The sequence below is a fragment of the Halalkalibaculum sp. DA3122 genome, from assembly GCF_043951865.1.
Classification (GTDB): Bacteria; Bacteroidota; Rhodothermia; order Balneolales; family Balneolaceae; genus JAMQKA01.
In genome coordinates this window covers 1-57,671 of record NZ_JBINJF010000012.1, presented here as the reverse complement: position 1 = coordinate 57,671, position 57,671 = coordinate 1, and the positions used below count along the sequence as shown (strand labels likewise).

At 50.3% G+C, this 57,671-nt stretch carries 48 protein-coding genes (1 of these 48 running past the window's edge); 26 read left to right on the top strand and 22 right to left on the bottom strand.

The features are described 5' to 3' along the window. The 9 genes from hisC (ACG2F4_RS09990) to ACG2F4_RS09950 form a co-directional block, all read left to right on the top strand. Positions 1-926 carry the 3' portion of a histidinol-phosphate transaminase gene (gene hisC, locus ACG2F4_RS09990; RefSeq protein WP_395260318.1) on the top strand. The gene continues 130 nt to the left of window position 1, outside the view, so only the last 926 of its 1,056 coding nucleotides appear in the window; its start codon lies beyond the left edge, outside the window; its stop codon occupies positions 924-926. Next, on the top strand, positions 923-1,813 hold the full coding sequence (hisB, locus tag ACG2F4_RS09985; RefSeq protein WP_395260316.1) for an imidazoleglycerol-phosphate dehydratase HisB: 891 nt from the start codon (positions 923-925) through the stop codon (positions 1,811-1,813). The genes hisC (ACG2F4_RS09990) and hisB overlap by 4 nt, the downstream gene beginning before the upstream one ends. A 2-nt stretch (positions 1,814-1,815) precedes the next feature. After that, a complete protein-coding gene (gene hisH / locus ACG2F4_RS09980; protein WP_395260314.1) occupies positions 1,816-2,427 on the top strand; it encodes an imidazole glycerol phosphate synthase subunit HisH in 612 nt (203 codons plus the stop codon). Positions 2,428-2,851: 424 nt separating this feature from the next. Then, entirely contained in the window at positions 2,852-3,538 is a 687-nt protein-coding gene (locus ACG2F4_RS09975) for a response regulator transcription factor (RefSeq protein ID WP_395260312.1), read from the top strand. Then, a complete protein-coding gene (locus ACG2F4_RS09970) occupies positions 3,525-4,847 on the top strand; it encodes an ATP-binding protein (RefSeq protein WP_395260310.1) in 1,323 nt (440 codons plus the stop codon). The genes ACG2F4_RS09975 and ACG2F4_RS09970 overlap by 14 nt, the downstream gene beginning before the upstream one ends. 402 nt (positions 4,848-5,249) lie before the next feature. Further along, positions 5,250-6,392 (top strand): TolC family protein, encoded by a 1,143-nt coding sequence (locus ACG2F4_RS09965; protein ID WP_395260419.1) that lies wholly within the window; start codon positions 5,250-5,252, stop codon positions 6,390-6,392. 18 nt (positions 6,393-6,410) lie between these two features. Continuing rightward, on the top strand, positions 6,411-7,628 hold the full coding sequence (locus tag ACG2F4_RS09960; RefSeq protein WP_395260309.1) for an efflux RND transporter periplasmic adaptor subunit: 1,218 nt from the start codon (positions 6,411-6,413) through the stop codon (positions 7,626-7,628). A gap of 18 nt (positions 7,629-7,646) precedes the next feature. Beyond that, positions 7,647-10,739 (top strand): efflux RND transporter permease subunit, encoded by a 3,093-nt coding sequence (locus ACG2F4_RS09955; protein ID WP_395260308.1) that lies wholly within the window; start codon positions 7,647-7,649, stop codon positions 10,737-10,739. Between the two features lie 15 nt (positions 10,740-10,754). Beyond that, positions 10,755-11,309 carry a DUF2231 domain-containing protein gene (locus tag ACG2F4_RS09950; protein WP_395260307.1) on the top strand — a complete coding sequence of 185 codons (555 nt, stop codon included), beginning with the start codon at positions 10,755-10,757 and terminating at the stop codon, positions 11,307-11,309. Between the two features lie 400 nt (positions 11,310-11,709). Here the strand turns inward: ACG2F4_RS09950 and ACG2F4_RS09945 are convergent, their stop codons facing one another. Continuing rightward, the gene (locus tag ACG2F4_RS09945; protein ID WP_395260305.1) at positions 11,710-12,360 is read right to left on the bottom strand and encodes a flavin reductase family protein; all 651 of its coding nucleotides are present in this window, start codon (positions 12,358-12,360) and stop codon (positions 11,710-11,712) included. Between the two features lie 114 nt (positions 12,361-12,474). Then, positions 12,475-13,377 carry an alpha/beta hydrolase gene (locus ACG2F4_RS09940; RefSeq protein ID WP_395260303.1) on the bottom strand — a complete coding sequence of 301 codons (903 nt, stop codon included), beginning with the start codon at positions 13,375-13,377 and terminating at the stop codon, positions 12,475-12,477. A 132-nt stretch (positions 13,378-13,509) separates the two neighbouring features. Between ACG2F4_RS09940 and ACG2F4_RS09935 the strand changes: the two genes are divergently transcribed. Continuing rightward, positions 13,510-15,903 carry a heavy metal translocating P-type ATPase gene (locus ACG2F4_RS09935; protein ID WP_395260302.1) on the top strand — a complete coding sequence of 798 codons (2,394 nt, stop codon included), beginning with the start codon at positions 13,510-13,512 and terminating at the stop codon, positions 15,901-15,903. Between the two features lie 42 nt (positions 15,904-15,945). On the opposite strand, the gene ACG2F4_RS09930 is transcribed toward ACG2F4_RS09935, so the two are convergent. From ACG2F4_RS09930 to ACG2F4_RS09895, 8 genes are all read right to left on the bottom strand, one after another. Beyond that, positions 15,946-16,524 carry a hypothetical protein gene (locus tag ACG2F4_RS09930; RefSeq protein ID WP_395260301.1) on the bottom strand — a complete coding sequence of 193 codons (579 nt, stop codon included), beginning with the start codon at positions 16,522-16,524 and terminating at the stop codon, positions 15,946-15,948. A 287-nt stretch (positions 16,525-16,811) separates the two neighbouring features. Beyond that, positions 16,812-18,488 (bottom strand): b(o/a)3-type cytochrome-c oxidase subunit 1, encoded by a 1,677-nt coding sequence (locus ACG2F4_RS09925; RefSeq protein WP_395260298.1) that lies wholly within the window; start codon positions 18,486-18,488, stop codon positions 16,812-16,814. After that, positions 18,485-19,003 (bottom strand): cytochrome C oxidase subunit II, encoded by a 519-nt coding sequence (locus ACG2F4_RS09920; protein WP_395260296.1) that lies wholly within the window; start codon positions 19,001-19,003, stop codon positions 18,485-18,487. Before ACG2F4_RS09920 ends, ACG2F4_RS09925 begins: the two co-directional genes overlap by 4 nt. A 16-nt stretch (positions 19,004-19,019) precedes the next feature. Further along, the gene (locus ACG2F4_RS09915) at positions 19,020-19,241 is read right to left on the bottom strand and encodes a hypothetical protein (RefSeq protein ID WP_395260294.1); all 222 of its coding nucleotides are present in this window, start codon (positions 19,239-19,241) and stop codon (positions 19,020-19,022) included. A 612-nt stretch (positions 19,242-19,853) separates the two neighbouring features. Then, a complete protein-coding gene (locus ACG2F4_RS09910; RefSeq protein ID WP_395260292.1) occupies positions 19,854-21,407 on the bottom strand; it encodes an alpha-N-arabinofuranosidase in 1,554 nt (517 codons plus the stop codon). A 211-nt stretch (positions 21,408-21,618) separates the two neighbouring features. After that, the gene (locus ACG2F4_RS09905) at positions 21,619-23,325 is read right to left on the bottom strand and encodes a DUF885 family protein (protein WP_395260290.1); all 1,707 of its coding nucleotides are present in this window, start codon (positions 23,323-23,325) and stop codon (positions 21,619-21,621) included. Between the two features lie 206 nt (positions 23,326-23,531). Beyond that, positions 23,532-25,847 carry a DPP IV N-terminal domain-containing protein gene (locus tag ACG2F4_RS09900; RefSeq protein ID WP_395260288.1) on the bottom strand — a complete coding sequence of 772 codons (2,316 nt, stop codon included), beginning with the start codon at positions 25,845-25,847 and terminating at the stop codon, positions 23,532-23,534. Between the two features lie 267 nt (positions 25,848-26,114). Further along, positions 26,115-27,164, bottom strand: coding sequence for an aldose epimerase family protein (locus tag ACG2F4_RS09895; protein ID WP_395260287.1), 1,050 nt, complete (start codon positions 27,162-27,164; stop codon positions 26,115-26,117). 355 nt (positions 27,165-27,519) lie between these two features. Between ACG2F4_RS09895 and ACG2F4_RS09890 the strand changes: the two genes are divergently transcribed. The 8 genes from ACG2F4_RS09890 (at position 27,520) to ACG2F4_RS09855 (ending at position 34,369) form a co-directional block, all read left to right on the top strand. Then, positions 27,520-28,005 carry a TIGR00725 family protein gene (locus tag ACG2F4_RS09890; RefSeq protein WP_395260285.1) on the top strand — a complete coding sequence of 162 codons (486 nt, stop codon included), beginning with the start codon at positions 27,520-27,522 and terminating at the stop codon, positions 28,003-28,005. Positions 28,006-28,311: 306 nt separating this feature from the next. Next, positions 28,312-28,689, top strand: coding sequence for a BlaI/MecI/CopY family transcriptional regulator (locus ACG2F4_RS09885; protein WP_395260283.1), 378 nt, complete (start codon positions 28,312-28,314; stop codon positions 28,687-28,689). Between the two features lie 2 nt (positions 28,690-28,691). Next, entirely contained in the window at positions 28,692-30,647 is a 1,956-nt protein-coding gene (locus ACG2F4_RS09880) for a TonB family protein (RefSeq protein ID WP_395260281.1), read from the top strand. A 188-nt stretch (positions 30,648-30,835) separates the two neighbouring features. Next, a complete protein-coding gene (locus ACG2F4_RS09875) occupies positions 30,836-31,183 on the top strand; it encodes an energy transducer TonB (protein ID WP_395260417.1) in 348 nt (115 codons plus the stop codon). A gap of 93 nt (positions 31,184-31,276) precedes the next feature. Further along, positions 31,277-32,134: a carboxypeptidase-like regulatory domain-containing protein gene (locus ACG2F4_RS09870; protein ID WP_395260279.1), complete on the top strand. Its 858-nt coding sequence runs from the start codon at positions 31,277-31,279 to the stop codon at positions 32,132-32,134. Between the two features lie 354 nt (positions 32,135-32,488). Then, positions 32,489-33,157, top strand: a complete 669-nt coding sequence (locus ACG2F4_RS09865) for a CDP-alcohol phosphatidyltransferase family protein (RefSeq protein ID WP_395260277.1) — start codon at positions 32,489-32,491, stop codon at positions 33,155-33,157. 74 nt (positions 33,158-33,231) lie between these two features. After that, the gene (locus ACG2F4_RS09860; protein ID WP_395260275.1) at positions 33,232-33,414 is read left to right on the top strand and encodes a PspC domain-containing protein; all 183 of its coding nucleotides are present in this window, start codon (positions 33,232-33,234) and stop codon (positions 33,412-33,414) included. 106 nt (positions 33,415-33,520) lie between these two features. Next, positions 33,521-34,369: a hypothetical protein gene (locus tag ACG2F4_RS09855; RefSeq protein WP_395260273.1), complete on the top strand. Its 849-nt coding sequence runs from the start codon at positions 33,521-33,523 to the stop codon at positions 34,367-34,369. A gap of 16 nt (positions 34,370-34,385) precedes the next feature. On the opposite strand, the gene ACG2F4_RS09850 is transcribed toward ACG2F4_RS09855, so the two are convergent. From ACG2F4_RS09850 to ACG2F4_RS09830, 5 genes are all read right to left on the bottom strand, one after another. Further along, positions 34,386-35,240 (bottom strand): SDR family oxidoreductase, encoded by an 855-nt coding sequence (locus ACG2F4_RS09850; RefSeq protein WP_395260271.1) that lies wholly within the window; start codon positions 35,238-35,240, stop codon positions 34,386-34,388. Positions 35,241-35,434: 194 nt separating this feature from the next. Next, on the bottom strand, positions 35,435-36,625 hold the full coding sequence (locus ACG2F4_RS09845; protein WP_395260269.1) for a thiolase family protein: 1,191 nt from the start codon (positions 36,623-36,625) through the stop codon (positions 35,435-35,437). A 35-nt stretch (positions 36,626-36,660) separates the two neighbouring features. Continuing rightward, a complete protein-coding gene (locus ACG2F4_RS09840; RefSeq protein WP_395260268.1) occupies positions 36,661-37,011 on the bottom strand; it encodes a four helix bundle protein in 351 nt (116 codons plus the stop codon). A gap of 102 nt (positions 37,012-37,113) precedes the next feature. Continuing rightward, positions 37,114-39,483 (bottom strand): 3-hydroxyacyl-CoA dehydrogenase/enoyl-CoA hydratase family protein, encoded by a 2,370-nt coding sequence (locus tag ACG2F4_RS09835; protein WP_395260265.1) that lies wholly within the window; start codon positions 39,481-39,483, stop codon positions 37,114-37,116. A gap of 150 nt (positions 39,484-39,633) precedes the next feature. Next, positions 39,634-41,421: an AMP-dependent synthetase/ligase gene (locus ACG2F4_RS09830; protein WP_395260263.1), complete on the bottom strand. Its 1,788-nt coding sequence runs from the start codon at positions 41,419-41,421 to the stop codon at positions 39,634-39,636. A 169-nt stretch (positions 41,422-41,590) separates the two neighbouring features. Between ACG2F4_RS09830 and ACG2F4_RS09825 the strand changes: the two genes are divergently transcribed. Beyond that, positions 41,591-42,028 (top strand): hotdog fold thioesterase, encoded by a 438-nt coding sequence (locus ACG2F4_RS09825; RefSeq protein WP_395260262.1) that lies wholly within the window; start codon positions 41,591-41,593, stop codon positions 42,026-42,028. A gap of 62 nt (positions 42,029-42,090) precedes the next feature. On the opposite strand, the gene ACG2F4_RS09820 is transcribed toward ACG2F4_RS09825, so the two are convergent. Then, a complete protein-coding gene (locus ACG2F4_RS09820; protein WP_395260261.1) occupies positions 42,091-42,816 on the bottom strand; it encodes a hypothetical protein in 726 nt (241 codons plus the stop codon). 288 nt (positions 42,817-43,104) lie between these two features. Here ACG2F4_RS09820 and ACG2F4_RS09815 point away from each other — a divergent pair, with 288 nt between their 5' ends. Continuing rightward, positions 43,105-43,938: a protein-L-isoaspartate(D-aspartate) O-methyltransferase gene (locus ACG2F4_RS09815; RefSeq protein WP_395260259.1), complete on the top strand. Its 834-nt coding sequence runs from the start codon at positions 43,105-43,107 to the stop codon at positions 43,936-43,938. A 263-nt stretch (positions 43,939-44,201) separates the two neighbouring features. Here ACG2F4_RS09815 and ACG2F4_RS09810 read toward each other — a convergent pair whose 3' ends face one another. Beyond that, entirely contained in the window at positions 44,202-45,020 is an 819-nt protein-coding gene (locus tag ACG2F4_RS09810; protein WP_395260257.1) for a class I SAM-dependent methyltransferase, read from the bottom strand. Then, positions 45,017-45,544, bottom strand: coding sequence for an OsmC family protein (locus tag ACG2F4_RS09805; protein WP_395260254.1), 528 nt, complete (start codon positions 45,542-45,544; stop codon positions 45,017-45,019). The genes ACG2F4_RS09810 and ACG2F4_RS09805 overlap by 4 nt, the downstream gene beginning before the upstream one ends. Before the next feature lie 351 nt (positions 45,545-45,895). Here ACG2F4_RS09805 and ACG2F4_RS09800 point away from each other — a divergent pair, with 351 nt between their 5' ends. The 4 genes from ACG2F4_RS09800 (at position 45,896) to ACG2F4_RS09785 (ending at position 50,705) form a co-directional block, all read left to right on the top strand. Continuing rightward, on the top strand, positions 45,896-47,098 hold the full coding sequence (locus tag ACG2F4_RS09800; RefSeq protein ID WP_395260252.1) for a 3-hydroxyacyl-CoA dehydrogenase NAD-binding domain-containing protein: 1,203 nt from the start codon (positions 45,896-45,898) through the stop codon (positions 47,096-47,098). Positions 47,099-47,372: 274 nt separating this feature from the next. Continuing rightward, a complete protein-coding gene (locus tag ACG2F4_RS09795; RefSeq protein ID WP_395260250.1) occupies positions 47,373-48,146 on the top strand; it encodes an enoyl-CoA hydratase/isomerase family protein in 774 nt (257 codons plus the stop codon). A gap of 193 nt (positions 48,147-48,339) precedes the next feature. Continuing rightward, positions 48,340-49,716: a sulfatase gene (locus tag ACG2F4_RS09790; RefSeq protein ID WP_395260247.1), complete on the top strand. Its 1,377-nt coding sequence runs from the start codon at positions 48,340-48,342 to the stop codon at positions 49,714-49,716. Positions 49,717-49,997: 281 nt separating this feature from the next. After that, positions 49,998-50,705, top strand: a complete 708-nt coding sequence (locus tag ACG2F4_RS09785) for a DNA alkylation repair protein (protein ID WP_395260246.1) — start codon at positions 49,998-50,000, stop codon at positions 50,703-50,705. Positions 50,706-50,765: 60 nt separating this feature from the next. Here the strand turns inward: ACG2F4_RS09785 and ACG2F4_RS09780 are convergent, their stop codons facing one another. Then, positions 50,766-52,598: a sensor histidine kinase gene (locus ACG2F4_RS09780; protein ID WP_395260244.1), complete on the bottom strand. Its 1,833-nt coding sequence runs from the start codon at positions 52,596-52,598 to the stop codon at positions 50,766-50,768. A 275-nt stretch (positions 52,599-52,873) separates the two neighbouring features. Continuing rightward, positions 52,874-53,998 (bottom strand): histidinol-phosphate transaminase, encoded by a 1,125-nt coding sequence (hisC, locus tag ACG2F4_RS09775; RefSeq protein WP_395260415.1) that lies wholly within the window; start codon positions 53,996-53,998, stop codon positions 52,874-52,876. Between the two features lie 301 nt (positions 53,999-54,299). Here hisC (ACG2F4_RS09775) and ACG2F4_RS09770 point away from each other — a divergent pair, with 301 nt between their 5' ends. Both ACG2F4_RS09770 and ACG2F4_RS09765 read left to right on the top strand, forming a co-directional pair. After that, positions 54,300-54,989: an SDR family NAD(P)-dependent oxidoreductase gene (locus ACG2F4_RS09770; protein ID WP_395260243.1), complete on the top strand. Its 690-nt coding sequence runs from the start codon at positions 54,300-54,302 to the stop codon at positions 54,987-54,989. Positions 54,990-55,090: 101 nt separating this feature from the next. Next, on the top strand, positions 55,091-55,771 hold the full coding sequence (locus tag ACG2F4_RS09765; RefSeq protein ID WP_395260242.1) for a hypothetical protein: 681 nt from the start codon (positions 55,091-55,093) through the stop codon (positions 55,769-55,771). Here ACG2F4_RS09765 and ACG2F4_RS09760 read toward each other — a convergent pair whose 3' ends face one another. Both ACG2F4_RS09760 and ACG2F4_RS09755 read right to left on the bottom strand, forming a co-directional pair. After that, complete coding sequence (locus ACG2F4_RS09760; RefSeq protein ID WP_395260240.1) at positions 55,772-56,680, bottom strand: SGNH/GDSL hydrolase family protein; 909 nt, start codon at positions 56,678-56,680, stop codon at positions 55,772-55,774. A 64-nt stretch (positions 56,681-56,744) separates the two neighbouring features. After that, positions 56,745-57,446 (bottom strand): SIR2 family NAD-dependent protein deacylase, encoded by a 702-nt coding sequence (locus tag ACG2F4_RS09755; protein ID WP_395260239.1) that lies wholly within the window; start codon positions 57,444-57,446, stop codon positions 56,745-56,747. Positions 57,447-57,671: the final 225 nt, after the last annotated feature.

The following is a 57,671-nucleotide window of genomic DNA, read 5'->3' as shown; positions in this document are numbered from 1 at the left end:
CCGTTCATGTTGAAGGGCTGAACCGCTATCCCTCCCCCTACCAGTGGGAGCTTCGCAGCAAGCTCGCGGACCTTCGGGGGGTCCGTACGGAAAATGTGTTTGTGGGAGTAGGCAGTGATGAAGCCATTGACCTGCTGATGCGGATATTTTGCGAACCCGGTCAAGACCGAATCCTTATCACGCCGCCTACCTACGGCATGTACGAGGTGTCGGCCAACATCCACAACATCCCGGTGGATAAGGTATTGCTGACCCCTGAATTTGACGTGGACCCGGAGGCCGTCCTGGAAAACGTGCGGGAGAATACTAAAATGATTCTACTCTGCTCCCCGAACAATCCGACGGGCAACGACCTGTCTGTAGACGCCATGAAACATATTGCCGGTGAATTTACCGGCATCGTCGTTATCGACGAGGCGTATGTCGATTTCAGTGACCGGGAAAGCCTGGCCGGCGAGGTCGCCCAATACCCCAACCTGGTGGTTCTGCAAACCCTTTCCAAAGCTTTTGGACTGGCGGGGATACGCCTGGGGATAGCCATAGCAGCCGAAGATATCATCCGGTATATGCTGAAGGTCAAAGCGCCCTACAACGTAAACTCGCTGACCTCCTACTACGCGCGCAAGGCGTTTGACAACCTGGAGTCTGTCCGTTTTAACATTGAAAAGATAAAAGAAGAACGAGATCGGCTGGCCAAGGCTCTCTCCATGCAGCCCTTCGTAAAGAAGGTGTATCCTTCGGATGCCAACTTCTTGCTCTTCAAAATTGAACACGCCCGTGCAGTCTACCAAAAGCTGGCTGAGCAGGGAGTCATTGTTCGATACCGCGGCAATGAACCGCGATGCGACAACTGCCTGCGCGTAACGGTGGGAACGCCCGATGAAAACGACCTGTTCCTTTCTACTCTCAAAGAGGTAACCGCATGAAAATTTGGATCCACAACGAAGCACTGGGAGCAGGACGGGAAAACCTGCTGTGGCCAGGAGCACTCTTTGGCCTCCATTACCTGCAGAAGCTGAATCATGAAATCGGCTTTGACGTTGACCTGCTTACCGATGCACAACAGCAGCTGCTGGAGAATGAACGGGTAGAATCGCAGTTTAACGCTCCCGGGGAGGCTGATCTTTCCGTTTCTTCCGGGGATGGCATGCACCTACAGGCCGAAACGTCCGATTCAACGGTTGCCGAAGTCAACGACTGGCTGAAGCTGTCACATATATTGTGTTTCCCGGAACGCACCGCAGAAATCAATCGGAAAACCGCCGAAACCGACATCCAGATTGCGCTGAACCTTGACGGAACAGGGCATGCCGATATTCAAACTGGTCTCAACTTTTTTGATCACATGCTTGAGCAGATCGCAAAACACGGGCTTATCGACCTGCGCATACACTGTGACGGAGACCTGGAGGTCGATGAGCACCACACCATTGAAGATGTGGCAATCGCCCTTGGAGAGGCTATCGCCGAGGCCCTGGACCACAAAATAGGGATTCAGCGGTACAGCTTTGTGCTGCCGATGGATGAAACAAAGGCTGAAGTGGCGCTGGATCTGTCCGGGAGACCCTACTTGGTGTTTGAGGCTGATTTTAAACGCGAAATGGTTGGAGATTTCCCCACCGAAATGACCGAACATTTTTTCTATTCACTGGCGATGAACCTGAAAGCCACACTGCATATTTCGGTTTCGGGCGCCAACGATCATCACAAGATTGAAGCCTGCTTCAAGGGACTGGCCCGCTGCCTGCGCGCCTCTGTAAGCCGGAGTGAACGACAATACAATATTCTACCCAGCACTAAAAACACCCTGTAACAATGATCGCTATTATCAACTACAAAGCGGGGAACCTGGCTTCCGTCAGTAACGCACTCGACCGGCTGGGAGCCGACTTCGTTATTACCAGCAACACCAGCGAGCTGAATGCAGCGGAAGCCGTTATTTTTCCCGGTGTTGGTCACGCATATTCCGCCATGGAATCACTGCGGGAAAACGGGCTCACCTCCTGGCTGAAAGAGACGGGCAAGCCTGTTCTCGGAATCTGCCTGGGGATGCAGCTGCTGTATGAATCGTCGGAAGAGGGAGACACCCGCGGGCTGGGCGTCATCCCGGGAAGACTCCAGAAATTTGATGCCTCCCAAGCAAAAGTACCCCACATGGGATGGAACACGTTTTCATCGGTCGAGCCTCATCCACTGTTAAAGGGAATTTCAACCGATCATTTCTTCTACTACGTGCACAGCTTTTACGCCCCGGTGAATGAATTTACGCTCGCCGAATGTTCCTACATCAACACTTTTGCAGCCGTGGTGGAACGCGACAACTATCTGGGCGTCCAGTTCCACCCGGAAAAATCGGGAGAGGTGGGATCAATGCTGCTCCAAAATTTCCTTATCCACGTCGCCAGCCAGTCGCAGATTAAGCTGTAGAACTATAAGCCGGTACAGATAGCGAACCGTATGTGTCCAGGCATCATCAGGTTCCGTGCATACATTCAAGTGCCTCACACGATTTCAGTATGAATTTACACAAGACCATGATACGCAATAAGTTACATTGATATTAAGACTGCAATAACTATAACAATGTGTAGCAGGTGGCGAAACTGGCCCACCAGCTGCGTTGATCATGGAAATCACTCGTTCGACGTATAGCGAAACGTTTCGATCCCGATTTCCAACGCATCTTGCGTACAAACCAATTTCCTGGTGAAAATAGCAGGTTAAGCTTTTCCCCTACATACTTCTGCGTGATTTCACTACTCACAAAAAGGTACAGCAAAATGAAATAAATAGTTTTCTCCTTTGTAGTTTGGAGCCGTCATCTGTTTTAACAAACCTTAAGCAAGGTACAATGAGAGCACTTATTGTTGAAGACGAACCCCTGCTGCATGACGAGCTGGAAGATCAACTTCTCGAAGAACAGTTCAATGTTGACGTTTCTGAAACCCTGCAGGAGGCCAGGAATCTGGTTGCGGCCGATGAATATGACCTGGTGCTGCTTGATCTCGGCCTGCCCGACGGAGATGGACTTGATCTCCTGCAGATGGTCAAACGTTTTTACAGCGATACCGCTATCGTCATCCTGACGGCCCGGGGTGAAGTGGAGGACAAGGTAAAAGGCCTGGAACTGGGCAGCGACGACTACCTGGCCAAACCGTTTTCCATGTCTGAACTCCGGGCCCGTATTCACGCAGTCTTGCGTCGAAGGTTCAAGATCAACGACAATGAGATATCGGCGGGGGCCCTGACGGTAAACCTCGATCACCTGCAGGTCCGCTATGGACAGCAGCCGCTGGATATGACCGAAACGGAATACAAAATTTTGCGCTACCTGGTGCTCAACAAAAATAAAACCATTACCCGGATTGCCCTGGCAGAACATATTTGGGGCAACAGTATTGATGACCGTTTTTCTCTGGACTTCATCAACTCTCACATGAAAAATATCCGGAAAAAACTGTCCGGGGCCGGTGCTTCCGATATTATTGAAACCGTCTACGGGGTGGGATACAAGCTGGAGGCACATGAAGCTGAATAATAAAATTCTGATCAGCAATATTGTGCTCACCACCATTATAATACTGTTGACCAGTATCGGCATGTACTACCTGGTGAATGAGACGATCTACGAAGAGCTGGACAACCACCTGCTGCGGCACAAGGTGGATCTTATGAACCAGCTGCAAAAAGATCCCTCCAGTCTTTCTCATATCCAGGATCTCGGAGGACTGGGCTCATACGAGTGGATCGACATTGTTCCCTACGATGGATCGGTGGAACCAAACAGCAATTCATTTACCTCGGTCGACACCCTGCGCTTCGCTGGTAAACAAGCAGCACCCCAGACCTATCGACGGCTGAAAACCACCGTTTCGGTAAGCGGAGTCCATTACACGGTGAGTATCTATGAAGAAGTGGCCGCCTGGGAGCGCATCAGCATGACTATCCTGTTCACCCTCCTTGCCGGACTCCTTATCTGGATACTGGTTCTCTATATCGTCAACCAGGTGGTGTTCGACAAGATCCTAACCCCGTTTTACAACACAGTGGAAATCCTGGAAAAAATTTCTGATCCGACAGACTTCGGGGACTCCTTCCCACAAACCACAACCTATGAAATCAACGTCCTCAACCAGGCGCTGAATACCATGATGGCGCAGATCCGTTCATCATTTGAAGACCAGAAAAAGTTTATTCAGAACGCGTCTCACGAGCTGCTCACGCCCCTTTCGATCATCCGGCAAAAGTCCGAAAAAATTCTTTCCCAATCAAATGAACTGGACCAAAATATCGTAGAGTCTGCCAGCGAAATACAGCAGACCGCCATACGCTTGAGCCGCCTGAGCAACGCTCTTCTGCTGATAAGCCGGGTGGAAAACAAGCAATACGCCCTGGATGAGCAGGTTAATATCCAGGAAGTGACCCACGAGGTGCTCGAGGAGCTGTACGAGTTCATCAACCTGAAAAATATTTCCCTGGACAAGCAGTTCAATACCCAAATTACCGTTGAGGGCAACAGGGAGCTGATCCATTCGGCTATCTACAACATTATACAAAATGCAGTAAAATTTTCGCCGGAGCACGCTACCATAACGATTGCTACAGGTCGGAACGACGGGTATCCCCGGCTTTCCATTCGAGACCAGGGACCGGGAATTCTACCTCCCCTCCTGGATTCTCTTTTTGACAGGTTTAAAAAGGGATCCAACCACTTTAGTGAACTGGATGAGGAGAGCAGTCCCGGCCTCGGACTCTCCATCGCACAGAGTATCTGCCAGCTGCATGGGTTTACCTGTACCGCAGGCAACTTGGTAGAGGGAGGGGCCGAAATTGGAATTCAGTTCTGATCCTTAAAAACAGCGGCGTCTGTTTTGTGTCAACTCACGAGCGATTGTTAAACCTGAACCGGGTTGTATAAACGGGATATAGCATCAAATTACAACCGGAAGATTCTTCTCTCGACGAAAGACGGCAAAATACACCGGGTATTTCCGATGTGCTATTGGCAAATAAATAGTTAGCCTGCCTAAAGGATGACCAAATTTCATCCATAGGTTAATCGCTGCAAAATACCGGTTAAATCCATTTTCTCTACAGATTTGGTTTTTAGTTTTGAATTGGTAAACGATAACACTCAAAGCTGAAAACCGATGGTCGTTTCGGTCATTTTTGCGCTTCTTTTCTCTTTACCCATAAGTCCTCCGGACAGTGTGGCGCTCTCTGATTTGGGAGTCAAAAAGGCCCTTTAAATTGCGTACGAGCATAATCCCAAAATAAACCAGCTATTGCACCAGATTGAAGCCCAGCGCCAGCAGGAGACCCTGGGCCTCGGCATTCGCAATCCTGAAATATCCTACTTCCGGGAAGGGATTGGCGAAGGAACATTTTCAGAACAGCGGTGGTCGGTCTCGCAACAGCTGGATTTTCCGCTGACCAGTTACTACCGGTATAAAAGCGAGCAGGCCACCACCCATTCACTGGAGCTGCAGCTTGAGGCATTGAAGCTGCAAGTCAAGAGACAGGTAAAATCGGCTTATACCACCCTGGCTTACGCCATCCGGCAGGAAAACCTGGCACAGGAACGAGTCGAGCTTTTTGAGAGCCTGCACAAGGCGGCACGGGCGCGCGCCGATCTCGGGGAATCATCCGGGATCGATGCCATGCAGGCAAACCTGCAGCTCAGGGAGGCACAAAACAGCCTTGAACTGGCCGACAACCAGATTATGGAGGCCCGGTACGATCTTTTTCAAACCATCGGACTAGACCCGGAAGCACAAACCTACGATATCAGTTTCCCAGATACACTTCGATATGTGGAGATCGACGTCACCCAGCAAGAGATTTTACAACGGCTGGAAAGCCATCCACAATTGAAACAGATCGACCGGGAACAACGGGCTGCAGCCTATCTGACCAAGGCCGCTAAAAGCACCTATTTTCCCGATTTGAGCGTGAGCTATTACCGGCAGGATTTCGGTGGGAATTATGATTTCTACGGCTTTGAAGTGGGAGTAAGCATTCCGCTCTGGTTCGGGGCCAACACGTCCAAAAGGGTAAAGCAGGCCAAAGCCCAGTACCGCACGGTCGGCTGGGCATTCGAAGACAACTACCTGCTGATCAAAAAACAGGCTGAACAAGCGTGGCACGGTTATGAAACGAGCCGTACCAATATCATCCGGTTCCGCGAAAACATCCGGGACGAATCGATTGAGCTGGTTAACATGACGCAGCGAGGATACCGCATGGGAGAACTGGATCTTCTCACGCTGCTGGAAGCCCAGCGCACCTATCTGAGAACCCAGGAAGCCTACTATCAAACGCTCCGCAACTATTACCTGAGAATTATTGAACTAGAGCAGTACCTCCAGACCGATATCATATTTAATGAGTAAATAACCACTAATATCATTATGAATGTTTTATCAACAAAAGTACCGCGCCCGCTCCATTTAGCCGCTGTTTTGCTGGCCGCCATGCTCTGGTCCAGCTGCGGTGGTGGAACGGAGACAGAACAGGGGAGTGAAGTTTTGGCCACCCCTCCCTCCTTGTCCTCCCATCAGGCGGAGGTAGTACGGCTTTCGGAGCAGCAGGCCGAAAATCTCAATATCCGGACCTACTCCGTTGAGCAGGAAGAGGTCACCTTTACCATCGATGCGCCCGGCCAGGTGTTTGCCGCCCCCCAGCGAATTTCTGTTGTCAGCGCTCCCATCAACGGTCGCATCTCCAACATTTACGTGCATGAAGGAGAACGCGTTGAACGCGGAGATCCCCTGCTGGACCTGGAAAGCCTGGAATTTGCCAATCTCGCAGCCGACTACCTTGAAGCGAGGGCCGAGATAACCTACCAGCAACAGCAGGTAGAACGGCTGAAAGTGCTGACCGAAGAAAATATTAGTCCACGGCGGACGCTGGAACGCGCCCAGGCCGATCTTTTTAGAGCCCAGGCAAAACAGAGTGCCGCCCAGGCCCGCCTGCGGGCAGTGGGCATAACGGAGCAGACGATCCGTCAGTGGGATCCCGCCACGCCCGACCCCGTCGCCCGGCTCACTATCTACGCTCCCATAGGCGGCGTGCTGAACCAGCACCTGATAGAGCTCGGAGAGTCGGTTAATGCCTATGAAGAGTTACTGGATATTATTGACAACACCGAGGTTTTGGTACGGGGATTTGTATCTCCTGCCGACGCGCCGTTCCTGAAAGTGGGCAGCCAGCTGGTCATTACTGAACGATCCGCGGACGGTATTCCCCAGTCGCACATGCTGGACGCCACCGTCACCAGTATCAATCCCGCGCTGGACGAGACCAACAAATCGATCGTTTTAAACTCCATCGTAAAAACAGAAAACGGGTGGCCGATTGTGGGACAAAATGTTCGCCTCCGGTACTCGGCCCAACCCGGGAATGATGCCATTAGCATCCCGATGTCAGCGATCCAGTTTGACGGTTCTGATGCCACCGTTTACGTGCAGCGATCGGCCCTCGAGTATCAAAAACGGGTGGTCTCAATACAGCGGATGACCCAGGACCACGCAATCATCGGTTCCGGACTGGAAGCGGGGGAAAATATTGCCGTTACGCAGGTATTCAGTCTCAAGGCCCTGGAGCGTTTTGAACAGTTTGCCGACTAACTTTTATTGTCTGCCATTATGTTAAACCGAGTTATCGATTTCAGCCTTCGACAAAAATTTGTTGCCCTGTCGCTGGTGGTGCTGATGGCCGCCGGGGGGATCTTTTCGTTATCCAACATCCCGATCAACTCCCAGCCCGACGTCACCCCGGTACAGGTGCTTGTCATTACAAAGGCCGGTCGTTATTCCCCATACGATGTGGAACGGCTGGTAAGCTATCCCATCGAAACGGCCATGAACGGTCTGCCGGATATTAAAGAAGTGCGCTCCATTTCTCAGTTTGGACTTTCAGCGGTCACCATTGAATTTGAGGAGGGTACGGATATCTACTTCGCACGGCAGCAGGTCAGCCAGCGCATGCAGAGTGTTGCAGGCGAACTCCCCGCAGGAGTCTCTTCGCCCCAGCTGGGTCCCATTTCAACGGCTCTCGGGGAGATCGTGCAGTATGTCGTTCGGGGCGACCAGCACTCCCTGACTGAACTCCGAACCATCCAGGACTGGCTTATTGCTCCCCAACTGAAAACGGTACATGGCGTTACTGAAATTAACTCCTTCGGCGGTTTTGTAAAACAGTATGAAGTGACGGTAGATCCCGACAAACTCAGGAATTTCGGCATCGGGCTGAAGGATTTGACCGGCGCCATCGAAAATAACAACAGTGTATCGGGGGGCAATTACCTGGAGCACAACCGGGAGCAGTATATCATCCGGGGATTTGGCCAGATCGGGGATCCGAAAGACATTGAGGATATCATCGTAAAAGAGCTCGACAACCGGCCGATATTTGTTAAAGATATAGCCGACGTGCAGCTTGGCCGCCAACTGCGCCAGGGGGCCGTAACCCAGGATGGACATGGAGAAATAGTGACCGGCATCGTCATGATGCTGCGCGGGGGCAACGGGCGGGAAGTAATAAGCGATATCGATGAAAAAATCGAGGAGGTCAACAGAAGCCTGCCCGAAGGTGTATATATTGAAAAGTTTTACGACCAGTCTGAGCTCGTCGACCGCACGACCGACACGATTGTCACCAACCTGGTGGAGGGCGGATTTTTTGTCATCGCCGTGCTGCTGCTTCTGTTGGGCGAAATTACCGGGGCCCTGATTGTGGCTTCCGTAATTCCCCTGTCGATGCTCTTTGCGTTTATCGGCATGGAGCAGCTCGGGCTGGCGGCCAACCTGATGAGTCTCGGTGCTATCGACTTTGGGATGGTGGTAGACGGGTCGGTGGTGATGGTGGAAAACATTGTGCACAAATTGAATAAAGACCGAGCCGAAAAGTCGCGTCTCCAGGTGATACGGGAGGCGGCACATGAAGTGGCCCGCCCCATCTTTTTCGGCGTGCTGATTATCCTGATGGTGTATGTACCTGTAATGACATTCTCAGGCATGGAGGGCATCCTCTACCGGCCGATGGCTATTACGGTAGCCACAGCGGTGTTCGGCTCTCTCATTCTTGCATTGGTTTACGTCCCGGCGTTAACGGCAATATTCTTTCGCAAGGGAGTCAAAGTCCGCAAAAACTATGTCATCAACTGGCTGCGCCCGCGCTACCAGAAATTTCTTGAAATGAGCCTCAACCGAAAGGGAGTTACGGTGGGGGCGGCGGTTGCCGTTTTTGCCGCGTCAGTGGCGTTGATGCCGTTCCTGGGAACGGAGTTTCTGCCCGAGCTGGATGAGGGATCCATCCTGATTGAACAGGTCCGGATGCCTTCCGTCACTCTTGATGAATCGGTGGCCAATGCAAACTGGCTGGCGGGACAACTCACCGAAAATATTCCCGAAATTAAAACGGTAGTACCCAAAACAGGCCGCTCAGACCTGGCCAACGACTGGATGGGCGTCCACCAGACCGACGTGTGGGTTGTACTCAAACCCAGAGAGGAGTGGCGCGGAGGTATAACCAAACAGGATATCATCAGCCAGATCAGGCCCTACCTGGAAACCGAACCGGGACTCTCCTACAATTTTACCCAGCCGATCGCCATGCGCGTGGATGAGTTGACAAGTGGAGTAAAGTCGGACCTCGCGGTCAAAATTTTTGGAGAAAACCTGGACACGCTGAAGGCGGTCGGCCAACAGATTTCCGGCATACTCAGTACCATTGAAGGGACCGACAACCACTACCTGGAACAAAGCAGTGGTCAACCCTACTTCAATGTTGAGATCGACCGTGAGGCGGTCGCTTCCTACGGGTTGAATGTCAATAATGTTCAGCATGTCATTGAAACCGGCATCGGGGGAAGTACCGCGGGGGAGATATTTGAGGGCCAGCGCCGTTTCGATATTATTGTACGGCTGCCGGAAGATCTCAGGGATAATTTCCAGGATATCATGGACGTCCCCCTGCAGCTGCCGGACGGCGGATATATTCCCCTGAAACAGGTGGCCCACATTTATGCAGAAGAAGGACCCCGCGAGATAGCACGCGAAAACGGCTGGCGCCGCACAATCCTTGGGATCAATATCAGGGGTGTCGATACCGGCACCTACGTCGGAAACCTGATGGAGGCTATTGATGCCAATATTCATATCCCGGCGGGATATTTCATCCAGTACGGCGGTACTTTCGAAGACCAGCAACGGGCAATGAACCACCTGCTGATCGTAGTGCCGATTTCCCTGCTCATTATTGTCGGCCTGTTGTATATGATGTTTGGCAAGTTCCGTTTTACAATGCTCATCTTCCTGAACCTGCCGATCGCCCTCTCCGGCGGAATTTTCATCCTGTGGCTGCGGGGACTCTACCTTTCGGTCTCCGCAAGTATCGGGTTCGTGGCGCTGTTCGGGGTGGCGGTCCTCAACGGCATTGTACTTGTTTCTCACCTGAATGACCTGCGAAAAGAGGGCGAATCCCTGAAAACGGCGGTCATACAGGGTGCAAGTGACCGGCTGCGGCCGGTATTGATGACGGCGCTTGTCGCCAGCCTCGGATTTATCCCGATGGCGTTTAATGTCGGACCGGGCTCGGAAGTCCAGCGCCCCCTTGCCTCGGTCGTTATCGGGGGACTCATCACCTCAACCATGCTTACGCTGCTGGTGCTGCCCACCATCTACCACTGGATGGAGAAGGGCAAAACCCTGGAAAAGGAAGAAGATACTTTTAACTGAAACGGAGCTATCCCTATGAATGCTGCGCACTATCACTTAATCGTCAATCACCTGCCCATTTTCAGTACGCTTTTCGGACTCCTTATTTTACTGTGGGGAATTTTCAGGGCCAACCCATCGATAAAAAACATAGCGTATATTTTACTGGTTGTCGGGGCGATCTCCGGCTATGTTGCCATGGAAACGGGCGAAAGCGCTGAAGATATTGTGGAAGAGCAGTCGATCGCCTCGCACGACCTGATCCACGAGCACGAAGAAGCGGCTGAAATTGCGTTCTGGTTTACCATCATCACCGGTGTGCTGAGTCTTGTCTGCCTGTTTAACCCCAATCTTAACCCGCGATACCAAAAAACGCTGACGGGGGCGATCCTGCTTTCCGCGCTTATTGCACTGGGAACCCTGACCTATACCGCGTACGAAGGCGGTAAAATCAGTCACCCGGAAGCGTATGGAACGCAGGGCCAGGTCGGATCTTTGGTGACTGAATATGAGTATCTCTCCTCGATGTCCAGGGGTGACGACCTGCTTCAACCTGGAAAACAGGGACGCAACAATCTTAATAATACGTGAACCCGGGTTAAGAAATATAATACCACAAGAACGAGAAGAGGTTTTTTGCCGGCCTCAAAAATTTTGTCGGTAAGTGACCACAGCCGGAGCATTAAGAAACCCTTAATACCGGTGTTCTGGCGCAAGCGTCTCGCTTGTGCCTCAGGTGAACCAGGTCTGGGTAGTACGGAGCGGACAGTCGCAGCAGTATTAGGATCGAGTTCAATGATTTTAACTGTGGCGGAGAAAACGCGAGGAAAATTTCACCCGCCGGTGATTGTTGCGGGTTCGTTTTTTCATCGTTGATAAAACGAACCCTATCAGCAAAGTATCCAACGACTATCTAAACAGCATGGATATTATTTCTTATCCCGACCTGATTTTAATAATCATAACACCAGAGACCCAGGATGGAGATAATTTATTTTCCCGGGCGTTTCTGTCCGGGCTCCAGCCGCACATAGTCCAGTCTCTGCAGGCGGGATGTTGTATGATACCCGTCTACTCCGCTGAGCGCGATGCTACCCGCCTCCTCAATGTTGAGGCTGTGATCCTGATCCAATGATGATTCCGGGAACCAGACCTCCTCTACCGAACCGATCAACAGGCGGGTTTTATTGGCCTCAACCAGATGTTCCTCCACCAGCTTCAGCCCGATTCGAATACGCGCCTCCTGTACATACGGGGCGGGACAGCTATCTGAATACCAGGGCGTCAGGCCCGAACGGTCAAATTCGGAAATATCCTCCCTGTAGTTTCCCGAAGTCTGATGCGCCTGCTCGTAAATATCCCTGTTCACATGATTAATAGTGTACCACCCATCGCCGGCGTTGATATTGTCGTAGGTATGCCGGGGCACCGTCACAGGGCGCAGCATAAACCCCAGCAGCGGCGGGTTCGATCCCACGTGGATGACAGAACTAAAAATGGCCAGATTTTCAACCCCTTCACCGCTTAGCGTTCCCACCAGGTTCGCACTCTTGAACCCGGAAAGCGAATTGACCAGCTTCAGGCGCGGCACTTTCTGCATGCCATCAATATCAGCACGAGAAACTTTTTTAAGATTTTCCATTGAATTTGAAGTACCAGGATCTATTAGAATTTAGAATGTTGAGCAGAAAACAAGGAGACTTCAACCAACATTCCCACTTCTCTCAACAATTCAACAATTCAATAATTCAATAATTCAATCTATGAGCTCCCTGCTTCGCATCCAGTTCTCGCAAAGGGTGGTCCACGTCGACAGTTCCGGGTCGTCCGGGGCCAGTCCGAAACCGTGGGGACCGTCCTCAAACAGGTGCATTTCCGCCGGTACCTCATGTTCCAGCAGTGCCTCATAAAACTGCAGGCTGTTCTGCACCGGCACCGCGGTGTCGTTCGTGCCGTGGATGATAAAGGCGGGCGGGGTTTGCCCGGTCACCTGTTTTTCATTGGAAAGGTACTCCACCAGTTGACGGTCCGGGTCGTTGCCCAGAAGGTGCCGGCGAGAACCCTGGTGCGTGTAGTCCATCTGCATCGTCACAACGGGATAAACAAGGACCATGAAATCGGGGCGAGAGGACTGGCGCTCGACCGAATCCGCGGCACGGGGATCCCCCATGTCAAAATGCGTGCCGGCAGTAGAAGCCAGGTGTCCCCCGGCCGAAAACCCGAGAATACCCAACTTATCTTTCTGTACGCCCCATTTATCAGCATGGGCGCGAACCGTTCGGATGGCTTGCTGTGCATCATTGAGTGGGGATGGATGGTGATAACGCATTCCAAGCCGGTATTTTACGACAAAGGCCGCCACTCCCTGCTCATTCAGCCAGCGGGCCACTTTATATCCCTCCTTTTCCATCGCAAGGTGCGCGTACCCTCCACCCGGAAAGATCACAACCCCGGTTCCGTTTGCACTCGATTTTTCTGGAAGAAAGACCGTCAGGGTGGGGTTATCCTGGTCGGTTTCCCCTTCGGCATTGGGTACGCCCCCGGGCCACAACATCAACGTTTCATCAGCACCGTCCTGCGCTGTTACCGGAGAAGCAACCACCCAAAAAGCCAGCAGCATTATCCATCCCGCTATGCCCGATATTTTTTTGAAATCCATCCTCATACATTTTTATTAACATTTGATTCGGTTAACAGTAACTATATCATTGGTCATCTACAAATTCAGGAATGGATGTGATGATCAAAGCCTTTATTTTTGTAAAAGGCCCAATTTTCAATACCTGCATGCATGAATAATCATTGTACGCTTTGCGATCTTCCCCTGCCCGAATCTCCTTTTACGGATAAAGAGGTAGAGGGGCGATTTTGCTGTTCAGGATGTCTCAGGGTTCAGCAACTTTTGCAGGATCTGGATACCGAGCAGGCGCAGAAGGTGCGGGAAGAGGCCGCCCGGCGCAAAAAAAAGGAGCGTTATGCAGAAGCACCACCCGATTCCTGCCGGGAGGCGTTTCTAAAAGTCAGCGGCATGCACTGTACAACGTGCGAGTCTTTTATCGAGACCCTGGCAAAACGCCAACCCGGGGTTTACAAATGTGAGGCCAGCTACGCTACCGAACTGGTTAAAATTTATTACGATCCCGACATGCTGACCGGGGAGGACCTCCCCCCTCTCTTCAGCCGAATGGGATACCGGGCGCGCCCGGTGGAGAGTGAACACCGGGAAGATGAGCTAAACACGATTGCAAGCCTGGTGATCGGCGGATTTTTCAGCATTATTGGGCTGGTGATTTATGTACTTTTCCTGTATCCCACCTACCTCAACGGAGAAAGCATCATGCCCCTGACCACGGCAGAAAAGCTGTTCTTCGTATCGAATATTTTTGTGATGAGCTCTTTTGTACTCTTCTATACCGGGTTTCCCATATTGCGTGGGGCATGGGTATCGCTTTCGGTTGCGAAGCCGAATATGGATCTGCTTGTTGCCATTGCTGCTCTCAGTGCCTACCTGTACAGTACCGGGGCACTGCTGACCGGAACAACAGAAGTATATTTTGACGTGACAATGGCGATCGTTATGGTGGTGTCGATCGGGCAGCATTACGAAAACCAGATAAAAAGGAGTAAAAACAAGCTGCTGTCCCAGTTGATGGAAAAGAGAATCAGGCGGGCCCGGGTCCGGCGAAACGGGACCATTGCCTCGGTCGCCATCCAGGAAGTCCGCCCGCAGGATCAAATCATCGTAAAGGCCGGGGAACGGATTCCGCTGGATGGCGTGGTGGTTGAGGGACAGGGAGTGGTAAATGAAGCACTTATTACCGGAGAGTCAAAGCCGGTCTCCAAACATACCGGGGATGACGTGCTCAGCGGTACCATCCTGACCCAGAACGCACTCACTATTGAGCCGGGTTCCACCGTAAAGAGCACTATCGAACAGATGATTCGCCTGATGTGGGATATACAGGCCGGCCGGTCCGGGAAACAGCGAATTGCCGACCGCATTGCTGCGTATTTTGTGCCTGGCGTACTGGTACTGGGAGCCCTCACCTTTGCGTACCACCTTTCGATGGGAATGGGATCGACCGCCTCCCTTCTTTCTGCCCTGGCTGTACTGGTTGTATCCTGTCCCTGTGCCCTGGGCCTGGCAACCCCGCTGGCGGTGGCATCAGGCCTCAGGGAGGCGCTGAATGAAAAAATAATCATTAAAACGGGCTCCGTTTTTGAAGGCCGGGAAATACCCCGCATCCTTGCGCTGGATAAAACCGGAACGCTGACGACCGGCCAGATGCAACTCCTCGATAAAGGCACCGAACCCGCCGCTCTCCGGTACGCGCAGGCCATTGAACAGTACTCCTCGCACCCGCTGGCCAAGGCAATCGCCGGCCAGGCCGGGAAAATCGACCTTCCGGTGGATCACTTTCGCAGCTACTCTTCGGGCGTAAGCGGCATTGTCGAAAACCGGGCAGTACATATTGGCAAGCCGGAATGGCTCCGGGAGCAATCGGTACATATTTCTGTGGAAAATTGGGAGAAAATAACCAGGGCCCGCAAAAACGGCTACGTACCGGTTGCCGTTGCCTGGGAGGGACGTGTACGGAGCATCCTGGTTGTAGGAGATCAACTGCGCGCGGAGGCGCCTTCACTGGCAGCCACCATAAAAGCGGCGGGCATTGACCTCGCAATCATTACGGGCGACAGCGAGGAAGCTGCTCGTCCCCTCAGGCAAAAGCTGGATCCCGACTTTTTATTTACAGGTGCGCGTCCCGAATCCAAAACAGAAATTGTCCGGAAGTTATCCAGTTTCGGGACCGTGGCCATGGTGGGAGATGGCAGCAACGATGCCCTGGCCCTGGCTGAAGCCGACCTCGGCATCGCATTTGGTGATCTTACAGCTATCGCTGCCGAATCAGCTCAAATCGTAATTCCGGGAGATCGCCTGGAACATATTTTTTCCGCCTTTATGGCTATAACCCTGACCAAACGGCGAATTCGGCAAAACCTGGGATGGGCGTTTCTCTATAACATCACGACTATTCCTCTTGCCGTAGCCGGGCTAATCAACCCGCTTTTTGCCGCACTTGCAATGGCGGCCAGCAGCTTGCTGGTAGTGACGAACTCATCGCGCAGCATGAAACTGAGAGGAGATTGGGAAGGGCAGAGCCGCCGTGGCGACACCACGACTTAAGCAAGATTATCCACCCGAAGCCTCAATTTTGAGCAGGCCACATCACTGGTCATAGCGTACCGGGATCGGCCCGAGATTCAGACTGAGATGCTCTTCAGTCCCGGCCGAATCTGACCTCTGCGAGACTCTCAAAAACAGGTGATCCGGGATATCCCCGTTGGGAACCTCCCATCTTTCAGTTACCTCCGACACCTCCCCTTCGCGAAGGCTGCTCCACTCCAGCACGCCCCGGCCTGCCAGCACCTGTCCACTTCTCAGCAGCAGGCTGTCAAGCTCAACCTGGTATTTTTCAGCTTCCGCAGATGGTGAAGCACTCAAGATTAAGCTGAACTCCCAGCTTGCCGGGCTGACATCGACACGCATCTCCTTGAGGTGCAGGGCATACAGGGAATCAGCCCCGACAAAAAGGGTGTCGCCTTCTACATATTCCTTAGCCGATTCTGTCGTTTGAACCTGCGCTTCTGCCGGTTCCTCGGCGCCCCAAAATTGAACTTTTAATAAATTGAAAAGCGTTGAAAGTTCAATCAGGACGGGAATGCCGACGGCTACGACAATAAGCACGCGCAACCACACTTTTTTAGAACGACCCGATTCATTATTTGAGGAAGAGGCATCTTGCATAGACTATCTTTAACCGGATTCTGCATGTTGGAATTCCATCTATCGAAGCAAAAAGTGACAACGCTGACAGGTTGAACGGAGCCGCACTTCGCCTTTGCTCCTATCCCATCAAATGCCGACTCAAGAACGGAAGCCATTTTTTTAAAAACCACAAGCCGGAAAGAGCTTTTTTATATTCACATCCCAAACACAGATTTTACGATAGGCAGAGCCCTTTCCAAACAAATGGAATTCCTCCAGTTCTTCCTGTTGTTGCCGTGAGAAAACGATCACTCTCATGACCGGGATCAAGACGGCCGGGGCAGGGCACCCGGCGAAAAGAGCCCATCCTGGACCATTTCGAACAATGGGAATGAGTACGCCAGAATAACCAGCAGAATAGCCAATCCCAGCCAAAGCTTTATATTATCCAGCACCGCCGGCGTGTGCTCGGGACCCGAAAGCGGTTCCGGGATATGATCGTTCACCGGTTGATCCGACTTTTCGCCGGCCATCCAAGAAGCGGTGATCACCCACAGGAAGAGGATCAGCGAGATAAAGAGAATGGTACCTCCAATGCCAATCTGCCACTTCATTTCTGCAATCGTCCCAAATACGGCTTCAAACTCAAACCCGGTGTATTCCGGTTCGGCAGTGCGGCGCGGGATGCCGGCCAGACCCGCCCGGTGCATCGCATTCGACATTAGCGTCATTCCCAAAAACCATGTATAGGGTTGAATCAAGGCGAGTGTTTTAAACTTCAGCTTTCGGCCTGTCAGCTGGGGTATCAGCCAGTAACTGATCGCCATAAAGGTGAGCGCCACCGCCGTACCGACCGTCAGATGAAAATGACCGGGCACCCAGAGCGTGTTGTGAATAAGCAGGTTGATATTCATGGAGGCATTGATCATCCCGCTGAAGCCACCGGCGGCAAACATGATGCCTGCCAGTGCGCATCCCGCGAAGGCCGGACTGTCCCACGGCAGTTTACCGATCCATGCCAGGTAGCCCTTCCCCCCGCGCTGTCGTGCGCCGTGCTCCATGCTCGCAACCACGGTAAACAGGGTTATAAGGCTCGGAAGGAGCAGAAGCAGCGTGGTAGCCATGGCATAAAACTTAAATCCCACTGAAATACCGGGATCCGCATACTGGTGGTGATATCCCACCGGCGTCGACAGGATCAGGAAGATGACAAACACAACCCGCGTCATGGAGTCACTAAACAGGCGTCCCCCCGACAGTTTTGGCAGTATGGCATACCAGACGTAGTAGGCCGGAAGCAGCCAAAAATAAACCACAGCGTGACCAAAATACCAGAACAGTGTACGGGGCAGCAGGGGATCAATCTCGGTAACCCAGCCCAACGACCATGGAATTAAAAGGACCAACACTTCCAGCGCCACCCCAATGGTGCATACATACCACATCAGCATGGTAAACAGTGCCATAAAGGTGAGAATGGGAATTCGTTCTGAAGGGTGGTCTTTTCTCCATTTAAGATACGAACGGAACCAGTCGGCTCCCGCCATCCAGGATCCAACAATCACGAAAACCAGGCCGAAATAAAAGAGCGGATGTGCCTGCAACGGCGGGTAAAAGGTATAAAGCACGGCTGCACGGATTGAGCTGCCGGGTACGAGTCCCCCCAAAATTGCAACTGTGGCCATCACCAGCCCAACGACCATCAGCCAGAACCAGGACCAGGTAAACGCCATATTCTCAGGCTCTCGCTCCAGGCTTCGCGTGACACCCCAGACAAAAAGACCGGCAATAAAAAAGGTGGTAAAGATGATGGCCAGAAGCACACCATGGCCGGTCAACAGCGTATAATATTCACCAGAATTAAAAAAGCCCCTGAACATATTGGTACGGTGAAGGGCCTGTACAAAACCGAAAAAGCCCCCGATCGCCAGTGCAATAAATGCTACAATGAAATTTGCCTTCGCAACCTTTGCTGCCTTGGGATACTGTTGTAAGAATGTCATTGTACAAGATAATTTTCGTCAAACTCAGATTGAGGAACTACGTTGATCTTACCTTCCATTACATGGTGAGCCGGCCCGCAGTACTCGTTGCAGACGATACCATAGGACGCGGGTTCAGGGAAAATAGTAGTAAACCTTGCCACCTGGCCGGGAATGGTCATCGTATTTAAATTTGTCCCTGCCACCTCGAATCCATGAAGTACATCCGGGCTGGTGATATAGAAGGTAACTTTGGCGTTGGCCGGAACTGTGATCGGCTCGCTGGTCCCCGGTATAAAGGCAAACTGTATGGTTTGCACATATACTTCATACTCCGTAACCCCGTTCTTGGTCACTTCCCTGACACCGGGGTTGTCAAACGGTGTGCCTCCGAGATTCTGGGGATCCAGCGTCTCACTGGCACCGATAACTTTCAGGTCCATGACTACAAATCCATAGACCACCGTTGCTATGAAAAAAGCGATCACCACAAACGACAGTTTAATCCAAAACCGTTCAAACTTGTGTATATGCATAGATATTGATGATTTGTTAATTCATGATGGACGGGCTGTTCCCTGCGAATTCCACAAAATACATGAAAATCCACATAAGCACGATGATGACAAAATACAGGAGGACCAGCGTAAGGGTTCCGGTAGGCTGAAACTCCTCGAGGGAGATCTCCCGTTCAATTTCTGGATTCCCAATCTCTCCCGCATCAGTGCCTTGCTGTTTTTCCGGTTCGCCCGGAGTAGTTTTATCTTTACTCATAAGGCTTTCTTTTTTTAACACTTCAATTACAAAACATGCCAGAAGGGCGTTTATCCCATTAATTGTTAAATCTTTACGCAATTAAGTACACAACAAATAAAAGAGCAAATAGTCTGACTTAATTAGATCGATTTTTTATAGCAAATTTGAAATCACGGGAATGTTATCCACATATCCAGCGCTGGCACATCGAAAGACACCAGTAGTCTTTAACAAAATCCGGTTTTCGGATGCATAAATGAGTCACCACTGCAGTAAACGACCGTCTGCAAGAGCGCTCTGGCAATAACCCTCACAATAATGTATGCAAAAATCATGTCCCCTGATGGCAGGCAGTATCTAACATCATATGTGTTACCGAACTTTTTAGTTGACAGGGTGTAAAGCGCTGCGAGATTTGCCCTTCAACTGCGTTAAAGGGCACATCACCGGCTCAACGTACATAGCTGCGTCTTCGCTGCCATTCCCCCTTTGTCTTGCTGAAGAACAAATTTCTTGGTGAAATCCAGGTAGTACCTGCGGAGTTGCAGACTCTCAACAGTTCCAAAAAAATAAAAAGGCCGAATTCACATTACCTGTCAACCCGGCCTCTCCTTTTGTATTTTGATGCACTTACTGCAGGCCAAACACCACAATTGAACGGGGAGGAAGTGTCATACTAACTGTGCCGTTGCTTATTGTCGCATCGTCAAACATCACCGGCGATACATTGTCGGGGTCCTCAAACGTGTTGACCGCATTGATTTGGTCTGCCGTTAGCAGGCGTCCGGGAATAATTCGATCAATATCTGTTCCCCGCAGATCAAATGTTATCTCCTGGGATTCGCTGGCATGCGTGTTGCTGGCCGTGATATGAATTACCCCTTCTTTATTGCGGGAGACCGTGGTGCTGATCGCAGGTATGCTCTCCCCGTCGTAGCGGTAATCGGCAGAGGTTACCTTGACCGGTAACAGCGTGGCGTCATGATGCACTTTGTACATGTGAAATACGTGATAGGTCGGTGTTTTTATCATTCGGGGACCGTCCGTCAGAATCATCGCCTGCAGTACATTGACGGTTTGTGCAATATTGGCAATGCGCACCCGGTCGGAGTGAGCATTGAGAATATCCAGGCTGAGCGAGGCGATCAGCGCGTCGCGCATGGAATTCTGCTGATAGAGAAACCCGGACCTGGAACCGGGAAGCGGATCCGTCCACACGCCCCATTCGTCAACCGCCAGGGCCACTCTTTTTTCGGGGTCATATTTATCCATCCGGGTAGCGTGCCCTTCAATATATCGATCCAGCTCCAGGGAGGCTTTCAGCCCGTCAAAGTACAGCTCTTCCCCAAACCCGGTGGAAGGGCCCTTGTTTTCCCAGCTGGGCCCGGGAACGGTATAATAGTGCAGGGAAATCGCATCCATCATATCATGGGCTTCGCGCATCACCGTCTCCGTCCAGTCATATTCAGCATTCGACCAGCCGCTGGCAATTTTATACAGCTCATTTCCACTGTAGTCCTTGGCGTAGGTCTGATACCGGCGATACAAGTCTGCGTAATAGTCGGCCGTCATGTTGCCTCCGCATCCCCAGCTTTCATTCCCGATTCCAAAAAATTTGATCTTCCACGGCTCCTCGCGACCATTCTGCCGGCGAAGGTTCGCCAGATCGCTCTCCCCGGCGTAGGTCATGTATTCAACCCAGTCCTGCATCTGTGCCGGCGTGCCGCTGCCTACATTCGCCGATATGTAGGGCTCGGCTCCCAGCAGTTCGGTCAGTCGAAGGAACTCGTGGGTTCCGAAACTGTTATCTTCGGTAACCATGCCCCAGTGAGTGTTCACGGTTTTGGGCCGTTCCGAACGGGGACCGATGCCATCTCTCCAGTCATATTCATCTGCAAAACAGCCGCCCGGCCAGCGGATATTGGGGATTTCCAGCTCCTGTAGTGCTTTCAACACATCGGTACGATACCCCTCAGTATTCGGGATATCTGAATCCTCCCCAACCCAAATACCTTCATATATTCCACGGCCGAGGTGTTCTGAAAACTGGCCGTAGATATGCCGGCTAATGGTGTATTCGCCCTGATCGGCGTTGACAATAACCCTGTTCTGCTGGGCCACCAGCGAACTAGTACACAGAAAAAGGAATACCAGCAAAGATCTTATGATTTTTCCTGCAAGCATAGTCTTTGGTTTATAAATTAAAAATTGAAGTCATTTGTTTACTTGATTGTACAAGCACGAATTAACAGGCATTGGACGTTTAAAACCGGTTTTAGCCCACTATCGATTTTTTTGCACTACCAACACGCTGCTTTTGCCAATGATTCTCAAAGATAACTTACTGAACATCGATTCACCATGAAAATTCAGGTTACTCATCTCGTTGCAAGCCTTATTCGAGGTTGGAATAAAACCGCCAGTTTGTTTTAAAATCTTTCGGAGGTTTTTCCCCGGTCAGTATGGCTTTGACCATCTCAATCGGCATGGCCCCGTTTCGGAGAATCCGGTTGTGAAACTCTTTGACCGGCATATCCCCGTCTCTGACCAGGCTGTTGTAGAGCGAGCGAATCTGAAGTCCACCCAGCAGGTAGGCTGCCTGGTACAGCGGCGGATACGTTGAGGCGAACGACCGCCGCACTTCCGCTTCGGCATTGGCCCGTTCGTGGCCCACTTTTTCCACCAGGAAATCAATCGCCTCCTGTGGACTCATCTCCCCGAGATGGAAGCTCAGTGAAAAAATGATGCGGGCACACCGGTGCATCCGCCAAAACAACATTCCTATGCGATCTTCCGGGGAATCGGGAAACCCCATGTCATACAGCTGCAGCTCCCAGTACAGGGCCCATCCCTCGATCCAAAATGGCGTATAGAATGCCTTTCGGTGCGTGTTGTAGCGATCCATCATAAAGCCCTGCAGATGGTGTCCGGCGATCAGCTCGTGATGTACAGTGGCTTTCGAAAAATGGGGATTATTTCCGCGCATGCTCATCAATTTATCTTCCTGGGCCATCGTATTGGTGGGATACGAAATCCGTATCACCCGTCCACCCAAGAAAAACGGGTTAATCAGCTGGCGTTCGGGACTCATCATCTCCATGTCCCATGTCTCCTTTGCCAGCTCGGGAATGGTCAGCAGTTCGCGCTGCTCCAGGAACTCAATAGACTCAACAGCCAGGTCATAGATCATCTCCGGCTGCCCTCCGGGCGGAACATACGTTTGCTTTACATGCTCCAGGGCGGCGTGCCAGTCGTCCCCGAAACCGAGCTCACGGGAAGCCTTGAGCATCTCTTCCATACACCAGGCATATTCCCTGTTCGCCAGCTCAACCAGCTCGGACGGTGTGTACGGAATCATCTCGTAATCCAGCAGCTGCTGCAACTTTTCAGCGCCCACGGGCGTGCCGATAATACCACTCCCGTCATCCCGGTACGACTGATCCACCCTCCATTCTTCCAGGAAGGTAACGTAATTGGCCAGCGTGGTATCGACATTTTCGTACGATTTTTCGCCCCACCAGGTCACATCGGGATCGTACCCGTCGTAAAATTGGTAGACATGCTCAATCGTCTCATGCAGGTTTTCCGCAATCTCAGCGGCACGGCGCGACTGTGCCGGAGCCAGGCGTCCCTTCTTCTGAACCGCATCCCGGTTGTCACGGATCGATTCAGCAAGCGCGTGCATCTGCCCGGCAAACCACTGCCCTTCCAGGTTCTCCCCGATACTCCGTTTTTGCTGGAGTTCTGCGATAATATCCGCAAATTTCAGTGCGTAATCGACCTCACCATATGTCAACTGGTCCTGCCGAACCTTCTCCAGATCTCTGCGGATATCGCGCCGCAGCAGGATAAAATCCACGGCCTCCTGCACGTTCAATGCCTCGTAGTCAATACCTGCAAGCCGCGCCAGCCACTGCCTGTAAAACCGCTCCATCCGACCGTAATAGACCGGTGATTCCTCCAGCACATACGCCCGGTCCATGCTTTCGGTATCGGCTTCATACTGCCTTACCAGTTCCGCAACCTGGTTTGAACTGGCCGACTGCCCCATAACATTTGAAGCCAACATTGCCAGGAATATGAGAGTAACCGAAATTCGCATCTTTATCCCGCTCCTTTCAAGATTTGGTTTTAAATTTCAACCTGGATCAGCTGATTTCAGAACCATCAAATTCAACCATTGTAGCTGTCCCAAAATTCAGGTGATGCGGTTGTAAATAACCCAGTGATGGTTCTCATCAGAGATTGCCAATCTTGTTTTCGCACTTACGATGTTTTCAACACCACCCTTCCCTTCCCTTCCCTCAGTCATTCCGATGCGTAATGCCAGACCGGCTCTGCGCCCATCAGGTGTTCCACAAAATAGTTCCAGCGTTTGATTGTAAAATAGTTGTTCTCACCGCCCAGGCCGTGCGTTTTGTTTGGCATAATCAGCATATCAAAATTCTTGCCGGCTTCAATAAGTGCATTCGCCATCATGTAGGTCTCTGAAGGATGAACATTATCATCCATATCACCATGTACGAGTAACAACTTTCCCTCCAGGTTGCCTGCCAGGTTCAGGTTTGACTGCTCCTCGTAGTGGGGGCCGGCCGGGTAATCCATGTAGAGCTCCGGCCACCACGCTTTTGCCACGCGGTGGTCGTGATTTCCAGAGGAAGAAACCGCCACTTTATAAAATTCCGGGTATTTCAGGATCGCCCGTGCCGCATCATATCCCCCGGCCGAGTGTCCATAGATGCCCACGCGACTTGTATCCATATAAGGATATCGTTCCGCCAGTTCGCGAATTGTCTTTATATGGTCGGGTCCCCCAATATCTCCCAGGTTTTTCCACGAATAGTCCTGGAACCGCTTTGATCGGCCGGCGGTGCCAAGTCCATCCACATTAATGACAATAAAGCCCAGTTCGGCCAGTGGCTGATCACTGTTGCGGTAGCCTCCCGCAAAGCTTTTGGGCGTACGCACCGCCTGCGGACCCGAATAGGTTCCGTCAATCACGGGATATGACTTATCGGGATCAAAATTGGATGGACGGTAGATCACCCCGTAGATGTCGGTCTTCCCATCGCGCGCCTTGAGTTTAAACGGTTCGGGATACTGCCACCCGGCAGCCTGCAGATCTTTGATATCGGCTGTCTCAAGGTCCATCACCTTACTTCCGTCGGCGGTTCGGCGCAGCACGGATCGCGGTTTCATATCCACGCGCGAAAAATTGTCCACAAAATACTGGTGATCAGATGAGAACGTAATATCATGCGTCGCCCGCTCCGGGGTCAACAATTGCAGATCCGAACCGTCAAAATTGATCCTGTACAGGTGCTCCAGGTAGGGATCCCGGTCCGATTCCCTTCCGCCAGCCGTAAATAATATTTGCCTGTTGTCACGATCGATATGCTCAATATCATATACGACAAACTCACCGCTCGTCACCTGCTGTTTTACCTCTCCGCTGTTCAGGTCGTACAGGTAGATATGATTCCACCCATCCCGCTCCGACAGCCATATGACTTCTTCCGTCTCCGGCAATATCTCCAGGTGTATTTTATTGGGATCCACGTAGGTATCGCTCACCTCACGAAATACCGTATCGACTTTCCCGGTTTCGGGATTGGCCTCCAGCAGTGTGGCGGAACCGTACCCCCGTTCGTGTATCAGCATGTGCAGTTTGTTGCTGCCCTCCCCGTACCATCGCCACTGGCCGGCGATAAGATCGTCATACGGGCCGACCTGCAGCCGTTTTTTTGCTCTTGTTTTGACATCAAAGACAAAGGGAACCTGTGTTGCCACGCTGTCTTCACCGGGTAGTGCGCGATAATAGGAATAGGACCGGGCACGGAATCCCTCCCCGGGGACATTTTGCAGCAGGTACATCTTTCTGGCCTTAGTCAGGTCCAGTTTGTGAGCGACCAATTTTTGGGAATCCTCTGACCATGACACGCTGAGTCTAAGCGGTTCCCGCTCTCCCTCGGTTGGCCCCTCCCGGTTTTTCCAGGCCCAGGGCAACGATGCCCCATACACCTGTTTCCCGGTGCCGTCGTCCGTCAATTGAAACGTGCGGCCCGACTTGTTGTTTTTAAGCCAAAGGTTGTACTCTTTTCGGGTGACCGTCCACCGGCCGTCCGGCGACTCAGAAAGCAGCCGCTCTGATACCCAGTCGGGATCGTCTGTCGCGGGAGCTTCCACCTCCCGGATATCAAGTGTCTGCAGATCGACTCTCCACGTTTGATTACCGGCTTCAAACGTCATCACCCGATCAGCATGCCGGTATTCCAGCTCCTCTAGCGGAAGGTCATACGGATCCAGTTTCTTATCCAGCAGCTCTGAAAGTCCGCGGGCAATGGCAACGTGATCAAACAGAGGCTTTTTTAACTCATTTTCGGCATCCACCAGAACATATTCCGTTCCGCGCCGGGTATCCAGTTCATACCAGAACACCGGGGTTCTGTCATCCCAGCGGGGATCGACCTCCGATCGGAATACCAGGGTATCCACATTTTCCCACAGGAACCGGTTGGCCCGCTCGTAATCGGCTTTCGTAACCGTTTGTCCCTGAACGGCCGTTGCAAGGACCATTCCCGTTAGGATGAAAGCGGTTACTGATTTGGCTGGCACTTTTATCATTTGGTCAGATTCAGTTTAGTCTCATCCTGTTTATACTCGATATGATCTGGCCCCATTCCTGTTCTCCCGGCCCGACTTAATCTCGGTCAATTTACAGAACCTGAAATCAAGAAAAACAGAGATATTTCCATCATCAGTATCTATCCGGGGAAGTAACCATTACCCCAGGCAGCATCCTCCTAACATGCCGTAGCCCTGCTGGTCGGTCTGTAAATGCGTTGTGAACGACCGGGATACGGCATTTTTTACCAACCCCACTTACGCTGATTATTCGCGTACCGAAAACCTGTAGATTGTGGTCGTATGATAGGTATCCCCCGGTTTCAAAATAGTGGATGGAAAATCGGGTTCATTGGGAGAGTTGGGAAAATGCTGGGTTTCCAGGCAGAACGCCGCATGCCGCTGATAAGCAGTGCCATCGGATCCGGTCAGACTACCATCCAGGAAATTACCGGTATAAAACTGGACACCCGGTTCCGTTGTCAGAACCTGCATCTGTCGCTGCGTATCGGGATCAAACACCGTTGCTACGGTGCGGAGCGAATCCTGGGGTCCGTTGAGCACAAAGTTGTGATCATATCCCCCGCCTTCGACCTCATCAATACGGGAGCCGATGGCCTGGGGCTCAGTAAAGTCAAATGGCGTTTCCTCCACCGAGGCAATTTCACCAGTCGGTATCAGTCCCTCGTCTACGGGTGTATAATGATCGGCATGCAGGGTCAGCACGTGGTCGAGGATCGTTGTCGAGGGATCCCCTGAAAGGTTAAAATAGCTGTGATTCGTAAGGTTCACCGGCGTTGCCTTGTCGGTGGTTGCCTCATACTCAATTTTCAACCCGTTTTGGTCGGTCAGCGAATAGGTTACGGCGACCTCCAGGTTTCCGGGATATCCCTCTTCTCCATCTTCACTCCGATAGCTGAGCTGCAGCGAACCATCTACGACCTCCGCCTCCCAGAGTCGCTTGTCAAATCCCTGCTCCCCGCCGTGCAGGTGGTTTTCGCCATCATTTCTGGCCAGCTCGTAGGTGGTTCCATCAAGCGAAAACGTTCCTCCCGCAATACGGTTACCATACCGACCGACAATGGCCCCGAAGTAGGGATGCCCGCCCAGGTATTTCTCCAGGGAGTCAAACCCCAGTACCACGTTGGCGCTGGCACCGTCCGCATCCGGAACCCGGATAGCAGTGACGATACCTCCGTAATTAATGATATCGGCCTCCATGCCGTGAGCGTTGGCGAGGGTGAACTGGTAGACCTCCCGTCCATCTTCCAGAGTTCCGAACAGTTCTTTGGTTATTGAAGGAGCAGCTTCACTCATATTATTTTCTGATTTTTTCTGGTTTGTACAGGATATAATGAGGAGGGCCGCAAAAAAAAGAGATAGAAACCGCGGCCAGTATAGAAACCGGTTCTTCTGATACATGGTAGAATAATTTTTCATGGTTGTTGATATTCCCATATCGCAATAATAATGTACAGGGCAAGTGGTTGAGCTGTTGATATCCCAAGTAAGTTGTTCAAAAGATTATAAATAAAATTTTTATTTGGAAGGATAAAGATCAATTTGTTTAAAGGGTGTTGCAAAACACCGGTTTTTCAGCACCCTCTGTCACTTACCCTGGCGTTTCTTCGTATTGGTGGAATCCTGTTAAACAGTAATCAAATTTTGAATCATGGCAAAAACAATTATCGGTGTTATGGGACCTGGCGACGCACCGCCGGAGGTTCTCGACGCCGCCACGCAACTGGGACAGCTGATTGCAGCTGAAGGCTGGGTACTGCTGACCGGTGGTCGCCGGGCTGGGGTAATGGATGCCGCATCCCGCGGGGCGAAGGAAGGCGGCGGGCTGACGGTTGGCGTGCTCCCCACTGGCGATCGTTCAGGCATGTCGCCCAGCATAGATATACCCATCGCTACCGGCATCGGCAGCGCGCGTAACAATGTAAATGTACTGACCTCGGATGTCGTTATCGCCTGCGGTGTGGGGATGGGCACCATCTCAGAAGTGCTACTGGCCGCCAAAGCCGGTAGAAACGTGATTCTGCTCAATCAATCAGAGGCCTCTGCCACTTTTCTTAAACGGTTCGATTCGCCCTGCTTCCACTTCGCCTCCACCCCCGGTGATGCTGTTTCCCGAGCACGAGAATTGCTGCGATAAATAGCCGGAGGCTGGTATTCCCTCTATCCTCGGAATATCTCCAACAAAAAGCTGTATCATGAGCCGTCCGTATCCTGCAACACTGGATGGGCGATTCAGATGCAAGGATCCAGGAATCTTTCCTTTGAAACCGTTCTGGCAGGCACCCTCGGTCCTATCGCTGAATAACAGTTTACAACCACAGGAATAATGGGTATTCCTGCTTACTCCTCCACTAAATCAACAAGCCAATTTGACATTTACCATAATACTATTATATTAGTATTATCTCAGTAGTAAAAAAATCACCAGAAAAAACAGCCCGTTATGAAAAAATCACTGACTCCGCTTGGAGAAACTGAAATGGAAGTACTGCACCACGTCTGGGAACTGGAGGAAGCCACCGTAAAGGAGGTACAGGAACGGATCCTGAAATCCCGCGAGGTGGCCTACACCACCATCATGACTGTCATGAAAAACCTGGCCGACAAAGGGTATCTTAAATATCACAAAGATGGGGTCAGGTACGTATACCGACCGGCCCAAAAACCGGAATCAGTGCAATCCAGCCTGGTCCGGGACCTGATCTCCAAGGTATTCAAGGGATCGCCGATGGAACTGGTGCAGACGCTGGTAAAAAGTGAAGAGCTCTCCGATGAAGAGCGGAAAGAGATCCGGAAAATGATTGATGACATGGAGGACTAGCCATGACAGAACTGACAAGCCTCGTTACTGAATGGGGACACCTCAGCCTCGACAGATTCTGGTTCCCACTGCTCATCTGGAGCCTGTTTGCACTGCTGGTTCACCTGTTATTGAAGTGGAAAGAGCCGCGAGAAGTACTCTACCAGTATCACCTGCGGGTGGCCCTTGTGTCGGGCATCCCGATCGGAATTCTGGCTTCTTTTCCCATAGGCTGGCTCAGTGGCCTTTTTACGAAATCCCCTGAGGCCGCGGGCCAGTTTTCCTTGCTGGTATTGCAAAATCCCATCGTTGTATCCAGCGCCACAGCGGGTCCCGCCAATTCAATCGCGTGGGGCGATCCCTATCTTTGGATTGGATTGGTGACATCCATAACAGCGTTCATCTGCCTGGTCATGCTGGCACGTACAGGATGGCATTATTCCCGGATCACCCGGTTTGCCCGAACCCTTGATACAACCAACCTGCGGGGACTGGCCCTGTTAAATGCAGAAGACCACAAGTTTGCCAACTCTATTTACAAAACAGTCTCCGTAGCTTATTCTAATGATACGGAGATTCCCTTCACCTTTGGCTGGCGCGCGCCGGTTATCATCATTCCAGGTTTCCTCAAAAGAGAGCCCGAAAAATGCCGGATGGCGATCCGCCACGAGCTGATGCACATCAAACGCGGTGACTTCCTGGTCAACGGCTTCATGACGGTGATGAGATCGCTGCTCTGGTTTCACCCGCTCATTCATGCCTACGATCGGGAGATCAAGGAAGCCCGGGAAATATCCTGCGATTCCGACGTACTCACCGATCAGACAATATCCCGGAAAAAGTACGCCCAGCTGCTGTTTGAGCTCGCTCCCCGTCAAGAGGCCTATGCCCGGCAACTGGTAAGCATGTCCGTAAACAAATCCACACTCCAAAAACGCATCAAGACCATGACAACCTTTAATAACACCTCCCGGCCGTTCAAGAAAAGTATAATCGTAAGCCTGGCGCTGCTGCTGGCAGTATCCGGAATTATTGCGTGTAGCGATCTCCAGGATAATGGTATCACAAACAGCGAATTACAACAAACCCAGGCCCAGATACAACATCTTGAAGGGGAAAAGCAGCCCCTGTATATCATCAGAGAAGATACTGATCTGGATGGTACTTACGATACGGAAGAATTTGCGACAACCGAGGAAAGTCAAAAAATAAGCAGGATTAAGGGAAAATATATTAAGGCGTTAAATGTATACAAGGGAGAACAGGCCATAGAAAAATATGGACAACAAGGCGCTAACGGAGTTGTAATCCTTAATTTATTGAACAAAGAAAAAGCTTTCTCAGATCTGAAATCTCCAGACGAAGTTCAGCAACCGCAGAAGGCGGAAAAGGAATTCTTTGTCGTTGTGGAGCAGATGCCCGAGCTCAAAGGCGGATTGACCAGTCTTCAGCAATGCGTGAATTATCCGGAAGAAGCGCGCAGGGCGGGTATCGAAGGCCGCGTAATCGTGCAGTTCATTGTAAATGAGCAAGGGAATGTTGAAAGCCCCCAAATAATACGAGGCATCGGCGGCGGAGCTGATGAAGAGGCTATACGCTGTGTTAAAACGGCCCAGTTTGAGCCGGGCAAGCAACGCGGCAATCCTGTGCGTGTACAGTATTCTTTGCCCATCACTTTTAAACTGCCCGCTTCCGAGACAGAAACAAATTCCCCAATAAATGTTGAACAAATGGAGGTAAACCATCAGCAGCTTGAGTTGGTTAACCTCACCCGTAAAAATGGCTCTATTACTGCCCAAGTAGTCGATAAGGAAACCCGAAATCCAGTGCCCGGTGCTAATGTGATTATTAAAAATACATCCATCGGTGCAAGTACGGACGATGAAGGGATATTTACTCTTGATCGACTACCAAATGAACAGGACCAAATTGTGATCTCACATATACGGTATGAGCCGTGGGTAATTAACTTATACTAATTTTTTTGATAGTTAGGTAATCTAGTAGAATAGCATTGACTGGGCATCACCTTACTAATCGAAACCGGGCAGGTGCTCTTGACGTGTTCTGGTTCCCGACCGTTATCTGGAGCATAGTGGCCGCTCTTGCCTGCTGGGGATTGCGGGCCGGACACCACGCAGAAAAAAATTTTACCACCGTTGATCAAATGCCGAAACTCAAAAAGGGAATGCGGCCATTACAACTATGCATCACGTATCCCGATGAGGCTCGCACGTCTGGTATTCAAGGCCAGGTTGGTGTTCGGTTTGTCGTTAACAGGCAGGGATTGGCGGAACATCCCGAAATTATCCATGGAATTGCAGAGGGGCTGACAGGGAGTCTCTCCGGTGTGTTAAGCAACTTACATTTGAGCCCGTCATTCAAAATGGTGAGCCCGTGCGCGTTCAATATGCCATGCCAATCACATTTTCCCTGCATAATAAAGACAAGTCGAAACCTGTTTCCAATACAACGATCTCTCGAGCTGATACCACCAACTGGGGACCAACATTAACTGTTACAGGATATGGCGGCAATGAACCCGACCCCACCATCGCTGTGGGAGTTGCCGATTCAGTGGACCTAACACAACCAATAAATAACTGACTTGTTCGACCTTATAAATACCGGAAGCTGGGGACTGCAAACATTCTTGCAGGTCTTTGTGCTGTGGATGGTGCTCGCCGCGATAACCTGGGCGTCGCTGACCTTTTACAAGAACAGAACGTGGTTTACGACCCATTCCAACCTCCGCATAGCACTGCTGGTCGCAATCCCGGCAACCCTTCTCATTTTATCAGGAATGATGTTTTTGGGAGATAATATCTCAACGCCAACAAAAAAATCAGCGCAGATTCGCTACATCACCAGCCCGGTCATGCTGGTGGCAGATACCGCAGATACACCCTCATTTGAGTGCATAAACACCGAACAGCACCAGTACAGTGACAGCACCAGACCCAAAGTGATTGTACAATTTGATCTCCAGTATAGGAGCGGTCCTGAATCCTATCGAATTCTGAAGGGAATCGAAGGAGCCATCGACGAGCAGGCCCTGCGCTGCTTCCGGCAGATTCGCTTAACACAGATTGGAGCTGATCAGCAATCAAGGCGGGTGAATTATGCCATTCCTGTGGAATATGAACAATTGACACAGGAACGGACCCATTTTGACAACAGCGAGAACGGCCCGGCATTTATAGAAACCGAAAAGCTGCCCGGCAAAAACCTGGCACTCCAGGTAAATGCACATGAAAAACCCGGCGTAATTTCCGGAAAATTGCTACATGGAGACCCCAAAAAGCCGCTTCCCAATGCAGATATCGTGCTCAATGGCACGCAAACGTGGACTGTGACCGACGAGGAGGGAGAATTCTACCTGGATAATCTGCCGTCCGGCCTGCAGCAGTTCGATGTCAATTATCTCGGCCACACCATCGGGCACATGCAGATACGAGTAAACTAGCGCCATGTCGACCATAATAATTCAGGTTTGCCGGAACGCAGATGGCACGGATACTGCGGATAGACCGCAGGGTAGGTGTTCCAACAGTCCCTTCAAATGATCTGTCCCTGCAAGTATCAGCCTGATTGGTGGTAGCCGCGTTCTGCCAGTTACATCCGAAATCCGGGATTTGACACGACACTATTGTTTTTACCGGCTGACAATTGTACTAATTCTTCCCCAACCTGTCTCGCAGCTTGCAAATTCATCATTTATTGTAAAAAGTGGGACTATAAAGGTTCTTCTTTTTTTATTTTATTTAGATGAACCCATATTAAGATCTACTTGTATCTTATAATATTACAACGGCTTAGTGTGAATATACTTGCATATGGTGTGCATCTGCTAACGGCTGTCGGAGCGGCACTGGGATTATGGGCAATCATTTTAATTTATGATGGCTACTTTCAATGGGCGTTATGGATATTGGCCCTTTCGGTGCTCATTGATGCGGTCGACGGAACGTTGGCCCGTGCAACCAACATAAAAACCGAGGCACCAAAAATCGATGGAGCGTTGATGGATAATATCATCGATTTTATTATCTGGACTATAGCTCCTCTTCTCTGGGCATATGCCGCTTTACAGATTCCACCCTGGATTTTGCTGGCCTGCGCCCTGAGCAGCATCCTCGGGTTTTCGAACACCCGGGCCAAAACGTCCGACAACTTTTTTCTTGGCTTTCCCTCCTACTGGAATATCGTCGTTTTTTATCTTTTCCTGCTTGATCTTCCCACCGCTTTTTCTTCCGGTATTTTGCTGCTTTTCGCCGCTGGTACGTTTATGCCCGTAAAATTCATCTATCCAACCAAAACAGCCCGCTTTAAAAAGTGGAACATTATGCTGGGAGGATTGTTTTTCATACAGATGCTGTTGCTGCTCTACTTTTTTGATGATTCCTCCCCATTTTTGATCTACAGCTCTTTTTTGTACCCTGTTTATTATTTTGGTTTATCTTTTTACCTGAACCTCGAAAAGAATTGAAACAAAGACCGAAACCATACGTAAGGAAAGCTACAACGGCTTACAAAACAACTAACGATTATCTTTATCTTCTTATGGGAGCACGACTATCCAAATCCAGAACAGACAAAATGATTGCCGGCGTATGTGGTGGAATAGCTGACTATCTCGGCTGGGACCCTACAATTGTACGTATTATATTCGTAGTGCTAACCGTGATGGGATGGGGCAGTCCTGTTTTACTCTATTTCATTCTTGCTCTAGTCATGCCCGACTGACCGCCGGATCCTCCCCGCTGTTCCGCAAGAAGCAGACTCTTCAGTTGAAATTCAACCGGTATTTGCGGATAATGGCTTTTTCAGAGCCCAGCTAAGCAATACCACTATGAAAATCGGAATTATTGGAACTGCAGAGCGCGCTGTCGCGTGGGAAAAAAACATGGGACAGCATCCTTCTGTCAGTGAAGTGATTATCACGCGCTCGCTTGACGATCTTGGTACCGCCGACGCCTGCGTGATTATTGACGAATCCGATACCAACCTCGATACCCTGATGGAGGCGGTAAAAGCGGGTTATCACTGCTTCCTCGTTTCCAGGCTTCCCCGGAAGCTCCCAAATATTGAAAAAATATACCATGCATCCGAAGAGTCGAATGTCGCGGTTCAGTTCAGCCACTGGCCTTCTCTCGCGCCCGCTTCGCAATGGATGATCCAAAAAATTCAGAAGCCCCACTTTATCCAGATCATACGTGAAATCGGGCACACCGACTTCCTGGAACGCGACAATATTCCCTCCTACTACTGGATCGACGAACTTGCTTTTTGCATTAAATGGATGAAAGGGGCGATCCACCAGGTAGACGTCAACCAAACGAAGCAGGCGGCCCGCCTAGGTGGTGCCACCCATATTTTCCTGCGTTTCGAGAGCGGAAGTACGGCCAACATTTTTGTAAATACAGCCTCGCACAGAAATAACCATATCCGCATGGCCTCAGACGCCTCATACATTTTGGATTGCGACATCCTTGAACAAAAGGGACGTATCGGGAAGGTAAGCGACGGCGATCGTCTCTTTTTCCAGAAAAAACTATTTGACGCCTCCCGTTCTGCCGAACTGGCCTCGTCGCAATTCCTCAAAGCGATACAACTCAATAGACCTACTCCTTTTGGTGCTTATGACCTCTACCGTACACTGAAGGTTGTGGATAAAATTGGCAAGAAGCTGACTCTATAGTAGGTGGTACAGAATGTTATTCCGTTGACCTCATCCGGGCAAATAACTTCTTCAGTTGGTCACGCGGTCCAAGCTGATCTATAAAGTTGAACTGCCCGGCTCCCAGCCGCTCTCCCCCGTCAATAGTGACGCATTCCCCTGTTATGTACACCGCCATATCCGACATCAGGAACGCAGCCAGATTAGCAAGTTCTTCATGCTCGCCGAATCTGCCAGCGGGAATTTTGGAGAGAAACGTTTCCACGGCATCTTCATCAGGCAGCAGTCTTGACCATGCTCCTTCGGTGGGAAACGGTCCCGGAGCGATGGCATTGAGCCTGATCCCGTAGGTGGCCCATTCATACGCCAGCGACCGCGTCATAGTGAGAACGCCCGCCTTGCCACACGCCGAGGGCAGCACAAAGGCCGATCCCGTCGATTCCGCATACGTCGTTACAATATTGAGGATATTGCCTTTCCTCTCGTTATCGATCAGGTAATTTCCAAACAGATGCGTGCAGTTAAACGAACCATGCAATACAATATCGACCACAGCTTTAAATCCGCCGGGCGTCAGATCCTCAGAAGCCGCCAGGAAGTTCCCGGCGGCATTATTTACGAGACCCGTCATCTCTCCAAAGTCATCAATAATACTGTGGATCATCTCTTTCACGCGGTCATAATCCCGGACATCCGCCACGTAATATTTCACCTCACCCTCCCCACTCTTTTCGATCTCTTTTACCGCATTTTGCAGCTTCTCTTCCGTGCGACCACAGATCGCAATATTGGCACCCAGGGAAGCAAACTTTTGGGCCATGCTTAATCCAAGACCGCTTCCCCCGCCGGTGATGAGGATGGTTTGGTGTTCAAGCGTATCAGGGGTGAACATAGATTTTTTAGTTGATCAATTAATGAAATGTTAATTTAATACTCATTAACCCATTGTTAGTCATCTCGAACGGAGTGAGAGATCTTTTGTCTATCGAGCTCGCTCCCATAAAGCTTTCTCCCTTGCGGTCGAAATGACACGTTGATATAAACAGCGAATAGTTTGGCATTTGGAATTCGTGATTTAAGAAATTCCTACGCCAGGTTTTCGAAAATACCCGCCGCGCCCATTCCTCCGCCCACACACATGGTAACCAGTCCATAGCGGGAACCGCGCCGTTTCATTTCATAGAGGATCTGCGTGCTCAGCTTCGCACCAGTGCAGCCGAGGGGATGTCCCATGGCTATGGCTCCACCGTTTACATTTACAATTTCGGGATCAAGGTCCAGCTCCCGAATGACGGCCAGTGACTGGGATGCAAAGGCTTCGTTCAGCTCTATAATGTCGATATCGTTTTTATTGAGACCGGTTTGCTTTAACACTTTGGGCACAGCCTCTACCGGACCGATACCCATGATCTCCGGCGGCACCCCAGCCACGGAAAACCCGACAAACCGAGCCAGGGGTTCCAGTTCCAGCTCTTCGGCTTTTTCCCGGCTCATCACGATGACGGCAGAAGCAGCGTCGTTCATCTGCGAGGAGTTGCCGGCGGTTACGGTTCCACCCTGTTTAAAGACGGGCCTCAGGTTAGCCAGCACGTCTTCAGAAGTATCTTTGCGCGGACCTTCATCCACCTCAAACAGGAAGCTGTTTTCTTCCATCTCCCCGTCGGCCGTGACCATCTTTTCGGTGACCTCAATCGGTACAATCTGCTCTTCAAAACGGTTTTCTTCCCATGCCTCAATCGCCCGCTTATGGCTCCTGTAGGCAAAGGCGTCTTGGTCTTCCCGGCTGATCTCATACTTTTCGGCCACATTTTCCGCCGTTAGTCCCATGCTGATATAGACCTCGGGGTAATTGTCCACCAGTTCGGGATTGGGTCGCAGCGTATGGCCGCCCATCGGCACCATCGACATGGTTTCGACGCCACCCGCAATGATCGCATCGGCATTGCCGGCCATGATGCGCTCGGCGGCCTGGGCGATGGTCTGCAGCCCGGAAGAACAGAACCGGTTCACAGTGGCGGCGGGCACAGAAGGCGGCAGTCCCCCCAGCAATGCACACTGGCGAGCCACATTCATTCCCTGCGATGCTTCCGGGAAGGCACAGCCCATGATCACATCATCCACCATCTCTGGCTTGAGTGAGGGCGCCCGCTGCAGCAGTGACTTGATCACTTCTCCCCCCAATGTATCGGGATAGGTAAAGCGGAGTGATCCTTTGTTTGCTTTTCCGGTTGGCGTTCTGGCGGCAGCAACGATTACAGGCTCGTTTTTTTTAGTCATGGGGCGTGTGTCTTGGGTCGTGAGTTTTAGAGGCTTTATTCTAGTTTTTGGCTTAGCGAATAAATCATTTTTTGTAGTGTAGTTACTTCATCTAAGAGGTCCTTATTTTCTGATTCATCAATGAAATTTAGATTCTCAGCAATGATCAATTGGGTTTCCAATTCATAAGAGGATCCGTAAGCAATACTTAAAAAATGCTTGAACTGACTATTGGAACCTCTGCCCGCTCCTTCTGCAATATTTGAGCCGATTGAAACAGCACATCTTCTCAACTGGGAAACTAATCCATACTTTTCTTCATCCGGGAACTCAACAGTTACTTCGTATATCTGGGAAGCTAGTTCTACAGCCCGTTTCCAAATATCCAAATTTTTAAATCGATTCATAGCCTATGTGATCTTAAGTTAGGTTTAACACCTAATAAATCCCTTTCGAGCAGAATCCTTACAAAATTTTTTTACTCACGACTCAAGACCCACAACTCATGACTAATTCCTAAGCGGTTTCCCTTTCTTCAGCATGTGATCGATGCGGGCGTGGGTGCGTTCGTCTTCGAGGAGCTCCATAAACACCTCGCGCTCCAGCTTCAGGATGTAGGACTCCGGTACCTCCTGCGGTTCGCTGAGATCGCCGCCGCTCATCACCCAGGCCAGCTTTTCGGCCACCACCTTGTCATAATCGGTGATCCAGCCGGATTCGTGCATAATGTAAAGCATGAGCTTGAGGCCGCTGAGCCCCTCACGGCCCTGCACCTTGATCTTGGGTCGAAACGGTGGACGATAGCCCTGATCCGCCAGCGTTTTCGCCTCCTCTTTGGCCGCCGTCAGCAGCAGGTCGCGGTTCATGACAATCATATCCGACTCCTTCAGGTAACCATAATCACGGGCCTTGGCAGCACTGCTAGAAACTTTGGCCATTCCCATCGTCTTGAAAACCTCTTTGATGTAGGGCAGCGGATCCGAGCGATCCTCCTCCGTCACCCGCTGCATGGCCCGCCGCAGCATCTCTTTCGTGCCCCCGCCCGCGGGAATTAACCCCACGCCGACCTCCACCAGGCCGGCATACAGTTCATGATGGGCGACCACACTGTCTGCATGTAAAACGAACTCTACACCGCCTCCCAGGGTACGCCCGAACGGGGCCACCACCACCGGGAACGGCTGGTATCGCAGGCCGACCACCACATCCTGGAAATTCCTGGCTCCCCGGCGGACGCGCTCCTTGTCGCCCTGCTGCCACGCCTGCATCGCTTCCATGAGGTTGGCACCGTAAGTGAAGCTATCCTCGTCGTGGCCGATGACCAGTGCATCGAAATCCTGCTTTACCTTATCGCAGGATTCCCCCAGCGTTTCAATCAGTTCGAAGCCGAGCGTTTGCCGTCGGGTGCGGAACTCGAACAGGGCTACGCCATCGCCCATGTCGTACAGGCCGGCACTTTTGTTACCCAGTACTTCTTTGTTCTCGGATTTCAGATGGGCCACCTTCAGCGCTCCTTCGGCAGGCGGACTCAGCGGCTCGATCGCCCCCGTCGCCAAGTTATATACCGTGCCCTCATCCTTGTCATAAAACTGCTCACGGCCGGACTCCAGCATCCGTAACACGGGAACCGGAACTTTGCGATTCTCTTCCTGCATACGGGCCACCGACTCCGCCACGCCTATGGCATCCCATCGCTCAAATGGACCCAGTTCCCAGTTGAAACCCCACTTCATCGCGTTGTCTATGGCCTCCAGGGAATCGGTTATTTCGGGTATTCGGTTGGCGGCATACAACAGCAGATCGCAGTGAATCTCCCACAGGAAATTTCCGGCCTTGTCATCCTGGTTGACCAAGTATTTCAGTCGCTCACCGGATGTTTTAAATTTCTCTTTGGCTTTGTTCGTACTCTCAAACTCCGGGTCGATCTGCGATTCATATTCGTGCGTTTCCGGATCTATGACTTTGTATTCCTTCCCGGAATCGGTCTGCACTTTTTTATAAAAGCCCTTTCCGGCCTTGTTTCCGTGTTTGCCCTCCTCCACCATTTTCCGAAACGACTCGGGCAGCTTGAATACCTCGCGCCGCTCATCATCCGGGATGGCGGGATAGAGATTCTCGGCTACGTGGTGGATGATATCGAGCCCGGACATATCGGCGGTGCGGAAGGTGGCGGCTTTGGAGTAGCCGGTGATGGTGCCGGTCAGGAAGTCGATCTCCTCCGCCCGGAACGTACCGTCAAAAAACCAGGGCATGATGCTGGCCATCGAAAAGATGCCGATCCGGTTGGCGATAAAGTTCGGGGTGTCCTTGCAGCGGACCACCCCCTTGCCCAGCGTCTTCTCCCCGAAACGGGTCATAAAATCGACCACAGCATCTGAAGTTGTTTCAGTGGGAATAACCTCCAGCAGCTTCATATAGCGGGGCGGATTGAAAAAGTGTGTGCCCAGGAAGTGCTGCTGAAATTCCTCCGAGCAGCCTTCACTTATTTTGCTAATCGGCAGCCCGGAGGTGTTGGAACTTATGATGGTACTGCCCGACCGCACCTCATCCAGCTGCCCCATCATCTTCTTCTTGATATCCATTTTCTCAACGATCGCCTCACAAATCCAGTCGCAGTCGACCAGCTTGTCGAAATCATCTTCAAAATTACCTGGCTGAATCTGCTTGCTGTATTCCGGCAACGCCAGTGGTGCGGGGTTCATCTCCCCCAGCTTTTTGATGCTCTCTTTGGCAATTTTGTTGGGATCACCATCCTCGTTTTTAAGATCCAGCAGCAGCACTTCCAAGCCGGCATTTACACAATGCGCGGCTATCTGGCTGCCCATGGTTCCTGACCCGAGTACGGCTACTTTCTGAATAGTGTACTTTTTCGTGCTCATTATTTCTGCTTTTACTTTTCTTTTTTCAATCCATCGATCCAGTGATAAATGTTCGATGGGTGTTCAATTTGATTATCCTCAGAATGTCTCGAAAAAACTGACCTGTTTTAACATTCCACGCAACGTTAGATGCAGCTCCTTTCCTCTTACCTAATCATCCTCCTCATACATGGAATCGATCTGCCCGGCATACCGTTCGTCGATGACCGAGCGCTTTACTTTGTGCGTAGGCGTCAGCTCACCGGCATCCACCGTGAACGGTTCATCCAGCAGTACAAACTTTTTAATTTTCTCCCATTCGGAGAGTCCACGGTTCACTTTATCGACCTCGCGCTGGATTATCTCCCGAACCTGTGAATCTGTACTGAGATCGTCCGGGATCTCTTTTCCCCTGCTTTTCAAGCGTTTCTTGATATTATCGTAGCTTGGGATGATCAGCGCAGAACAAAATTTTCGCTGAAATCCCACCACCACCGCCTGTTCGATAAAGCCGCTGTTGATGAGGCCGGTTTCAATTGGCTGCGGAGCCACATACTTACCCGTAGAGAGCTTGAATACCGACTTTTTCCGGTCCGTAATAAACAGGTAACCGTCCTCCATTTTGCCTACGTCACCGGTTTTCAGCCACCCGTCTTCGGTCAACGTTTCCCGGGTCTGTTCTTCACTTTGGAAATATCCCTGCATAATATTGGGACCTCTGGCCCAAATTTCTCCGTCATCGGCAATTTGGACTTCCACATTACTCAGCGGGCGACCTGAAGAGCCCACACGCATGTGCTTGGGATCCGTAGTGGAGATCACCGGTGAGGATTCGGTGAGCCCGTAGCCCTGACCGCAGTACAGCCCGATGGCATTCATAAATCGAAATATACTGGGGGAAAGAGCAGCCCCCCCGCTGATCATCCCGATCAGGCGTCCTCCGAAAAGATCCCGAATTTTAGAATACACCAGCTTGTCGGCCAGCTTATGCAACCACTTGTTGAGCCCGCGAGGCGGATGTTCAGGATCATATTTTTCGGCTCGTTTTATTCCCCAGTAGTAAATCTGTTTTTTAACTCCGCTGAATTCCTGTCCCTTGACCTTGATCCCGGTTTGGATTTTTTCGAGCAGCCGCGGTATGGTGGCAAAGAAGTACGGCTTTACATATTCGAAATCATCCCGGATCTCACTAATATCTTCCACATAGTGAACAGGGTACCCCATATGCAGGTACATATACGATATAAGCCGTTCAAATACATGGGAAAGCGGCAGGTAGGAGAGCATCCGCTGCCCGATATCCGGGTTAATTTCAAATGGAACGCGCTCCATGCAGGCCTGCAGGTTGGAGGCGATGTTGTTGTGGGTCAACATCACGCCCTTGGGGCGTCCCGTCGTCCCCGAGGTGTAAATCAGGGTAGCCAGGTCTTCGGGATCGACCTGGGCCTGAAGCTCTTCCAGCAGTCCGGGGTTTTTTTCCGCGGCTTCTTTTCCCTGCTGCAGAACGGAATCAAACGACTTCAATTTCTGGTGTCTGGATCCGAGAATGGAGATCACCGCTTCAACCGTACCGATATTTTTAATGATCGGCTTGGTCTCGGCAAAAAGTTCATCGTTCGAGACGATGTGGACCTTTGTAGCCGAGTTTTCAAGAATAAATTTAATCTGTTTGCCCGCCTGTGTTGTGTAGATGGGAACATTCACAGCCCCGAGGGAAAGAATTGCCTGGTCACAAATGAGCCATTCGGCGCTATTTTCAGAGTGGATACTCACGCGATCACCCTTTTCAACACCCAGTTCGTGCAGGCCGTATGCAAAATGCCGGACCTTCTGCGTAAACTCTTCAGGACTGGTATTGATCCACTCTCCCTGCCGCTTGGTTGAAATTAAGACATCGGTCTTGTTTCGATTCAGCCCCTCCTTGATGAGCTGCAAAATGGTGGTCGGATCATAACCCATAGATGTAGTTTTTACTTAACCTTTACCCCTATTCATAAGTTACAAGAAAGTTTAACTTTTAAAAGCTTAATATGAATTCCCATATTAGCGTGTATCTTCAAAGAAGTGTCAAAACGATGTTCTAACAACATAAAATTTCATAACCTAACCCCTGTTATCCAGATCTCTTATGTTTATCGATGATGGTATAAAAAAACGCGTTGATCAATTCCTGAACCTCTCCGAACCCAACATGGGAGATGCCCTGGGTATTGAATTTACCTCCTTCAAACCGGATGAAGTCAAGGCAACCATGCCGGTGGATGAAAATACGGTGCAGCCGTTTGGCATTTTGCACGGCGGGGCTTCGGTGGCGCTGGCAGAGACGCTGGCCTCCATTGGGGCCTGGCTGAACGTGAAGGATGATTCCAAAACTGCCGTAGGCATCGAGATCAATGCCAATCACCTGCGCAGCGTTAAAAAAGGCAGTCGCGTCATGGGGACGGCCACGCCGGTTCACATCGGCCGGAGCGTGCAGGTGTGGGAAACAGCTATTGAAACGGAAGAGGGCAAGCTGGCTTGCATATCACGCTGCACGCTGGCGATTGTGGACAGAGGTGAGAGGTGAGACGTAAGATGTGAGACGGGAGATGATTGTGAGTGGTTGCCCTGTCACATATTCGGTAGTTATCAGGAAGCTTCGGCAAGCTGCTGCATCAGTTTTCGTTTGACGACCGGGAAAATAGTTTCGTTGAAAGGGAAATCCAGTTTAGTTTGAAAGCTGTAGGTCGCCGGGTTGGGCAGCTTTTGATTCTCCCTGATCAGCTCCAGCTTGATCGAATTGGGAGAAAGAAGTACCTGTCCCTGGTGAAGCGCTTTCAAAAACGCGGTTTTCAGGGCGCGGTATTCGTCCTGGGCACTCTCAAATATTGATACCTCATACTCAAAAAGCAACAACTTGGCTTCTTCGTTGTCGGGCACAAAAAAGTACCCCTCGTCCAGGTAGTTTGGCAGGATTCCAACCTCCTCTATCCTGATCTCTTCATCCACATACTCGTAAAGTGCTTTCCCTTCTTCAATTTTAGCCTCTATATGGGGAATAGCCCATTCAATGAGATCCTCAACCCTGGACAGGTCCGATCCATCCACAAACACCACCTCATGCTCAATAATTTTGTTCACCAGGTCGATATTTTTGATCCGTTTGGGAAAGTCATTGCGCAGATCCTCCAACCTTTTTTTAATATCGAGCAGCGTGGTACGCAGCTCTATAAGATCACTCAAATGGGGATAGATCCGGTTGTGCTGGAAATCTTCTGAAATGGTTTTCAGGGATGCCAACACTTTATATTGCCGCATTTCAAAATCAGATTGTACCTGCGTAAAAAGATCCAGATTGAGTGTATTCCTGCTCATAGAAACCTCCTGCGGATGATTATGAAGAGCTCAGATTTGCTGTAACCTGTCTATACTTTATCCAATAACGACCAAATGAGCAAATTATTTATAATTCATAATACCTAAATAAATTATCATCAATCAGCTGTTCAAAGTAAATTATAGACTTCATCGACACTTTTTTTATAAAAAAATTATACATAAAAAGATATTGTAAACTTTCTGCTGTAGCATCTTCTTTTCCTGATGAATGGTTTGAAACAACCTTCTGTTTGTCAATACAAATGCTAACAACAAGTGGGTATTATGGAAACAGGATCCAAACTCTTTTTCCTTCTCCTCCTGCCGTTCCTGGGAACGGTTGCCATTTCCCTCACTGGTGTTGTGGCGTCAACTGCCTACTCAGATCAAGCCGGCCGGCCAGATTTACATTCCGGATATGAACTTGTACCGGATGGGGCCGCCATTGATACGGTAACGTGGAACCGACCCCGGTTCAGGGAACGGCAGGAAGAACGAAATAACCTTGTTCGCCAGGTTAAACAGCAGGGCATTGACAACGAGCGGGTAATCGATGCAATGCGCCATGTACCCCGCCACCTTTTTGTGCCGGAGTCCCGCAGAGAGCAGGCTTACCAGAACCGTCCCCTGCCGATCGGTAACAATCAAACCATCTCCCAGCCCTACATTGTAGCTTTCATGACCCAGCTTTTGGATATTCAGCCGGGAGACCAAGTGTTGGAGATCGGTACCGGCAGCGGGTACCAGGCAGCCGTTTTATCCGAGTTGACACCCAACGTATTTACCATCGAAATTATCGAAGAACTGGGCAAACGCGCACGGGAACGGTTTGACAATCTGGGCTACAGTACTATTCAGACAAAAATCGGGGACGGATACAAGGGATGGCCCGAACATGCCCCGTTTGACGGCATCATGATCACCGCCGCGGCTCCGGAAATTCCCAGGCCGCTGATCAACCAATTGAGGCCGGGCGGAATACTGGTCATGCCCTACGGTGAGCCGGGGGGCTTCCAGGTTTTGATCCGTGTCACAAAATCCGAAGAGGGGGAAATAAAGCGTGAGGAGATCTTGCCGGTTCGTTTTGTGCCGATGACGGGAGACGTGCAGGGAAACTAGCCTCCTTATTGGGTAATCAGGCCGAAAAATCACGGTAGCTCTTTTCCCGTAGCAGAATGTTCCCTTTTCTATGAGGTACTTTTCAGAACCTGCTATTTTGTTGGGAGGTGGTTTTAGCACCCTTTTAAACGGGAGGACAACTCTCAGAACGAGGAATAGAGGGTTTTGTAAAACCCTCTATGAGCAAAACGAACCCAAATAATCAGTGGCGGGGGATATGCTCACCTGGCTGCTTTTCCGGCATTCCAACATCTATCCCGTTCTCAGTATTTCAACCCTTTGGTCACCACAAATTCACCGGGAATATCATAGCCCTCCCCACTTTTAAACGGGAGGATAGACTCCAGGTATTCCTCGTGCACTTCCTCTTTGGTCTGCTCATCAAACTTGCGGTAGGCCAGGGCGACGGCTCCCCCGAGAAATGCCCCCACAATGGCATCTTTCCCAGTATCGTAGTGCAAATTCACTTCAAAGCGTTCTGATGTTACCTCAGCGAAACCAGCCTTGGCAAATGCATGGCGCAGCGTTTCTCCTGTTCCCAGTTGAAAAAAGAGCGGGCACACATCGGATTGCACGCGGCTGTCCACAATCGGAAAAATTCCGGCCCACCCGCAGGCCTTTCGCCGGCCCCAAACCAGGGCAGCCGCGCGACCTCCCGTTTTGACGACGCGATACATTTCCGATACGGCTTTATCCGGATCAGGATAGTACATCAAACCCAGTGAATTAACAGCCAGATCAAAAGAGGAATCCGGCAGATCCAGCTCTTCTGCATCCATCTGTTTAAACGTGACGTGCTCAAATCCCTTACGATCCGCTTCGATTGTCGCCTTTTCAATCATCCCTTCCGAAAGGTCGATACCAGTGACCGTTCCTTTTGGTCCGACGGTTTTCGCAAGCGGAAATGTGACCAACCCCGTGCCGCACGAAATATCCAACACCTTTTCCCCTGCCTTTACTCCGGCGGTATCGAGCAGTCGCTGCTGGGCCGGCCAAAGCTGGTGCTGCCACCCATGTTCGTAGTGAGGAGATGAATAATCCCATCCGTATCGCTGAATTCTGCGCTGTAGTTCAGGTTTCATGAGGTGGTATGCTCCGTTGTTTTAATGGTTACGTGTCGCTCAACCGGCAAAGCACGCTTGAAATCATCCAGAACGGGACTGTGGCGGTCCGTATCTTCTATAAGTTGCATAATTTCCTCTTCAGGGGCCGGACTCTCGATATATACCTTGTAGCGAAGTGATCTGAATCCGGGTGGACGATCATCAATATAGAGCATACCCCGGGCGTCCAGTTCCGACTCCACGTCCACCTCAATCTTGTCGATCGGGATCTCCAGCACCGCGGCCCGCTGCGAATAGCCGATCGCCAGGCAACTGCCCAGGGCTCCGCGTTCCAGGATACCCGGTCCGGGCCCCGCGTCGTTGCCCCCCTCCGTCTTCCCGATATCCACCTTGAATTTCCAGTGCTTGTGTTCCACTTCGCACGTAGTGCCATCAAACAGCCGCACCCTGGTAACCACACTGCTTCTGGCTTTTGACGGACGTAGCTTTACCGCTTTCTGGTTGCGTTCAAAGGCTTCTTTTATCGTTTTTTGATCTGCCATGCTCCTCTCCTTTCTATCTGTATTTTTTATTCAAGAGTATTTAGTAAACCCTCCACACCTCCCTGGATGTCAAAGCAGTCAAAATGGTCTTTACACAAAAAATATCTTGGCAAGGGCTTTGAAAAACCATTTACACTACAAGCGGTACATGAATCAATGATCAATTTTAACTATTTATTCCAATAAATCAATGTTTTTAATGAATTTAAATATCTAACAACAACATCCTTGGTCCGCCTTTGAAACATCAGAAATTTGTTTAAAATCAGCGTTCGAATACAGCTACAGCCGCTTGTTGTATCCAGCGGCACAGCTTGTCATTGCAGCCAATCTTTGTATTTTGACCAATGAATGTCTCTTTTAAAAAAAGTATATATGACCCGCAAGCCGAGTAAAAAAGATCTGGTAGGCATCGTGGGAGCAGGAACCATGGGAACAGGCATAGCCCGGATCGCTGCCACATTTGGTCACAATGTCAGGCTTTATGACAGTTATCCCGACCAGTTGGGCAATGCTAAACATAATCTTCGCAACACTCTCCAGCAGCAGGTTGAAAAAGATCAGATCACCCAGCAGAAGGTCAACGATATCATGGAGCGAATTAATTTTTCGGAGGATATGACCGGTTTCGCAAGCTGTCGCCTGGTTATAGAAGCGGTGCCGGAGGATCTCGAAATTAAACGGGATGTATTCAGACGGATAGAAGGGATCGTTCCGAACGACTGCATACTGGCTACCAACACCTCTTCTCTGTCGATAGCTTCAATTTCATCTGCCCTCAAGAGACCCGGAAGGTTCTTGGGTATACACTTCTTCAACCCGGCTCCGCGCAGCGCCCTTGTAGAAATCATTGCCGGTATTGCCAGCGACCGTCAGCCGGTTGAAACTGCCCGGCATCTTATGGAACAATGGGGTAAAACCACGGTTGCCAGCAGGGATACTCCCGGCTTTATTGTCAACCGGGTGGGGCGTCCATTTTACGGGGAGGCCCTGCGGCAGCTTGAAGAGGGAGTGGCAGACATCTCCACTATAGACTGGGCTATGAAAGAGATCGGGGGATTTGCAATGGGGCCGTTTGAACGGATGGACCTTGTCGGCAATGATATCAACTACAAAGTGACAAAATCGATATTTGAGGCATTTTACTACGATCCCCGCTTCAAGCCGTCGTTTACCCAGAAACGGATGATGGAAGCGGGATACCTGGGCCAAAAAAGCGGCAAGGGATTTTATGAGTACGGCAGAAATGCGACCCGACCCACCCCGGTTAGAGATCGGGACCTTGGCAAAAAAATTGCAGATCGAATTTTAGTTATGCTGATCAATGAGGCAGCAGATGCAGTATTTATGAACATCGCATCGGTGGAAGAGATAGATCTGGCAATGCGCCTGGGAGCGAACTATCCCAAAGGGCTGCTGGAATGGGCAGATGAAAAGGGATTGAAAAATGTACTGGACCAGCTGACAGCTCTCCATGTAGAGTACCGGGAAGACCGGTACCGGCCCAATCCCCTGATCAAGCACAAAGTTAGAAATGAAGATACGTTTTGTTAAATGCGGCACCCGGTATAGCCGTTTAAACCACTTAACAGCACTGAAATTATGAAAAGTTATTATCCGGGACCTTTGCAAAGCCTACAATTGTTGGGAGGTGGTTGTACCACCAACCTTATTGACTTTTAAACGGGAGGTGCAACTCCCTCGGAACGAGGAATTTAGAATTTTGCAAAGTTCTCTGCCTGTACCTCACACAGAATACGCAGCCTCCTGAAAGCAGGCTGGCTCCGAAAATATCGGGTAACAGCATTAAACATAAATATCTTGTACCATGTCTACCCAGGGAAGTGTTACCACTGACATCACCAACCGCATTGCCACTATTACATTTCAGCATCCCAAGGGAAACGCTCTGACCCGGAAAACCCTGGAAGAGCTGGAACAAGCCATAACCAGTGTTGGAAATGACCGCGACATCCGGGTCGTTGTGATACATAGCGAAGGGGACGGGGCTTTTTGCGGTGGAGCCTATTTCGAAGAGCTTATGAAAATCTCCACTTATGAGGAGGGGAAACGGTTTTTTATGGGATTTGCCCGTGTCATAAACGCCATGCGGAAGTGCCCGAAGCTGATTATTGCGCGGGTCCAGGGAAAGGCCGTTGGCGGTGGAGTCGGAATCGCTGCAGCTGCCGACCACGTGCTGGCCCACCCGTCGGCAGCGGTTAAACTGAGTGAGCTGGCCCTGGGAATCGGCCCTTTTGTGGTGGAACCAGCTATTTGTCGTAAAATCGGGAAGTCCGGTTTCAGCACACTTGCAATAGATGCCACCCACTGGTACAAGGCAGAATGGGCCCGTAAAAAGGGCTTGTACGCCGATATTCTTGACTCCATCGACCAACTTGACCACGCTGTATTCGAACTGGCAGAAAAGCTGGCTAAAAGCAATCCGGAAGCGATACGGGAACTCAAAAAAATATTCTGGAGCGGTACTGAACACTGGGACACCCTCCTGGAAGAACAGGCCGAAATTAGTGGCCGGCTTGTACTTTCGGAGTACACGCGCAACTACATCGATAACGCTAAAAATGGCAATACCGGGGAATAGCTTTAGCAACTAGACATGCGGCCAACGCGCACTACCGATTACACTTGGTATTCCCGCCAGGGTTTTCCAGCTGTATATTAAATATTAAAGCTCATTGCCATTGCGGTTTCAGTTTGAATGGCTATTTTAGATCAAAAGTCAGGGGAAAGACTTGCAAAAAGGTAATGTTAAGCTAAAACAGGGATAATCGATTATGAAATCAGGGCTCCAAATTCGACGACAGGCCATCCATCTGATCTTTGCCATCACTCTCATTGCTTCATGGGGTTGTAACAATACCCAGACAGAATCCACCGGTACCTCACCTCCCAATATCGTTATTCTCTTTGCCGATGATATGGGGTACGGGGATTTGAGCAGCTATGGACATCCAACAATACACACTCCAAATATTGACCGCCTCGTGGAGCAGGGAGTCCGGTTTACCTCTTTCGTAACCGGGTCCTGGTGCGTCCCTTCCCGTACCCAGCTGATTACTGGTCGTTATATGCCACGGGTGGAATTCGGCGGCGGCACGGGCTCCGATGGAACGGGTGGCTTGCCTGATGATGAGTTAACACTGGCTGAAGCGCTCAAGAATGCCGGATATTCCACCGGCATGGCCGGCAAATGGCATTTGGGCTATAAAGAGTCAACATTTCTGCCGCCAAACCAGGGATTTGATTCCTGGTTTGGACTGCCCTACTCCAACGACTATCGCAAGCCGTGGGTACAAACCGAGGAACCCCTGGCGCTTTATCGCGATACGACCATTGTGGAGCACCCGATCAATCAGCAAACCCTGACGACCCGGTATACCGAGGAGGCTGTCAGCTTTATTGATGCCAGCTCCGAAGATGAAAAGCCCTTTTTCTTCTACCTTGCCTATAACATGCCCCACCTTCCGATCCACACGGCCGAGCGTTTCCGGGGGCAGTCCGGCGGCGGCTTTTATGGTGATGTCATCGAAACGATCGACTGGAGTGTTGGCCAGGTTCTGGCTGCCCTGGAAAAGCAGGGCGTTGCAGAAAACACCATCGTATTCTTTGCCTCCGACAATGGTCCCTGGCTGAACCTGCCGGATCGCATGCTGCAGGAGGGCAACAAACCGTGGCATCAGGGCACGCCGGGACTGCTTCGACAATCGAAAGCGACCACCTATGAAGGAGGGGCACGGGTTCCCGCCCTGATACGTTGGCCGGCCGGCATTCCGGCACAACCGGCAACCGACGAACTTGTGGCAAGTCCCGATATCTACCGAACGCTGATTGAGGTGGGGGGCGGCGAGCTGCCCGAACACCCGGTTGACGGTTACAACATCATGCCTTTCCTGCGGGGAGAGGAAGACCGTTCTCCCCGTGATGAGTATCTCTATATTTTACGCGATCGGCTTGAGGCGATGCGAAAAGGGAAATGGAAACTGCGGCTGGTGGAGGATGATCCGCAGCTTTTTGACTTGCAAAATGATCCCGGCGAACGGTTTAATCGCGCGGAAGACTTTCCCCAGATCGTCGAAGAAATCGGGAGTGAGATGAGACAACGGGCAAACGAACTGGAGATCGAAATTCCCGGCCTGAATGCGGAAGAGTGACCTTGAGGCGCTCGGTTTTCTTTTCGCAAAGGTTCAATATCCCTGTATTTTCATGTTCGAGGAGTGCTTTGGGGACCCTGTCCAAAGCGGTAAGCCCCATTTATAAGCTGCCTTCCTCCCTTGAGCAGGAGAACAGGAGGATAAACCTGGCATGGCATTAGATTTGATACAGGACTAAAATAGGTTGGCAACTGGTAAACGCCTTAGAGTCATTATAAACGTAATATCAACCGAGTAACTGTTATTACCGGTTCTGACAATCCAGCAACCCCTTCACCTTCATGGACTGCAAAACAGTACAGAGTAAACTGAGAGCTCAAGCGGACCAGAGTGTTGCTGAACATTCCCGACGCTTCTTCAAAACGGGACCGGGAGAATATGGTGAAGGGGATCGATTCCTCGGGTTGCGGGTTCCCCTCCAACGAAAAATTGCACGATCCCACCAAACATTGCCCATGGAAGAGACAGAACGGCTTCTGCAATCCGAATTCCACGAAGAGCGGTTGACAGCGCTGTTCATTTTGGTTTACAAGTTTGAAAAGGGCGGGAATCAGAAACGGGAAGCGATCTACCGGTGCTACCTGCGAAACCTTGAACAGGTCAACAACTGGGACCTGGTAGACAGCTCCGCACCAAAAATTATGGGTCCCTACCTGGAACAGCGGGATCGGTCGATATTATATCGACTTGCAAAATCGAACAACCTTTGGAGACGGCGTATCGCCATGATAAGCTGCATGCATTTCATCAGGAAGGGCGATTTTGAGGATGCCCTGAACATTGCCCGCATATTACGCGATGATACCCATGATCTGATCCAAAAAGCGGTCGGGTGGATGTTGCGGGAGATCGGCCATATCGATATTAAAGTTGAAGAACAATTCCTGAAGGAAAACCGATACCGGGAACTGCCCCGTACCCTGTTGCGCTACGCCATTGAAAAGTTCCCGGAGGAAAAGCGCCAGGCCTACCTTTCAGGAAATATGTAATTTAGTCCGCATAACATAATCGTACCACGTTTCCAGAAGTTTACCTTTCCGCCCCCCGGACTAAACGACCTCCTCAGGAACAAAATTAAACTCGATATTGGCCCCATTGCTGTTATATATCTCAATTTCGGCATCCAGCTGTTTTACAAGTGTATTTATAATCGACATCCCGAGACTCTCTTTTGCCTCGTGAGTGAACTCTTCGGGAAAACCGCTGCCGTTGTCGCTGACCAGCACAAATACTTTACCCCCCCGCTTCTTTATGTCGATCGATATTTTCCCTTTTCCATTCGAACTGAAGGCGTGTTTATAAGCGTTCACCACTAATTCATTTATCAGTAGGGAACAGGGGATCGCCTGGTTGATATTGAGCGCCACAGTTTCCAGGCTGGTCTCAATTGAAATATCGCGCTCGTCATTGACATAAGTGCTGCCGATAGCCTGCAACAGGTCGCGGATATATTTGTCAAATTCAATATATGACAGGTTTTCCGACTGGTACAGTTTTTCATGTACAAGCGCGATAGACTGCACCCGCAGCTGGCTGTCCCGGAGGACGGTTTCCGCCGCCTCGTTATCGGTTTCCCAGATCTGCATCTGCAACATCCCCGATATGACGGCAAGATTGTTTTTTACGCGGTGATGGATCTCCGCCAGCAAAATTTCTTTTTCCTTCAGGGATTTTTTTACCTGTCGCTCGGCTTCTTTGCGATCGGTGATATCGCTGGCAAGACAGACAAGTCCCTTCATTGAACCATCTGCGTTGAGCATAACCGCCTTGGAAAAATTGACCGGTACCGTATCGCCCCCTTTTGTAACGTATGCTATCTCAAAACTATCTATTTCCTTGTCAGTCTTGATGCCTTTTATCCGTTCCTGCTCTTCCTGGTTAAACAACATATCAAGCGGCTGACCTATTAGCTCCTCTTCTGCATACCCAAGCATAACCCGCGTGGCCGAATTGACTCTCCGGATACGGTAGTCACTGTCCGTTACAACCAATGCATCCGCCATGGATTCAATAATATTGTCAACGTATTCCTTGGAAAACGTTATTTTGCTTAGATTCTCTGCCATGCGGTTGAATTCGGCCGCCAGTGCACCGATCTCATCATTTGAATCTATCCTGATCCGCTCGCCGAGGCGACCTTCGCCGATCCGTTTCGCTGTTTGACTCAATTTTTGCAGCGGGGTAGCAATAGACTGGTACAGGTAAAACGCCAGGGCGATGGAAATCAACAAGGTACCGATGGTGGCTATCGCCAGCATTTGTCCGACAAACTCCAGCCTGGAATTAAGCATGGTAATCTGCTGGTCCATATTTTGGCGACTCAAGACCCGAACCTGCTCAATCAGGGGAATCAGGTTGGACCGGAAATAGGGCTCCACGGTAACACTCAAAAATTCTCTGCCATCCTCGAAGCTTACTGAGGCCAAATTAAAAAGCTCGGTTATAAGTGACCGATAGATATTAAATCGGTTTTCCAGGCTATACAAAACCTCCAGCAGCTCCTCATGGTCTTTGTGGTGTTCGTCTACGGCCGCCATGTGGCTTTCTAAAATATGCTGGGCGGAATCCAGGCGGATGCTAAAATCCTCGAGTGAACCCTTTACCTCTTTGCTTGCCGTTTCCGCCCGAATTTGAAAATTGGAGGTATCAATCCGGATACTCTGATTATACCGTTTATCCAGGAAATACTGGGCATTCAGCAGGCTGTGGTACAGCTTTAACCCCATCTCCCCGGAGTAGTTCAGCTCAAGAACTGCCTGTTCGCTCTCTTCGACAAGCTGATCTTTAATCTGCTGGTTGTAGTACTGAGAAAAGAGTCCGATCCCGGCCAGCAATAACGCTACAAAGCTAAAACTCAGTATAAGCTTGGTACTTAATTTCATGCAAACAGGAGCTTCAAGCTAAAAATAGACCCTGAAAGTGGGGGTTATATGAGTATGAAAAGAGCACAATCAGTGTATCGATATGGGAGATAAAAAGCCATCGTATATCAGATACTAAGGATAATTTAATGTCGGCAGGAATCCTAATAAAACGCCACGCAGATTTTTATGTTACCTGATTTTTACCAAAAAATACCCCGTTCCGGGCAGTTCCGCCAATTCTCTGTTTTCTTGTTGCAAAAATTCCGCTATTCCCAATACCGTTGCAGAATGTATCACATACTGTTTTTTAAAAATATCTTGTCGAACAGATCCAGAAAGCTGTCTTCAAAATGGTCTACCTCTTCTTTTCTCCCCAGCGTAACCCGAATACAGTTCGGAAGTCCAAATCCTGCCAGCCGCCGCACAATTACTCCCTTTTTCAGCATCTCAAGTGTAAAGTTCCGGGCGGTTCGTTCATCAGGCAATACCATCATCACAAAGTTTGCGACGGAAGGGAGATAGGATATACCATAGCGGTCAAATATGGAGTAGAGCCGACGTTTGCCTTGCTCCACCATTTCCCTGCTCTTTTCCAGGAATGCGCTATCATCGAAGGCTGCAGATGCAGCGACCTGAGCCAGCGCAGTAGCCTCAAATGTAAGCTTTGTTTTTAACATCATGTCGATCAGATTCCGATGGCCAATTCCATACCCAATACGGAATCCCGCGAGACCGTACGCCTTGGAGAAGGTTCGGAGCGTAAGCAGGTTATCGAAATCGTAATCCAGCGAGTCCGGATAGTCATCACGGATCCGGGCATATTCATAGTAGGCCTCATCCATTACCACCAGGATGTCATCCGGAACTTGCTGCATAAATGTCTCAAACTCCTTTTTTGAAATATAGGTGCCGGTGGGATTATTGGGATTGGCAATATAGATCAGCTTGGTTTGCCCGGTAATGGCTCCGGCAATGGCGGGGAGATCGAATCGGTAATCATTGGTTTGCGAAACTTTGCGGCAAGGAACATTTTCTACGTTGGCATAAACATAAAAATTGGCAAACGTATGCTCAGATGTGAGCGCGGCTTCATCTTCTCCAAAAAACGTGCGGCACAGGTTCGCGATGAGACTTTCAGATCCGTATCCCAGTATGACATTTTCGGGAACGATTCCGTTGCGTTCGGCGATTTTTGCCCTGAGTTTCCGGGCAACTGGATCAGGATAATTGTTGATCCCGTTGAACGCTTTTTCCACTACAGGCCATACGTTCTTGCTGCAGCCCAGCCGGTTCTCATTTGACGCCAGTTTTGAGATCCGCGGAGGATCATAGTTTTTTTTAATCTCCTCCACGGTTTTTCCCGGTTTATAGGGAATCAAATGTTGTATATGTGAGGGCACAAGCGGGCACTTGCTCATCAGGCGTTTCACATTTTTATTTTCTACTGGCTTTTTAGTAAGCCAATATCTTTAATTTACCCTTTTAAACCAAGAAGGCATCACCGGCATGTCAAGATTATTTTTTTACCAGAAAAATCCCTGTTAACTTTACGGCAAATTCTGATACTTCCATTTTCCACCAAAAAACTTTTACATTTTAAATCTTTATATCTATGCTCTGTACTTTGGTTTTATATTCGTCAAGGTGAAAGAAATGAGAACATCCTTTTTCAACGTTCTTTATTACATTCGGATTTCCAATTTTAGCAAACATTAATCTATGAATATCGTTGTTACAGGCGCCAGCCGGGGTATTGGCTATGCCACCGTTAAGGAATTAGCCACGGCGGGTCACTCGGTCATTGGCACAGCCCGCAGCGCGGAACCGCTCACTCAACTGGCACAAGAAGTGCCGGGTAAAATCAGCACGTTTACCGCCGATCTTACTGACGAAGAAAGTGTCGATCACTTGTCGGAACAGATCACCAGTACCTTTGCCGGCGTAGACGTTTTGATCAACAACGCGGGAGGGCTTGTCAACAGATCGTTTGAAGAATTGACCATCCATGATTGGCAAAAGATGATTGAGGTGAACCTGTTTTCGGCCGTTCGGTTAACCAAGTCGGTACTGCCTCTACTTTCCGCGGGTTCCCATATCGTCAACATCAGCAGCATGGGAGGATTCCAGGGCAGTTCAAAGTTTCCGGGACTTTCGGCGTACAGCGTTGCCAAGGGCGCACTGGTTACATTGACAGAGTGCCTTTCGGCAGAACTGGCAGACCGCGACATAAGTGCCAATGCCCTTTGCCTGGGTGCCGTTGAAACAGAAATGTTCAACGCCGCTTTTCCCGATTTTGAAGCCCCGGTTAACGCCACGCAGATGGGCAGCTATCTCGCCGATTTTGCCGTGAATGGAGCAACTTATTATAACGGGAAGGTACTACCTGTTGCCCTTTCTGATCCAGGCTGACTAGAAGTCCTTCACCACAAAGTTCAAAAAATGGGAATGAAGGTCCATATTTACTACCTTTGACCACATTATTTAACGCATCAAATTAATGAATCAGAGTCGTGAAAAATAACCATCTGCTGATTTCTGTTTTCACATTTTTATTGGCCGCTTTTTTTAACGTAGCTTCTCCACAGGCTCAAACCATTAAGCTGCTCGGCGGCAATACCCTGAACGGTGCAGTAAATGGTACCATTCTGGGAGGTGCCACCATGGCCCTGCAAAACTCAAATGATTTTGATCCCTTGAGGGTGGGACTTGGTGGCGGGACGCTTTACGGCCTGACGGTTGGAATATACGACATCTCAGAAGCTTCAAAAGGACAGCAGTACTACGTTTCGGGGACCTTCAATGACGGTGACAACTCAACAATTCTGGTATTGCTGGATACCTTTTACGGGGCGGCCGGCGGGGCTGTTATCGCGACCTCCTTCAATCTTATTGCCAATCGGTCAATTGAAGAGGGGCTTCAGTATGGAGCCGGGATTGGCGCCTGGGCCGGATTTGGCTTTGGACTTGTCGATGCTTTTGTGCTTGCTGAACGTGCCGGAGATTTTCAGTCATCGGCTTCGGGAGCAGCGCCGCCCCGCAGTGGACTGCTTACCATCCGTGATAACCAATCGGGCTACCTCATCGGGCTGATCAGTCCCTCAGCCTATAAACTGCCGGAAATGGATAACGATGACATATCAATACGAGTTGCCACAGCAATTGATTTTGTAAATCTGCAGATTCAGCTATAATTACTGATCGTTGAGATCATAGTCACGGGGAGGATCAAAGCTCGATCCCTCTACCTCGTCCGTTTTGGCAAGTACTTTTATCAGTTCTCTGACCGTATTCGAGTGACCGGAAAGCGACGGGTGTAACCCATCATTCATGAAGTTCCAGGCTTCCGGCTTCTCTTCACCCATCCTGTTTCCGCGTGGATCTACAATATATCCCTTTTTCCCACTTAAAATCTCCCGGTACCTCAGTAGGTCTTCGATATACACATTAAAATCGAACAGGCGGAAATCGTCCAGCATTTCAGAAAGTACCGGCGGAGGGCTCATCCATATAATAGGATTATCTGTCAATTCAGCCACTACATTTTCGATAGCATTGGTATTTTCCCAATACTCGGCCAACGGAACCAGCGTACGGTCCGGGGTTAAATTCATACGGGCAGCATCAAAAGTTCCGAGGGCAGCGATAACCCAGTCCGGTTCATGAGCTACTAAATCTCTGTTGAGACGACGCATGGCATCAGTCGTTGTATCATAGGAAACACCGCTGTTTACAAAGGTAAAATCTGCTTCTGGAACCGTCATTTCAAGGGCATAACCAAAAATACTGAACCAGCCCTGAAGATCGTCGGTAATCGAATCTCCAAGTGCAACAATCGTGTCATCGCTTTCAAATGGCAACTGATCAATCCACCGGGTTATATTTTCCTCTTCCAGGAGCTCCAGGGCCGCCTCTTTTGCATTTTGATCAAACTTTGTTCGATTTTCTTTCAGCTCCTGCTCTTCCAATCCCAACAATCCCGCCATTGCTTCTGTATTACGGATACCGGGTAACAGGGGATACCTTTTTTCAAGATTCAGGAATTGCAATAGATATGTCTCTAAAACCTCTTTCTCCTGTTTTGACGCCTTGGCGTTAGACATGGATCCTCTCACTTTGCAGTTAACTTATTACAGATAATGATATGGAACATAAGAATTTTGAAGCTCAATTTTCAGATTCATGCTGTTCCAACAGTTTTTCCACCAGTTGCGGGGTACCCTCCGCGGCTGATTTTTCGATATGCTGCCAGTCGTTATAGGTTGTCACCTCGGGGCGGGAGGGATCAATTATATACTTGGGAATCCTGGGAGAGGCGTAATCAACCAGTCCAGCTGCCGGATAAACCACCAGCGAAGTGCCAATTACAATTAAAATATCGGTTTCGGAAACTATTTGGGCCGCCTTCTCCATCTCAGGAACCATCTCCCCAAACCAAACAACATGGGGACGAAGCTGTGCTCCATCCTCAGCAGTATCACCCAACTCAATTTCTTCATTCCCAATTTCGTAAACAAGAAAACGGTCGTCCACACTACGTACCTTCGAGAGCTCCCCATGCAGATGCAATACATGGGATGATCCTGCTCTTTCATGAAGGTTGTCAACATTTTGCGTTATAATCGTAACATCAAAATACTTTTCCAGTCTGGATAAAGCCCGATGCCCTTCATTTGGTTCCACTTCATAGATCTGCCTTCTACGTTGATTATAAAATTCCAGGACCCGTTCAGGATCCTCCTCCCACGCCTGGACAGTGGCCACCTCCTGTATATTATATCCTTCCCACAGGCCGTCGGAACCACGGAAAGTTTGCAGGCCACTATCGGCACTCATTCCGGCACCTGTTAACACTGTGAGTTTCTTCATAGAATATAACTGTCCAGTGGATGATAGAACTTTTCAATAAATTTCTTCAGGATCACCCTTCATTTAAGCAGCTAGTTCAACGGCCGGGTTGGTCTCGGGCCCGTCCCCAATACAAACGGCCCTCCGCGTATGAGGCGGAGGGCCGTGGGGAAAAAAAAGAGGAGGCGAGGACCTACGCTTCCGCCTGCTGGCAGTACCATTGGCGCGGCAGGGCTTAACGGCCGT

Coding starts and splice junctions, on each gene's coding strand:
- hisB (WP_395260316.1), top strand. CDS start 923: ATGAAAATTTGGATCCACAACGAAGCACTGGGAGCAGGACGGGAAAAC.
- ACG2F4_RS09770 (WP_395260243.1), top strand. CDS start 54,300: ATGAATATCGTTGTTACAGGCGCCAGCCGGGGTATTGGCTATGCCACC.
- ACG2F4_RS09805 (WP_395260254.1), bottom strand. CDS start 45,544: ATGGCAGATCAAAAAACGATAAAAGAAGCCTTTGAACGCAACCAGAAA.
- ACG2F4_RS09930 (WP_395260301.1), bottom strand. CDS start 16,524: ATGCAAGATGCCTCTTCCTCAAATAATGAATCGGGTCGTTCTAAAAAA.
- ACG2F4_RS09835 (WP_395260265.1), bottom strand. CDS start 39,483: ATGAGCACGAAAAAGTACACTATTCAGAAAGTAGCCGTACTCGGGTCA.
- ACG2F4_RS09790 (WP_395260247.1), top strand. CDS start 48,340: ATGAAATCAGGGCTCCAAATTCGACGACAGGCCATCCATCTGATCTTT.
- ACG2F4_RS09945 (WP_395260305.1), bottom strand. CDS start 12,360: ATGGAAAATCTTAAAAAAGTTTCTCGTGCTGATATTGATGGCATGCAG.
- ACG2F4_RS09785 (WP_395260246.1), top strand. CDS start 49,998: ATGGACTGCAAAACAGTACAGAGTAAACTGAGAGCTCAAGCGGACCAG.
- ACG2F4_RS09820 (WP_395260261.1), bottom strand. CDS start 42,816: ATGAGCAGGAATACACTCAATCTGGATCTTTTTACGCAGGTACAATCT.
- ACG2F4_RS09840 (WP_395260268.1), bottom strand. CDS start 37,011: ATGAATCGATTTAAAAATTTGGATATTTGGAAACGGGCTGTAGAACTA.
- ACG2F4_RS09935 (WP_395260302.1), top strand. CDS start 13,510: ATGAATAATCATTGTACGCTTTGCGATCTTCCCCTGCCCGAATCTCCT.
- ACG2F4_RS09895 (WP_395260287.1), bottom strand. CDS start 27,164: ATGAGTGAAGCTGCTCCTTCAATAACCAAAGAACTGTTCGGAACTCTG.
- ACG2F4_RS09950 (WP_395260307.1), top strand. CDS start 10,755: ATGAATGCTGCGCACTATCACTTAATCGTCAATCACCTGCCCATTTTC.
- ACG2F4_RS09855 (WP_395260273.1), top strand. CDS start 33,521: ATGAAAATCGGAATTATTGGAACTGCAGAGCGCGCTGTCGCGTGGGAA.
- ACG2F4_RS09795 (WP_395260250.1), top strand. CDS start 47,373: ATGTCTACCCAGGGAAGTGTTACCACTGACATCACCAACCGCATTGCC.
- hisC (WP_395260415.1), bottom strand. CDS start 53,998: ATGAGCAAGTGCCCGCTTGTGCCCTCACATATACAACATTTGATTCCC.
- ACG2F4_RS09885 (WP_395260283.1), top strand. CDS start 28,312: ATGAAAAAATCACTGACTCCGCTTGGAGAAACTGAAATGGAAGTACTG.
- ACG2F4_RS09830 (WP_395260263.1), bottom strand. CDS start 41,421: ATGGGTTATGATCCGACCACCATTTTGCAGCTCATCAAGGAGGGGCTG.
- ACG2F4_RS09780 (WP_395260244.1), bottom strand. CDS start 52,598: ATGAAATTAAGTACCAAGCTTATACTGAGTTTTAGCTTTGTAGCGTTA.
- ACG2F4_RS09850 (WP_395260271.1), bottom strand. CDS start 35,240: ATGTTCACCCCTGATACGCTTGAACACCAAACCATCCTCATCACCGGC.
- ACG2F4_RS09900 (WP_395260288.1), bottom strand. CDS start 25,847: ATGATAAAAGTGCCAGCCAAATCAGTAACCGCTTTCATCCTAACGGGA.
- ACG2F4_RS09825 (WP_395260262.1), top strand. CDS start 41,591: ATGTTTATCGATGATGGTATAAAAAAACGCGTTGATCAATTCCTGAAC.
- ACG2F4_RS09920 (WP_395260296.1), bottom strand. CDS start 19,003: ATGCATATACACAAGTTTGAACGGTTTTGGATTAAACTGTCGTTTGTG.
- ACG2F4_RS09880 (WP_395260281.1), top strand. CDS start 28,692: ATGACAGAACTGACAAGCCTCGTTACTGAATGGGGACACCTCAGCCTC.
- ACG2F4_RS09845 (WP_395260269.1), bottom strand. CDS start 36,625: ATGACTAAAAAAAACGAGCCTGTAATCGTTGCTGCCGCCAGAACGCCA.
- ACG2F4_RS09925 (WP_395260298.1), bottom strand. CDS start 18,488: ATGACATTCTTACAACAGTATCCCAAGGCAGCAAAGGTTGCGAAGGCA.
- ACG2F4_RS09860 (WP_395260275.1), top strand. CDS start 33,232: ATGGGAGCACGACTATCCAAATCCAGAACAGACAAAATGATTGCCGGC.
- ACG2F4_RS09960 (WP_395260309.1), top strand. CDS start 6,411: ATGAATGTTTTATCAACAAAAGTACCGCGCCCGCTCCATTTAGCCGCT.
- ACG2F4_RS09910 (WP_395260292.1), bottom strand. CDS start 21,407: ATGCTTGCAGGAAAAATCATAAGATCTTTGCTGGTATTCCTTTTTCTG.
- ACG2F4_RS09755 (WP_395260239.1), bottom strand. CDS start 57,446: ATGAAGAAACTCACAGTGTTAACAGGTGCCGGAATGAGTGCCGATAGT.
- ACG2F4_RS09955 (WP_395260308.1), top strand. CDS start 7,647: ATGTTAAACCGAGTTATCGATTTCAGCCTTCGACAAAAATTTGTTGCC.
- ACG2F4_RS09890 (WP_395260285.1), top strand. CDS start 27,520: ATGGCAAAAACAATTATCGGTGTTATGGGACCTGGCGACGCACCGCCG.
- ACG2F4_RS09810 (WP_395260257.1), bottom strand. CDS start 45,020: ATGAAACCTGAACTACAGCGCAGAATTCAGCGATACGGATGGGATTAT.
- ACG2F4_RS09815 (WP_395260259.1), top strand. CDS start 43,105: ATGGAAACAGGATCCAAACTCTTTTTCCTTCTCCTCCTGCCGTTCCTG.
- ACG2F4_RS09975 (WP_395260312.1), top strand. CDS start 2,852: ATGAGAGCACTTATTGTTGAAGACGAACCCCTGCTGCATGACGAGCTG.
- ACG2F4_RS09915 (WP_395260294.1), bottom strand. CDS start 19,241: ATGAGTAAAGATAAAACTACTCCGGGCGAACCGGAAAAACAGCAAGGC.
- ACG2F4_RS09800 (WP_395260252.1), top strand. CDS start 45,896: ATGTCTCTTTTAAAAAAAGTATATATGACCCGCAAGCCGAGTAAAAAA.
- hisH (WP_395260314.1), top strand. CDS start 1,816: ATGATCGCTATTATCAACTACAAAGCGGGGAACCTGGCTTCCGTCAGT.
- ACG2F4_RS09875 (WP_395260417.1), top strand. CDS start 30,836: ATGCCGAAACTCAAAAAGGGAATGCGGCCATTACAACTATGCATCACG.
- ACG2F4_RS09905 (WP_395260290.1), bottom strand. CDS start 23,325: ATGCGAATTTCGGTTACTCTCATATTCCTGGCAATGTTGGCTTCAAAT.
- ACG2F4_RS09760 (WP_395260240.1), bottom strand. CDS start 56,680: ATGTCTAACGCCAAGGCGTCAAAACAGGAGAAAGAGGTTTTAGAGACA.
- ACG2F4_RS09970 (WP_395260310.1), top strand. CDS start 3,525: ATGAAGCTGAATAATAAAATTCTGATCAGCAATATTGTGCTCACCACC.
- ACG2F4_RS09940 (WP_395260303.1), bottom strand. CDS start 13,377: ATGGATTTCAAAAAAATATCGGGCATAGCGGGATGGATAATGCTGCTG.